63 protein-coding genes and 3 pseudogenes (1 of these 66 running past the window's edge) are annotated in these 57671 nt (G+C 33.2%); 46 read left to right on the forward strand and 20 right to left on the reverse strand.

What is annotated here, in order from left to right:
- Nucleotides 1-136: 136 nt before the first annotated feature.
- From BKP35_RS16170 to BKP35_RS19030, 8 genes are all read left to right on the forward strand, one after another.
- Nucleotides 137-433, forward strand: a complete 297-nt coding sequence (locus tag BKP35_RS16170) for a type II toxin-antitoxin system RelE family toxin (RefSeq protein WP_071314419.1) — start codon at nt 137-139, stop codon at nt 431-433.
- Between the two features lie 72 nt (nt 434-505).
- A complete protein-coding gene (locus tag BKP35_RS19685) occupies nt 506-649 on the forward strand; it encodes a hypothetical protein (RefSeq protein WP_169819244.1) in 144 nt (47 codons plus the stop codon).
- Nucleotides 650-670: 21 nt separating this feature from the next.
- Nucleotides 671-961 carry a hypothetical protein gene (locus BKP35_RS16175; RefSeq protein ID WP_139192901.1) on the forward strand — a complete coding sequence of 97 codons (291 nt, stop codon included), beginning with the start codon at nt 671-673 and terminating at the stop codon, nt 959-961.
- A gap of 36 nt (nt 962-997) precedes the next feature.
- Nucleotides 998-1243, forward strand: coding sequence for a hypothetical protein (locus tag BKP35_RS16180; RefSeq protein ID WP_071314421.1), 246 nt, complete (start codon nt 998-1000; stop codon nt 1241-1243).
- A gap of 79 nt (nt 1244-1322) precedes the next feature.
- Nucleotides 1323-1616: a hypothetical protein gene (locus BKP35_RS16185; protein ID WP_071314422.1), complete on the forward strand. Its 294-nt coding sequence runs from the start codon at nt 1323-1325 to the stop codon at nt 1614-1616.
- Between the two features lie 31 nt (nt 1617-1647).
- Nucleotides 1648-2607 carry a MerR family transcriptional regulator gene (locus tag BKP35_RS16190; RefSeq protein ID WP_071314423.1) on the forward strand — a complete coding sequence of 320 codons (960 nt, stop codon included), beginning with the start codon at nt 1648-1650 and terminating at the stop codon, nt 2605-2607.
- A gap of 20 nt (nt 2608-2627) precedes the next feature.
- Complete coding sequence (locus tag BKP35_RS16195; protein WP_071314424.1) at nt 2628-2948, forward strand: hypothetical protein; 321 nt, start codon at nt 2628-2630, stop codon at nt 2946-2948.
- Nucleotides 2949-2971: 23 nt separating this feature from the next.
- Nucleotides 2972-3112: an aspartyl-phosphate phosphatase Spo0E family protein gene (locus BKP35_RS19030; protein WP_084031706.1), complete on the forward strand. Its 141-nt coding sequence runs from the start codon at nt 2972-2974 to the stop codon at nt 3110-3112.
- A 29-nt stretch (nt 3113-3141) separates the two neighbouring features.
- On the opposite strand, the gene BKP35_RS19035 is transcribed toward BKP35_RS19030, so the two are convergent.
- A complete protein-coding gene (locus BKP35_RS19035) occupies nt 3142-3306 on the reverse strand; it encodes an aspartyl-phosphate phosphatase Spo0E family protein (RefSeq protein ID WP_139192902.1) in 165 nt (54 codons plus the stop codon).
- Between the two features lie 336 nt (nt 3307-3642).
- Here BKP35_RS19035 and BKP35_RS16200 point away from each other — a divergent pair, with 336 nt between their 5' ends.
- The 3 genes from BKP35_RS16200 (at nt 3643) to BKP35_RS16210 (ending at nt 5825) form a co-directional block, all read left to right on the forward strand.
- A complete protein-coding gene (locus BKP35_RS16200) occupies nt 3643-4281 on the forward strand; it encodes an HD-GYP domain-containing protein (RefSeq protein ID WP_071314425.1) in 639 nt (212 codons plus the stop codon).
- A gap of 16 nt (nt 4282-4297) precedes the next feature.
- A complete protein-coding gene (locus BKP35_RS16205) occupies nt 4298-4963 on the forward strand; it encodes a thermonuclease family protein (RefSeq protein ID WP_071314426.1) in 666 nt (221 codons plus the stop codon).
- A 496-nt stretch (nt 4964-5459) separates the two neighbouring features.
- Complete coding sequence (locus BKP35_RS16210) at nt 5460-5825, forward strand: hypothetical protein (RefSeq protein WP_071314427.1); 366 nt, start codon at nt 5460-5462, stop codon at nt 5823-5825.
- 182 nt (nt 5826-6007) lie between these two features.
- Here BKP35_RS16210 and BKP35_RS19980 read toward each other — a convergent pair.
- Nucleotides 6008-6168: pseudogene (locus BKP35_RS19980) on the reverse strand (recombinase family protein); the annotation flags it as partial.
- 239 nt (nt 6169-6407) lie between these two features.
- On the opposite strand from BKP35_RS19980, the gene BKP35_RS16215 reads away from it, so the two are divergent.
- Together BKP35_RS16215 and BKP35_RS16220 are read left to right on the forward strand one after the other, a co-directional pair.
- Complete coding sequence (locus BKP35_RS16215) at nt 6408-7154, forward strand: hypothetical protein (protein WP_071314428.1); 747 nt, start codon at nt 6408-6410, stop codon at nt 7152-7154.
- A 77-nt stretch (nt 7155-7231) separates the two neighbouring features.
- Nucleotides 7232-7630 (forward strand): hypothetical protein, encoded by a 399-nt coding sequence (locus BKP35_RS16220; RefSeq protein WP_071314429.1) that lies wholly within the window; start codon nt 7232-7234, stop codon nt 7628-7630.
- 446 nt (nt 7631-8076) lie between these two features.
- On the opposite strand, the gene BKP35_RS16225 is transcribed toward BKP35_RS16220, so the two are convergent.
- The 3 genes and pseudogenes from BKP35_RS16225 to BKP35_RS16235 form a co-directional block, all read right to left on the reverse strand.
- A complete protein-coding gene (locus BKP35_RS16225; protein ID WP_071314430.1) occupies nt 8077-8463 on the reverse strand; it encodes a hypothetical protein in 387 nt (128 codons plus the stop codon).
- Between the two features lie 870 nt (nt 8464-9333).
- Nucleotides 9334-9996: pseudogene (locus BKP35_RS16230) on the reverse strand (recombinase family protein).
- A 747-nt stretch (nt 9997-10743) separates the two neighbouring features.
- Nucleotides 10744-11673, reverse strand: a complete 930-nt coding sequence (locus tag BKP35_RS16235) for a BMQ_0737 family morphogenetic spore coat protein (protein WP_071314431.1) — start codon at nt 11671-11673, stop codon at nt 10744-10746.
- A gap of 242 nt (nt 11674-11915) precedes the next feature.
- On the opposite strand from BKP35_RS16235, the gene BKP35_RS16240 reads away from it, so the two are divergent.
- The 5 genes from BKP35_RS16240 to BKP35_RS16260 all read left to right on the forward strand — a co-directional run bounded on the left by BKP35_RS16240 (nt 11916) and on the right by BKP35_RS16260 (nt 18116).
- Nucleotides 11916-12275: an S-Ena type endospore appendage gene (locus tag BKP35_RS16240; RefSeq protein WP_071314432.1), complete on the forward strand. Its 360-nt coding sequence runs from the start codon at nt 11916-11918 to the stop codon at nt 12273-12275.
- A 294-nt stretch (nt 12276-12569) separates the two neighbouring features.
- A complete protein-coding gene (locus BKP35_RS16245; RefSeq protein WP_337959654.1) occupies nt 12570-13247 on the forward strand; it encodes an exosporium glycoprotein BclB-related protein in 678 nt (225 codons plus the stop codon).
- Nucleotides 13248-13587: 340 nt separating this feature from the next.
- Nucleotides 13588-14157: a recombinase family protein gene (locus tag BKP35_RS16250; protein WP_071314433.1), complete on the forward strand. Its 570-nt coding sequence runs from the start codon at nt 13588-13590 to the stop codon at nt 14155-14157.
- 1 nt (nt 14158) lies between these two features.
- Nucleotides 14159-17107 (forward strand): Tn3 family transposase, encoded by a 2949-nt coding sequence (locus tag BKP35_RS16255; RefSeq protein ID WP_071314434.1) that lies wholly within the window; start codon nt 14159-14161, stop codon nt 17105-17107.
- A gap of 301 nt (nt 17108-17408) precedes the next feature.
- Nucleotides 17409-18116: a hypothetical protein gene (locus BKP35_RS16260; RefSeq protein ID WP_071314435.1), complete on the forward strand. Its 708-nt coding sequence runs from the start codon at nt 17409-17411 to the stop codon at nt 18114-18116.
- Nucleotides 18117-18207: 91 nt separating this feature from the next.
- Here BKP35_RS16260 and BKP35_RS19690 read toward each other — a convergent pair whose 3' ends face one another.
- From BKP35_RS19690 to BKP35_RS20150, 5 genes and pseudogenes are all read right to left on the reverse strand, one after another.
- Nucleotides 18208-18375, reverse strand: a complete 168-nt coding sequence (locus tag BKP35_RS19690; RefSeq protein WP_169819245.1) for a hypothetical protein — start codon at nt 18373-18375, stop codon at nt 18208-18210.
- Nucleotides 18365-19156, reverse strand: a complete 792-nt coding sequence (locus BKP35_RS19695; protein ID WP_071314436.1) for an ExeA family protein — start codon at nt 19154-19156, stop codon at nt 18365-18367. The genes BKP35_RS19690 and BKP35_RS19695 overlap by 11 nt, the downstream gene beginning before the upstream one ends.
- The gene (locus BKP35_RS16270) at nt 19150-20541 is read right to left on the reverse strand and encodes a DDE-type integrase/transposase/recombinase (RefSeq protein ID WP_071314437.1); all 1392 of its coding nucleotides are present in this window, start codon (nt 20539-20541) and stop codon (nt 19150-19152) included. The genes BKP35_RS19695 and BKP35_RS16270 overlap by 7 nt, the downstream gene beginning before the upstream one ends.
- Nucleotides 20542-20685: 144 nt before the next feature.
- Nucleotides 20686-20880, reverse strand: coding sequence for a hypothetical protein (locus BKP35_RS19985; protein WP_245741984.1), 195 nt, complete (start codon nt 20878-20880; stop codon nt 20686-20688).
- A gap of 159 nt (nt 20881-21039) precedes the next feature.
- A pseudogene (locus tag BKP35_RS20150) lies at nt 21040-21279 on the reverse strand (DUF6431 domain-containing protein); the annotation flags it as partial.
- Between the two features lie 258 nt (nt 21280-21537).
- Between BKP35_RS20150 and BKP35_RS16280 the strand changes: the two are divergent.
- The 6 genes from BKP35_RS16280 (at nt 21538) to BKP35_RS16300 (ending at nt 29487) form a co-directional block, all read left to right on the forward strand.
- Nucleotides 21538-21870, forward strand: a complete 333-nt coding sequence (locus tag BKP35_RS16280; protein ID WP_071314439.1) for a hypothetical protein — start codon at nt 21538-21540, stop codon at nt 21868-21870.
- 289 nt (nt 21871-22159) lie between these two features.
- Entirely contained in the window at nt 22160-22321 is a 162-nt protein-coding gene (locus BKP35_RS19700; protein WP_169819246.1) for a hypothetical protein, read from the forward strand.
- Between the two features lie 174 nt (nt 22322-22495).
- The gene (locus BKP35_RS16285; RefSeq protein WP_071314440.1) at nt 22496-24325 is read left to right on the forward strand and encodes a P-loop ATPase, Sll1717 family; all 1830 of its coding nucleotides are present in this window, start codon (nt 22496-22498) and stop codon (nt 24323-24325) included.
- Nucleotides 24326-25067: 742 nt separating this feature from the next.
- Nucleotides 25068-26360, forward strand: coding sequence for a DNA methyltransferase (locus BKP35_RS16290; RefSeq protein WP_071314441.1), 1293 nt, complete (start codon nt 25068-25070; stop codon nt 26358-26360).
- Nucleotides 26342-27646: a DNA methyltransferase gene (locus tag BKP35_RS16295; RefSeq protein WP_071314442.1), complete on the forward strand. Its 1305-nt coding sequence runs from the start codon at nt 26342-26344 to the stop codon at nt 27644-27646. Before BKP35_RS16290 ends, BKP35_RS16295 begins: the two co-directional genes overlap by 19 nt.
- A gap of 74 nt (nt 27647-27720) precedes the next feature.
- Nucleotides 27721-29487: an AlwI family type II restriction endonuclease gene (locus tag BKP35_RS16300; RefSeq protein WP_071314443.1), complete on the forward strand. Its 1767-nt coding sequence runs from the start codon at nt 27721-27723 to the stop codon at nt 29485-29487.
- An 87-nt stretch (nt 29488-29574) separates the two neighbouring features.
- On the opposite strand, the gene BKP35_RS19990 is transcribed toward BKP35_RS16300, so the two are convergent.
- The 3 genes from BKP35_RS19990 to BKP35_RS16315 form a co-directional block, all read right to left on the reverse strand.
- A complete protein-coding gene (locus BKP35_RS19990; protein WP_245741985.1) occupies nt 29575-29718 on the reverse strand; it encodes a hypothetical protein in 144 nt (47 codons plus the stop codon).
- A gap of 731 nt (nt 29719-30449) precedes the next feature.
- Nucleotides 30450-30884, reverse strand: coding sequence for a helix-turn-helix domain-containing protein (locus BKP35_RS16310; RefSeq protein ID WP_071314444.1), 435 nt, complete (start codon nt 30882-30884; stop codon nt 30450-30452).
- A 30-nt stretch (nt 30885-30914) separates the two neighbouring features.
- On the reverse strand, nt 30915-31193 hold the full coding sequence (locus BKP35_RS16315; protein WP_071314445.1) for a hypothetical protein: 279 nt from the start codon (nt 31191-31193) through the stop codon (nt 30915-30917).
- Nucleotides 31194-31649: 456 nt separating this feature from the next.
- Between BKP35_RS16315 and BKP35_RS16320 the strand changes: the two genes are divergently transcribed.
- The 5 genes from BKP35_RS16320 to BKP35_RS16340 all read left to right on the forward strand — a co-directional run bounded on the left by BKP35_RS16320 (nt 31650) and on the right by BKP35_RS16340 (nt 34884).
- Nucleotides 31650-31991: a hypothetical protein gene (locus BKP35_RS16320; protein ID WP_071314446.1), complete on the forward strand. Its 342-nt coding sequence runs from the start codon at nt 31650-31652 to the stop codon at nt 31989-31991.
- 433 nt (nt 31992-32424) lie between these two features.
- Nucleotides 32425-33207, forward strand: coding sequence for a hypothetical protein (locus BKP35_RS16325; protein ID WP_071314447.1), 783 nt, complete (start codon nt 32425-32427; stop codon nt 33205-33207).
- A 59-nt stretch (nt 33208-33266) separates the two neighbouring features.
- A complete protein-coding gene (locus BKP35_RS16330) occupies nt 33267-33938 on the forward strand; it encodes a hypothetical protein (RefSeq protein WP_071314448.1) in 672 nt (223 codons plus the stop codon).
- A gap of 33 nt (nt 33939-33971) precedes the next feature.
- Nucleotides 33972-34295 (forward strand): single-stranded DNA-binding protein, encoded by a 324-nt coding sequence (locus BKP35_RS16335; protein WP_084031708.1) that lies wholly within the window; start codon nt 33972-33974, stop codon nt 34293-34295.
- A 22-nt stretch (nt 34296-34317) separates the two neighbouring features.
- Complete coding sequence (locus BKP35_RS16340; RefSeq protein ID WP_071314449.1) at nt 34318-34884, forward strand: Rad52/Rad22 family DNA repair protein; 567 nt, start codon at nt 34318-34320, stop codon at nt 34882-34884.
- A gap of 307 nt (nt 34885-35191) precedes the next feature.
- Here the strand turns inward: BKP35_RS16340 and BKP35_RS16345 are convergent, their stop codons facing one another.
- Complete coding sequence (locus tag BKP35_RS16345; protein ID WP_071314450.1) at nt 35192-36082, reverse strand: helix-turn-helix domain-containing protein; 891 nt, start codon at nt 36080-36082, stop codon at nt 35192-35194.
- 327 nt (nt 36083-36409) lie between these two features.
- Between BKP35_RS16345 and BKP35_RS16350 the strand changes: the two genes are divergently transcribed.
- Nucleotides 36410-37168, forward strand: coding sequence for a hypothetical protein (locus tag BKP35_RS16350; protein ID WP_071314451.1), 759 nt, complete (start codon nt 36410-36412; stop codon nt 37166-37168).
- A 20-nt stretch (nt 37169-37188) separates the two neighbouring features.
- Nucleotides 37189-37695 carry a hypothetical protein gene (locus BKP35_RS16355; RefSeq protein ID WP_071314452.1) on the forward strand — a complete coding sequence of 169 codons (507 nt, stop codon included), beginning with the start codon at nt 37189-37191 and terminating at the stop codon, nt 37693-37695.
- 281 nt (nt 37696-37976) lie between these two features.
- Here the strand turns inward: BKP35_RS16355 and BKP35_RS16360 are convergent, their stop codons facing one another.
- The gene (locus BKP35_RS16360; protein WP_071314453.1) at nt 37977-38192 is read right to left on the reverse strand and encodes a helix-turn-helix domain-containing protein; all 216 of its coding nucleotides are present in this window, start codon (nt 38190-38192) and stop codon (nt 37977-37979) included.
- Nucleotides 38193-38497: 305 nt separating this feature from the next.
- Between BKP35_RS16360 and BKP35_RS16365 the strand changes: the two genes are divergently transcribed.
- From BKP35_RS16365 to BKP35_RS16390, 6 genes are all read left to right on the forward strand, one after another.
- A complete protein-coding gene (locus BKP35_RS16365; RefSeq protein WP_071314454.1) occupies nt 38498-38869 on the forward strand; it encodes a hypothetical protein in 372 nt (123 codons plus the stop codon).
- 454 nt (nt 38870-39323) lie between these two features.
- The gene (locus BKP35_RS16370; protein ID WP_071314455.1) at nt 39324-39947 is read left to right on the forward strand and encodes a hypothetical protein; all 624 of its coding nucleotides are present in this window, start codon (nt 39324-39326) and stop codon (nt 39945-39947) included.
- A 318-nt stretch (nt 39948-40265) separates the two neighbouring features.
- Nucleotides 40266-41057 carry a Rad52/Rad22 family DNA repair protein gene (locus BKP35_RS16375; RefSeq protein ID WP_071314456.1) on the forward strand — a complete coding sequence of 264 codons (792 nt, stop codon included), beginning with the start codon at nt 40266-40268 and terminating at the stop codon, nt 41055-41057.
- Nucleotides 41058-41107: 50 nt separating this feature from the next.
- Nucleotides 41108-41575, forward strand: coding sequence for a single-stranded DNA-binding protein (locus BKP35_RS16380; protein WP_071314457.1), 468 nt, complete (start codon nt 41108-41110; stop codon nt 41573-41575).
- A gap of 73 nt (nt 41576-41648) precedes the next feature.
- Nucleotides 41649-42503: a hypothetical protein gene (locus tag BKP35_RS16385; protein WP_071314458.1), complete on the forward strand. Its 855-nt coding sequence runs from the start codon at nt 41649-41651 to the stop codon at nt 42501-42503.
- 27 nt (nt 42504-42530) lie between these two features.
- A complete protein-coding gene (locus tag BKP35_RS16390; RefSeq protein WP_071314459.1) occupies nt 42531-42809 on the forward strand; it encodes a hypothetical protein in 279 nt (92 codons plus the stop codon).
- A gap of 229 nt (nt 42810-43038) precedes the next feature.
- Here the strand turns inward: BKP35_RS16390 and tnpB are convergent, their stop codons facing one another.
- From tnpB to BKP35_RS16405, 3 genes are all read right to left on the reverse strand, one after another.
- A complete protein-coding gene (gene tnpB, locus BKP35_RS16395) occupies nt 43039-44211 on the reverse strand; it encodes an IS200/IS605 family element RNA-guided endonuclease TnpB (protein WP_071314460.1) in 1173 nt (390 codons plus the stop codon).
- 96 nt (nt 44212-44307) lie between these two features.
- Entirely contained in the window at nt 44308-44502 is a 195-nt protein-coding gene (locus BKP35_RS16400; protein WP_071314461.1) for a hypothetical protein, read from the reverse strand.
- A gap of 19 nt (nt 44503-44521) precedes the next feature.
- Nucleotides 44522-45076 carry a hypothetical protein gene (locus tag BKP35_RS16405; RefSeq protein WP_071314462.1) on the reverse strand — a complete coding sequence of 185 codons (555 nt, stop codon included), beginning with the start codon at nt 45074-45076 and terminating at the stop codon, nt 44522-44524.
- 291 nt (nt 45077-45367) lie between these two features.
- Here BKP35_RS16405 and BKP35_RS16410 point away from each other — a divergent pair, with 291 nt between their 5' ends.
- The 8 genes from BKP35_RS16410 to BKP35_RS16445 all read left to right on the forward strand — a co-directional run bounded on the left by BKP35_RS16410 (nt 45368) and on the right by BKP35_RS16445 (nt 54343).
- Nucleotides 45368-45727 (forward strand): hypothetical protein, encoded by a 360-nt coding sequence (locus tag BKP35_RS16410; protein WP_071314463.1) that lies wholly within the window; start codon nt 45368-45370, stop codon nt 45725-45727.
- A gap of 89 nt (nt 45728-45816) precedes the next feature.
- Nucleotides 45817-46119 carry a PrgI family mobile element protein gene (locus tag BKP35_RS16415; protein ID WP_071314464.1) on the forward strand — a complete coding sequence of 101 codons (303 nt, stop codon included), beginning with the start codon at nt 45817-45819 and terminating at the stop codon, nt 46117-46119.
- Between the two features lies 1 nt (nt 46120).
- Nucleotides 46121-46984 (forward strand): hypothetical protein, encoded by an 864-nt coding sequence (locus BKP35_RS16420; protein WP_071314465.1) that lies wholly within the window; start codon nt 46121-46123, stop codon nt 46982-46984.
- Nucleotides 46971-49103: a VirB4 family type IV secretion system protein gene (locus BKP35_RS16425; RefSeq protein ID WP_071314466.1), complete on the forward strand. Its 2133-nt coding sequence runs from the start codon at nt 46971-46973 to the stop codon at nt 49101-49103. Before BKP35_RS16420 ends, BKP35_RS16425 begins: the two co-directional genes overlap by 14 nt.
- Nucleotides 49094-51121 (forward strand): hypothetical protein, encoded by a 2028-nt coding sequence (locus tag BKP35_RS16430; RefSeq protein WP_071314467.1) that lies wholly within the window; start codon nt 49094-49096, stop codon nt 51119-51121. The genes BKP35_RS16425 and BKP35_RS16430 overlap by 10 nt, the downstream gene beginning before the upstream one ends.
- An 11-nt stretch (nt 51122-51132) precedes the next feature.
- Nucleotides 51133-52935, forward strand: coding sequence for a M23 family metallopeptidase (locus BKP35_RS19995; RefSeq protein WP_245741986.1), 1803 nt, complete (start codon nt 51133-51135; stop codon nt 52933-52935).
- Between the two features lie 47 nt (nt 52936-52982).
- Nucleotides 52983-53609, forward strand: coding sequence for a hypothetical protein (locus BKP35_RS16440; RefSeq protein WP_071314469.1), 627 nt, complete (start codon nt 52983-52985; stop codon nt 53607-53609).
- A gap of 329 nt (nt 53610-53938) precedes the next feature.
- Nucleotides 53939-54343, forward strand: coding sequence for a hypothetical protein (locus tag BKP35_RS16445; protein WP_071314470.1), 405 nt, complete (start codon nt 53939-53941; stop codon nt 54341-54343).
- 116 nt (nt 54344-54459) lie between these two features.
- On the opposite strand, the gene BKP35_RS16450 is transcribed toward BKP35_RS16445, so the two are convergent.
- Nucleotides 54460-55527, reverse strand: a complete 1068-nt coding sequence (locus tag BKP35_RS16450; protein ID WP_071314471.1) for a hypothetical protein — start codon at nt 55525-55527, stop codon at nt 54460-54462.
- A 498-nt stretch (nt 55528-56025) separates the two neighbouring features.
- Here BKP35_RS16450 and BKP35_RS16455 point away from each other — a divergent pair, with 498 nt between their 5' ends.
- Entirely contained in the window at nt 56026-56337 is a 312-nt protein-coding gene (locus tag BKP35_RS16455; protein WP_071314472.1) for a hypothetical protein, read from the forward strand.
- Between the two features lie 150 nt (nt 56338-56487).
- Here BKP35_RS16455 and BKP35_RS16460 read toward each other — a convergent pair whose 3' ends face one another.
- Nucleotides 56488-57671: the 3' portion of an FtsZ/tubulin family protein gene (locus BKP35_RS16460; RefSeq protein ID WP_071314473.1), read on the reverse strand. Its footprint extends 139 nt past the window's final position; 1184 of the gene's 1323 nt are visible here — the last part of the coding sequence; the start codon falls outside the window, past its right edge; the stop codon is at nt 56488-56490.

The raw sequence follows: 57671 nt of genomic DNA on the forward strand, positions 1-57671 counted from the left end.
AGCGTACCCACCAATTGGCATAGTTTCACATATTATAAAAATAATGTTAGAGGTCGTGTCGAAAAATATTTTTTTGGTACTTCTCCAACGGCTCAAACCGTTGGTATATCAATATTTATAGAGGGAGTGAGGTAAAATGTATCGTATTGAATTTTCTTCCAAACGTGTCGAAAAAGAATTGTCTAAATTTAATAAAAAAGAAAAAGAGATGATTGAAAATGCAATTAGGGTTCTTTCTAAAGATCCTCGTCCTAGTTCTTTAAATTACAGTGGATTAAATCGTAATAAAGAAGTAAAACGGGTAAAATGTAAAAGGGCAAGAGTGTTTTATAAAATAAATGAAAATGACAAAGTGATTTATATCGGTAAGTTTGAAAATCGCGACTCAAAATCTTACTCATGTGATCCTGGGGAATGGTTTGCAGCTGTTTGAATTTAATGACTCACAGAAATAGGTAGTTGTTAATCCCTTGAGGGTGTTTAAATGTAACGAGGTGGGTATTTTATGAAGACAGTATTTATAGTATTTGAAGATGGTATATTTATTGAAGTTTTCTCTACTTCTAATAAAGCTAAAGATTATGTTAGGGATCAAAAAGAAAGTAGAAGTGTAGCGCATTATCATATTGAAGAAAAAGAAATAAAATAAGTCTGTTTAGGGAAAAGGAAAGTGAATTATATGTGGGATAAAAAATACCGGTTTTCATTAATTACTAATGAAAGTGAAGAAATGAATAAGGAATGGGTCACTGAAAATTTTAAGCCTTCAATACAAAAAGTTGAACTAGAAGCAATGGATAGTATTGAAGCAGCTATTGACATTTTTAAAGAGAAGTGCAAAAAATTTTCGAATGAAGATTGGGATTGGGAGTGTAATGAGAGAGGTACATATGGAGAGATCCGTTTTGGAAATGATGTTGACGGCTTGGGATTAGTGTATGAAATTGAACTAATTGAATAAATAAAAAAGTCGGTAGTAAATTAGGAGTGGTCCTTAATGGGAGTGAATAAAAAGAAGATATTTGAGAATTTATCTGACAGATGCATGAAAAAAAGCTTTTCACAAAATGAAAGTTTAAATATTTATGATGAAATGTTCAAACTAAAAACTATTTGGAATGAAGATGAAAAAACCCAAGAAGCTATAGAATGGGCGATTGCAGATAGAATTTTTAGCACTAACTATTCAAAATTAGAGGAACAAGAAATGATGAATACCATAGAAGAAAAAGGATATGTTTAATGCCAATGCCAGAAAATTACCTAGTTTCTTCTATTATATAGGAAGTATTTACAACCTTTTTACGAGAGGAGTTATACCAATGTTTAAAACGCCAATTGTTTTTATATCATTAGATGTTGTCGAGTTTTTTGAAAAGCCTTATTTTGATGGATCGAAATGGTACAACCTTAGCTTAGATAGAGGTGAACAACGTATTTTTTTATCGGAAACAAGATCTGCTATGCTAAATGTTCCAGTGGGAAGAGATGAAGAGCCGTCAGGTTACATTTACAGTGTTTACGGAAACGATGAAGAATGTTATATTCCAGTTTATGACCGTACTAGTAAGGTCGAGTTAGAAAATTTATATCCAACTGAGATTGTCTCAGAATAATAAATTAGTAACTACTAAGAGAGGGAAGTTTATGTATCTTACACTTTTACAAGCTGCAAATGAACTTGATAGAACAGAACGCCAGGTTCGTTACTTAGTAAAAACGGGAATAATTTTACCGATTAATCAAGATACCTATAAGAGAGACGGAGGCTATCGTTTTTCTCAGGATGAGGTTGAACGAATAAAGGAAATGCTTAAGCCAGAAGGGATTTCTTTACGTAAAGCTGCAGAGATTGTAGGGGTGACACCACAATATTTAAACAGTCTAGCCTTAAAAGGTGAGATTGATAGCGATCTCGTGTTAATAGGAAATAAAAAAGAGCGACGATTTAAAAAAGAAGAATGCATCAAATTTAGAAGTCAATTAAAGGTAAGAACTCATAGTAGTGTTGCTCAATTTGGCGATAAACTTCATTTATATAATCATAATCTACGACTATTTGATCTTTTTTCTTATAAAGATGAATTAATTCGTGTTGTTAAGACGGAACCTATTGTGTTTTTAAAAACAGATGGAACGTTGATACATCCATGTTTTGAAGAGTTTGTTCAATGGTCATCGAGTTGGCCAGAAAAACCATATAGAACAAAAAAAGGGTTTGTTTCATTTCGATTACCTATTCCGCGGAACCCTGAACATCTAACGTATAACATATTGTTCAACCTTATAGAAGAATTGGGAGTAAAAAATGTCCAAGTCTTTGAACAAAATGATGGGGATTATTTTATACGCTGCCGCCAAGGGAAGATCTCTCTCCAGCAAGAGTGTTTTAATTTATTAAAAAGATATTTAGTTGAAGGAGAAATTAATAAAATAAGTGATGATATAGTGGAACTGCAATCGAGTATGATTAGTCAATATATTCATTTACCTAGAGAATTATATACAGAGATTGAAAAACTTGCTTCGGAGCACTCAGTTTCTATACAAGAGCAACTGAATGAAATAATTGTACGTGGAGTTAAATCCTTTCGAAGCGATAGATAAGGATCGAAGGAGGGGTTAAAGTGTACACATATATAAGAATTGCGATAGATAACAAAACTGTACTTGCACTTGTGGTTAGTGAAACTGAACCCAAGTTATTAAATTTTTGTACGTTGATCCGAGCGAATTATATATGGAAAAATAATATATTTGAAAGTCACCCATTGTATACACCATTAGAACTGAATAATTTAAGGATGAAGTATCAACAATCGTTAGTTAATGTGATAGACGAGCAAGGATATGCTCTAGTTGATATATCATGTGGGGAAATTTTAGATCCATCAAATATTAGTGAGACACAAAAGTTAGGAAAATCTAAAGGTCCGCTACCATTTTAATACTTCGAATAGAAGGTGAATGTATGAGAAAAGAAAAGTTGCTGAATGCGATTGAAATGAAGCGTAAAAAAATGATTGAGAATGCTTTACATTATGGTTTTACTCACCCAAAAACCGTTTTATACTCTAAGGAATTAGATCATTTATTGAACAAAGTGAAATAATAATGAGAGTTGTTCAAAAGTTTAAGTCTCTAACGTTTAGATACTTGGTATTTATATAAAATGTTATCAAGTTCTTGACTACATTTAATTGTATCAGGATGATTGAACCCTCTAATTTTGGCTGTATCTATCATTTTTTGACGTAATTTATTTATCTTAAATTCTAATTCTCTGTTTGCTTCCTTTGTTTTCATTACCCTTACCTCACTTCGCATTGTGAACAACATAACTATTCTATATTATGGGATAAGGTAAGTTAACAAATTCGACAAAACCTATCAAAATATTACATTTATTGATAAAAATGAAAGTTTTAAAAAATAAAATGCAGAAAATTATAATTCGCTCACATATGTTATTGATTTTGTTGAAAAAAATTAATAATATTTTAAGTAACAAAATAAGTAAATAAGAATTTAATAAAGTAATTGAAACAAGTAATAAGGATCAAGAGCGGAGCACGCAAGATTCACCTTTATAGGGGGATTTTGCGTGCTTTTTAAGTAAAATAAATAGGAGGAGCTGTGTTTATGAGCTTTACTAAAGCTAACTATGAATTTGTTAAGATGAAGGAAGTATTTAAAGGAGACATGGAATGGGAGAAGGCATTAGCTCTGTTTCATTGCTTGACGCTTCGGGATCGAGAAACGGCGCAACATAGTATTGAAGTGGGATATTATGCAGCGAAGATAGCTGAAAAACTAGGTTATGATACAAGTAGATATTTTCTAGCTGGTTTACTTCATGATATTGGTAAAATCAGTATGGCAGATCATCCATTAAAGTCAGGGGACGTTCTTACAAAACAGGAAAAAAATAGATTAAAAGAGCATGTGTTACATGGAGTTATAACGCTCTCAGATTTAGGTTTTGGTAATGATATTGTACAATTCTGTTTACGTCATCATGAGCGTCTAAGTGGATGTGGTTATCCTTTTAATGTAGGTGGAGATCGAATTCCGATTGAGGGAAGAATAGCTCAGGTTGCTGATGTTTATAGCGCATTAAGGATGCCTAGAAAGTATCGTGAAAACAGTAAAGCTTATTCACAAAAGGAAGCGCTTGATATTATGAAAAAGGGTATGGATAAAGGAGACTTTGATCTTAACATTATGAGCATTCTTGAAGAAATTGTCATGCAGGAACAAGATAATTACCAATTTGCATAATGGAGGTTGAAGCTGTATGTACAAGAAGTTACTCTTAGGTATTATGGTAATATTTTTGATAAATGGTTGTGCAGAATTAGAGTTTCCAGAAAATAATCAAATAACCGATAAAGTAGAACAACTAGGTGAAAACATAGAGACTATTAAAAAGATAAAAGGTGAAATTGAAGGTCGGGTTACAGATTTAACAAATGTATTAGAATATCTCCCTGAAAGTGTAAATGAAGAAAATTTGGTGGAAGGCACGATTACAAGTTGTTATGATGGAGATACTTGCACGGCTGTTATTCGCTCTACAGGGAAAGAAGAAAAGCTTAGATTTCTATTAGTAGATTCCAGTGAGATAAAGGGAGGACCGATGCCCTTTGCTGAGGAAGCTCGTGATCGATTAAATGAACTTGTGCAAGGAAAAGAAGTATTACTTGAACTAGGCGTTGGTAATAGTCGTGATAAATATGATCGTTTACTTATCTACGGTTTTCTATCTACAGGAGAGAGCATTCAAAAAATCATGTTAGAAGAAGGACTCCTGACTGTTCGTTACATATATGAAGATACGAAATATCTTAAGGAATACACGGCAGCAATGGAGAAAGCAAAATCAAAAGAAATTGGCATTTGGTCGATACCAGGTTATGCAGGATATGACCAACCGTTTAACGTAAATGCTGTAATTAATTAAGGTCACATGATTGCTTGTATATATCTTGTAAATACCGCATAATATAATTAATTTAAAATCGGAAAAAAAGGGTAGAACCTCATTTGTATGTCTTTGACATGCGTGGGTTTCTTCCCTTTTTTCTGTTTAAAGGGTGATGAAGATAAAAATTATAGTAGAACCATAAAGGTAACTCTGATTATTTAATAAAAAGAATAGATATATTAATAGAGGAGGTAAATTATTTATTTTGTAAATTTCAAAGGAAAACTCGTGGTGGTTATCTTTACTAACCGACTTAATGACAGGGTTGCTGCTCTAGACCGCAAAGTAAATGTGGAGGAATGTGGTTAATAATTTAGCGGATGAAACCACGATACACCATCTAAGGGCGTTTCCAAGATGGTAAAGGAATTACAGGAGGTTCACCGTAAAATTAATTTAATTTTCAGAATGATTTTATCGCCCGTCTATCGTATAATGTAGATATCCCCTTAACCTCGAAAGGAGCCACGTTATGAACGAGAAAGAATTAGAATATATGAAAAGTGCCTACGGAATGTTGTACGAAATTGAAGTTAAATTAGACCGAATGATTGTCGCAAATTTAACTAAGAAATATGGTTACACATGGCTACTACAACGTTACGAAACAAAAACAGCATTGCATACCCGCATATCCTACTTTGTCCGCTACCCGAACACGTTGCCACACTTTACTGAAGATCAAATAAAACTCCTTTACAAATTACCCAACATTAGAAACAAAATCGCACACGCAGTATTAATCGACGAAAGCGAATATAAACAGATAGAAAAATGTTATCGATTAGTTAAACGTCAGCCGATTAGAAAACGAGAAAGGAAATCGTTAATTTCGTAATATAAATATACCCTACCGTCTAAAGGCGTTTCCAAGGCGATAGGTGAAGTTTAATCTAAACGTAAAATAACTCCCCCCTTTTAACAAGTTGGCGTTATTTTGCGTTTACTTATTTTGTTTATCTAAGGCTAACTTTAATCCAAATCCAATTTTGACAAGTCCCGTTGTTTTGTTGAATAATAAAGGATATCCAATGGTTTACGTCCTAAACGGGAGATAATTTCCACTACAACTGTATCACCATTCCTGATCACATCAAAAATTTGATGAAGTCTCTTCGATCTTGAATAGTACCAGTAAACTTCTCTTTTACTATTTTTTCACAACCGAATTCAGTAAGACTTAGCGATAATTATTGGATTATTTCCTCAGAGAACGCTGTTTGTAATAAACAGAATTTTAATCTGGCCCAGGATCCAAATAACGTCATTATTTTACTTCTTATCATTATAATTCTGAAGGTTTACCGGCAATTTTAATGGCGGTAAGCCTTAAAAGGAAAAATAAATTTATATACATCTAAAAGAATCTGTTGTAATCTAACAATGTTCAAAAGTCAACAAGAGAAAGGTGTCTACTAATGTGAAGGAACAATTAAAAAAAACTGTTTATACCGCATTGAAGTTAGCTGGGTTGAAAATAGTCCATCACAGCGGTTATTTAAATTTTACCTTTAAGTATCCATGCCCAAAACAAGGCGATTTAGTAACAGTGGGTATACGAATTACAGAAAAACCTACTATAGAGGATATTTGTACATTGGCAATAGGAAGAGAAAAAAATAATCTGAATAAATCATGGCTGATTATACCTGACCATGTAAAGGTAGAAAATTTATCATACTATATAAGGGAAAATAATGTAAAAGTTATCTCTGTAACGGAATTTTTATTAACAGTTATTCGTGATTTATCTTATTTAACAGTATTTAACACGCTTGAAGATCCTATTTACACATTTCAATATCCTCACAAAGTAAAAATACCAAAAGAGAAAACGGAAATAGAATTATACACTGCGATAATAAATAAATACACTCACAGCAACCAAATTATTGCAAACAAACCTGTTGAGACATATACAGCAATATTCCAGCACTTTAATACTAATGAAATTGATAATTGGAAAAGTCGTTATTCTAAAAAATCACTCAATTCTCTTTTTTATTTATATGATCCTAACATATATAAAATAGATCCTACACTTGAAATTTTTCATAAAAAATTTGGTGAGAGATATCGTGTAGAATATGCAGTAGAGGTTGATAGCAATAATATATGGGTACTTGATAAAGATTATTATTACAATACCGAAGGGAAATGGCTTTAATAGAAGGCTAATTTTAAGATCAAAGTAACCTATTACTAGGAAAAATTGTTAAATAAAAAGATGGGAGAGAACAAATAATGGATAAAGGCATGAGTGTAATTAATACGGTGGACCGCAAAGGAAATAATCTAAAAATTACTGTGGAAGGTGTTGACGACCAAGAACTAGCTCATTTTGGAGGTCTTGACTTACACGTTAAAGCTGCCAAAGCTATGATTGGTAATACAGATGGAATGACTTTTCCTGAAAAACATGGAGATATATTCATAGCTGAAAAGGTAGCCGCCCTATATCTTAACGAGATCGGTGAGATGTTGAGGAATTCCTATGATGATCCTGAATACTTGGAAGAATTAACGAATATCGAATTAGTCAAAGATTTTTTTAATAGAATTCACGAAAACAAAGAAGTTTTAGAAGTTGTTGAAAAAGATAATTTGCTAATAAGTAAATCTAGAAACGAAGATGAAATTTAGAAAAAATACTATAGAGTTTTAAATGAATAATAATTTATATGACTAAGAGCTGTAGAGCATCTCTTTTTTAACTTTAAAAGTGTATAGAGGGATGAAAATAGGGTTATACTATGGAAGATATTCACTTGACAAATAGAATTTGTGTTGATCTTTTCAATTTTAGATACTAATTGAAAACATAGAATAATTCTAAAGATTTCTTAATTAAATCAATAAAATAATAGAGATTCCACAAATAAAAATACTTGTCAAGTTGATAGTGCTTTGTTAGACTAAACATAGTCAAGTTGAGGTTTTACCTAGTATGTGATAAAATAGGACTCGTTTTTTAAATTCTTGTGTGCTAAGTAAGATCTTTTTAACATAGTTTAGATTAAAAAGGAAAAAGCCACATCTGTTTGCACCAGAAGTGGCGAGGATATAGTTGTTTGCACCAACTTGTCCCTTTATGCATGATCTCTGTGTTTGTTTTTATCATTGAAGTATTTACGGATTTCATCAAATGCTTCATCTCTCTTTTTTTGTCTAGCATTTAATTGCTGGATTTTCTTTTTTATTATGAAAGAAATTATTACTAAAATTACAATACTTGCAAAAACCTTTGGTGAAAGCTTAATCCAATGACGATCTACCAACAACATTAAAAATGAAATAGAAAAGATGTATATCGTCCAATGGCTTGCAATTTGTTTGAAAATCTTTCCTACTGGCGTATTACTTGACAACTCTTTTCGTTGGAGTTGATCGAAAATGAAGCTTGCGAGATTCCAAATTGAGCTTGTCATTACAGTTATCAAAATCATAGTGATTGAGAATGGTTCAGTTCCTGTCACCTTAACCACCTCCCAACCCAGGAGTAATTAAATTACTGGTAATCAATGTTTTTCCTCTCTTTCTTTTTTATTAGTCAATTACAACTATTCTATCAAAACACTTCTAGGTGTAAGCACCCTCGGACATTATACAACGTAGCAAATAAGGTAATCAAGCGTAATTGGTGTTTATTTCCTTTTTTGGACAGTTGTATCCCAAATATAGATACCTTATTATTACTCTCTATATTATACTTATATTCCTAAATTTAAATTTCTATACCATTTTGTAAGAAAAAATGAAAAAATTCTACAATAAACTAGTTTTTTGTTTATTAGTGTTGATTTATATTCTTTACCTTGGAACTTCAAATAAATCATTGGGTAAGAGCGTTGGCTGTAATACTATTATTTGCTTAGCCTGATGTTTCATTAATCTAAAATGTCTTGTTCTACTTCTTGTATCTTACCAAAGTTGTCCAACTTAATCTATATATAGTGTGTACATATCTTATAAAAACACTATATATTGTTGTTTGGTAATAAAAATAACTTTCTGTCAAGTACAAAAACAAAGGAAACTGTAGATAGACGTAATAAATCTGAAGCCTTGTTAGAAAGAAAATTACCCATAAAATTGCTTAGCGTTTTAAATCCGCATTTTTCTGACGGTACCCCACTCAAATTAAATTTTATTATCGAAGCTATAAATTATATGGAAAATATAGTTAAATAAATAATAGGACAAGTAGTATATCAAAGGAACATTCCTGTGATGAAGAAATTTGAGGATTGGACAAAAAAGATACCTCTTGGTATTATACGAGGTGTGTCCGAAGCTGCAGCGCAAGGACCCTTAAATTAGTAGGACGCCATATGAATTATACAATATTATACTGGAGTAGGCTTTGTGCTTTTATATTCCTTCATTATCTTATAAAATGTGTTTTTCTTGAGGCTTAACAAATTCATGAACTGAACTCCAGTAATTTTTTTCTCTTCCCATAACGCAAAGTTATCATGCAACGCCCTAGTCTGTTCTTTACTCAAGCCTCTTAAAGTAACAGCTGGACGCCCTAAATGTTTCCCTTGAATTTTAGCCGATGCAATCCCTCTGCCTGTCGTTGCCGTATCTTCTTTCGTTCCTGCTCAGCCACGTAGGCTAACGAAGACAAAAATTGATCCTCCATTAACTTACCCATATCACCCATATCTCTAAATTTACGACTATCAAACAATGTTTCATTTTCAAGAATAATAATATCAGCCTTTATGGTTCTAGTAATATACTTCCACTCTGAAATAACTTCATCGTAGTTACGACCTAATCGATCAAGAGCATCAATGTATATTAAATCTCCTTCACGAATTCGATCCCGTAATGCTTGATATTGAATTCGATCAAAATTTGCTCCACTTGCTTTATCCATAAAAATATCACGATCATCAATTTCTTTATTCCATCATTTTTTGAAGTTGACGTATTTCGTTTTGATCTTTACTGGAAACTCGTATGTATCCGAAAATTTTTGTATTAGTCAAATAATCACCCATTTATCTGAATTCAGCGCTGAAATTTACAACCTCTGACATAACATTTACCACCAAATGATAAAAAGTGTACCAAGTAATGACAGACTGTTTACCGGTGCAGTCCGGTGAAATTAGATATAAAATCATAGTTTTTAGAAGAAAAAATTTTATAAAAACTGAATGACTTTGAATAAGATCGGTCTTCTGCAAAATGATTCAGGTCAACTCTTGTTACGTAAAAGACGCTTACTGCGCAACAAGGGGTCCTGCCGACAAAACGCATATATTATACGCTAAGCAAATTTCAACCTAAAAAAAGTCGAATTCCTGTAAAGGAACTGACCTTTTATTTTGACTTGTTAAGCTAAAGAAGTAGTTTAAGTGCGTTGTTTCGCAATTCTCTAACAAAACTAAAAAGGATGATGACCTACTTAAGTCATCGCCCCAATATTATTAATTGTTTAATCCCTCATGGATTTCCAATAGTGAACCCTTTATAGGTGGAAGACATACACACTTCTCCAAGCTATTTTGAAGAAGATTGAGCAAGACATTCAAGACCAGAATTAAAAATCAATGTCGGCTTTTTTCTCGTAAAATAGCGCTAGATCATTACAAACAAAGGGCTGTAATGATCTAGCGCTATTTTAAATGTAGGTTTTCCTCAAATTAGTCGTATCCCATTGAGTAGAAAACAATCCAATAAAAAAGACCAAATAAATCATTTCACTATCATAAGTCTGAACGAATTTTTTAATGGGAAGATATTTAAAAGTCACATTCTTTCATAATTTCTTCTCTTGGTTGGCAGTATTTTCCATTAAATTCTATTTTGACGTCTGCTACGGAATCAACACTTTGACATATTATTAATATAATTTCAATCTTTAAACAAGGTGAAGACTTATTAAGCGAGGGAACAATATGAGCTTTACAGTCCACATTCGTGATTTCGCATTCAATTTTTGTGCCTGAGGGAGCACATAAAAAGAAAGTTTCAATATCAGAGAAAGGGATAGTACATTTTTTACAAAGCTGATTCTTATAGTTAAAAATCTCTATAGTTACAAACCCTTGCTTTAGTATTTCTACTCTGTGTAGAGTAGTTTTATTTCCTTCAGGTGTAAAGAAATCAAATTTCGCACGTTCTTCAGGTGAAATAAGTTCTTTACAAAGAACGGTGCGAGGATCAGCTAAAGAAAGAGGATTCCCATGACAGTCTGATAAAAAGCAATCAATTCTCTGGATATCTCGATGGGAATGTAGGTCGCAGTTATTTTTTGTGTCAATATAAACTGCGATTTTAAAATCTCCACAGCAGACGCCTGTAACATCCGTTCCGTTACACTGAATTTCCACACTTTCTAGACGTGAAAAAGTGGCCGTAAATGAACTACCCTCCGGTATTGAAGTAACCTTTAATTGATTGATAAAAACATCTAATGGCTCTCCGCACCCTTTTTTATATTCAATACAAATTGAACCTCCGATATTGTAAATTCCGTAAGATGTCCATAAAGTTGAACGTTCTTTTCCCCCACAAGGAATTTGAAAAACACAACATAAAACATCCTTAACCTTTTTCTTTTCTAATGGTATTTCCTCATGTAATTTAATGATCGTTGTTCGATTTACCCAATCAAATACTTTAGGTACTTTGATGCAAGGCGAAATAAAACAATGGGATATCGGAAACATGAATAGCCCTCCCTTATAAATAAATTGTTACGAATATTGTATGTATTCTATAAGAGATTTGATTTACAGCAGTTTAACGAAATAGGGCGAAAAACTTGGACTAGGAACCTATACAAAAGATTCTTATCACGCATATACTATATTAAAAAGTTGGGTATCTCTAAAGAGATTTTCCAAGTTCATAAAGAAAGGTGTTTGATAAAGTAATGAGTTGTAATTGTAAAGGTAAGGATAATTGTTGTTTGACCTGTTGTAATGAGAAGGAACTTGTTCAAGATAAACTTTGCTGTGACTTTAGATTAACTGATGATACGGCAACAACCATTTTTACTGCAGATCCTTTTGCTATGTGTGCAGGATTTTTTGCTTCGGGGATGATTAAAAACTGTGGAAGTGTTGATTTTGTTGCAACTTTCGTAAGAGGTGTCACAGCTGCCGGTACCGGTGGTGTTACCGTTCGAACATTAACTATTCCTGCTGGAGGTTGTGCCACATTTACGGTTTCAAATTTCGATGCAATTAATATTACTGCGGTTACTGCAACAGTAGATACTCCTGCTGTAGGTGAATTTTGTATTACACCACGTTATCGTGTAGGTTAGGTTTATTAGTAACAATACAATACTCAATTAGAGCCCCATTGTTTTTTAAAACAATGGGCTCTAACCACTAATCAGTTCTTTATTACATATTATTAAATCAATTGTTTCTCTATATTTCATATTTGTTTTATGAACAATGGTATTCTTGCTATCACATGGTGTACCGATCGAAAAGGTCTGAACCCATAACTGCGTTTATCGAATTGAACCTCCGAAAAATTAACGGTTATCCCTCCTGCAAGACTTCCGTCCATTAAAACTTGCTGTGAATCCTAATTTATTTTATTAATTATTTTGACAAACATTTACAATCACACAAACAAAAATAATCAACTTAAATATTTTATAGTAAATGGATTGGAGGTGTTTGATTTGAATTTTAATAGCTGGTGTTCATGTGGAAATTGTAATAAAATGAACCTACATTGTTGCCCTAAACCCACTGTATCTGCCGGTGCTATCATTCCATATGCATCCGGTCTTCCTGTAACACTTACTACTGTACTTGATGGACTCTTTAATACTTCAGCTCTTATTGGGTTTGGAAATTCCATTTCCGGTATTAGCACTGCTGGTGGATCTATAGATCTCACAGGTGCAGGAGGCACTCTTCTTAACTTTGCGTTTTCGGCACCTCGTGATGGAACAATTACGTCGATAGCTGCATACTTCAGCACTACAGTAGCATTATCCCTTATTGGCTCAACTGTTACAATTACAGCAAGATTATATAGTTCAACCGCACCAAACAACAGTTTCAGTCCAATTCCAACTGCTGTCGTAACATTAAACCCATCTCTTTCAGGTTTAATTTCAATAGGGACGATTAGCCACGGTATAACTCAGGGATTATCGATACCCGTCACTACAGAAACTCGTTTATTAATGGTCTTTTCAGCAAATGTCACAGCTGGTCTGGATATAGCTGCCATTATTGCGGGATATGCAAGTGCAGGTGTTAATATCCGTTAATTCAAAATAACCTGCACTCATAATAAGCATAGAAAATATCCCTTTTTAAAAAGATGATCGATTAAATATTTTCAACATGTTCTCTCCAATCATTTAATAAAAACTGGATGAACGGGATAGTGAATTAAAAATTTTGAATAAGAGACTTTTTAAAAGTTCAAGTAGAAACCAAGGCTATTTTATAAACGACCGTTTTTGGTTATGGAAAAAAGATTCTTAAAAAATAATCAAAAACTATTAAAATATATAACCAAAAATATAACCAAAATCAAAATACCAATATATCTATATAATCCCCCTTTTTGGTATAGTAAATGTATTAAGTAAGGGGGGATTTGTGTTGAAATTTGGATATGCACGGGTAAGTACACAAGATCAGTCATTGTCATTACAGTTTGATGCCTTGAATTATTATGAAGTGGATCAGATTTTTGAAGAAAAAGAATCAGGAAAGAAGAAAAACCGTCCTCAATTGGACGAGCTTATTAAAATTCTCCGTAAGGGCGACACAGTGGTTGTCTATAAATTAGATCGTATCAGTCGAAGTACCAAACATCTAATCGAACTCATGGAACAGTTTGAAGCAAAAGAAATCCATTTCGTGTCTATTCAAGATAAAATTGACACAACAACAGCTATGGGGCGATTCTTTTTCAGAATGTTGGCCAGCATAGCTGAATTAGAACGGGATATCATTAGTGAACGAACGAAAGATGGGCTGTCGGCAGCTAGAGCTAGGGGAAGAAATGGAGGTAGACCCAAGGTTGAATCAAAAAAAGTAATGCTTGCTATGAAGATGTATGAAAGTAAAGACTACTCCTTAACTCAAATTAAAGAAGCTACAGGAATAGGAGCAACAACGTTATATCGTTACTTAGGAAAGAGAAGAATATCCAGCGAGGAGGCATAACATGAGAGGGAAAGAATTATTGACCCTTGATCAACGAAATATGTTTATGTCTTTTCCTGATGATATGACTGAGCATGATATGGAAATGTACTATACTTTTACCTCAGAAGATCTTGCATTTATTAATAAGCATCGCAGAGACCATAATCGCTTAGGGATTGCCTTACAACTTGCTGTCCTTCGGTATCCAGGTTGGAATTTATTTCAGATTAAAGACATTCCCAGCCAAATACTCGATTATATTGCGAAACAAATTGATGTCTCCCCTCAAGAATATACACAGTATGCAAAACGGGTAGCAACCCGCAATGAACACCTAGAGGAACTTCGGCAACATTATGGCTATCAAAATTTATCCTTTGGGACCTATCGAATAATTGCACAATATACACTTCAACGCGCTCTTGAGAATGGAAATACAGATTACTTGATTCGCTTAACAATTGAAGAATTGCGAAGACAAAAAGTAATTTTGCCTGCCATGACAACAATAGAAAGGATTGTATGGGAGGCACGTCAACGGGCAGAAGAACGAATTTTTAAATCTATCAGTTCTACATTAAATGAAACTCAAAAACCAAAGTTAGATCACTTGCTTGATGTAAGTTCCACCTATTCAAAGACACCCCTTGCTTGGTTGCGAGAAGTTCCTGGCCAATCTTCTCCAGATGCTTTCTTAAAGGTTATACAACGTCTACAAGTCATACGAGCTTTGCAACTTAATGTGGACATTAAAAAAATTCATCCAAATAGGATCTTGCAGTTAGCACGCTTAGGTTCCAAATATGAGCCACGTTCATTCCGTAGGTTTAAAGAAAATAAAAAATTTGCACTATTAATTTTACATCTCCTACAACTTAGCCAAAACCTTACCGATCATGCATTTGAGATACATGATCGACAAATTACTTTATTGTTGTCAAAGGGGCGTAAAGCTCAAGAAGAGATACAGAAATTAAATGGGAAGTCAGTAAATGAAAAGGTTATTCATTTTGCAGATTTAGGTACAGCACTGATTCAAGCAAGAGAACAAGGTAAAGACCCATTTGAAGCATTAGAGGCTATTATGCCTTGGGAGGACTTAGTGAACTCTATAGAAGAGGCAAAGCAATTGTCGCGGCCAATGGATTACGACTACTTAGACTTGCTAAAATTTCGCTTTAACTATTTACGTAAATATACCCCAACATTGTTAGAATCCTTAGAATTCACTTCTACAAAATCAGGGGAGCCATTGCTTCGAGCTATTGATACAATTAAAGAGATGAACAGGCACAATAAACGAAAAGTTCCAGAAGGTGCTCCTTTGGACTTTGTTTCGAATCGCTGGCAAAAGCATGTTTATGATGATGATGGGAATGTTAATCGCCAATATTATGAGATGGCTGTTCTAACCGAGTTAAGGAACCTTGTACGCTCAGGTAGCGTTTCTATTAAAGGAAGTCGTCAACACCAAGATTTTGATAATTATTTAGTGGCAAAAGAAACATGGGAGCAAAACAAACAAATTAATGAACTTTCCGCACCTCCTTCTGTTGATGAGTACTTGGTAGAGAAAATGGATGCATTACATAATCGGCTTGAATGGATTAAAGCTAATATCACAGAATTAGATGGGGTTAATTTTGAGGATGGACGGTTGTATGTCCATCGTTTAGAGAAAAACGTTCCAGAAATAGCACGAGAATATAGTTTATCTCTATATCAGTTAATACCTCGTGTGAAGTTGCCTGATTTACTTATGGAAGTGGCAAGTTGGACAGGGTTCGATAAGCAACTTCTTCATGCTTCCACGTTACATCCTCCAAAAGAAGAAGAAAAGCCAGCGATTATGGCAGCTATCATGGCTATGGGAACAAATATTGGTCTTACTAAGATGGCAGAAGCGACACAAGGAATTTCTTACCGGCAAATGTCCACAGCATCACAGTGGCGTTTATATGAAGATGCCATGAATAAAGCACAAGCAGTTCTGGTTAATTTTCAACATAAGTTAAGTTTGTCATCGTACTGGGGAGACGGGACAACTTCTTCTTCAGATGGTATGCGTGTTCAAGTAGGAGTTTCATCTTTACATGCTGATGCAAACCCACATTATGGAACGGGGAAAGGTGCAACCATTTATCGCTTTGTCAGTGACCAATTTTCTAGCTTCTATACTAAAGTGATTAACACCAACGCAAGAGATGCTGTTCATGTAATAGATGGTCTATTACATCATGAGACCGATTTGCATATTGAAGAACATTATACAGACACGGCCGGTTATACGGATCAAGTATTTGGGTTAACCAATTTGTTAGGATTTCGGTTTGCTCCAAGACTACGAGACCTTGCAGATTCTAAACTTTATTCATTTGAAAAGCCAGACCAATATCCAGAAATGGAGAAGTTGCTACGTGGAAGAATTAACACTAAGATCATTCAGGGAAATTATGATGATGTATTAAGATTGGCACATTCCATTCGTAAAGGAACAGTCTCTGCTTCTCTCATCATGGGAAAACTAGGTTCTTATTCTCGTCAAAATAGCCTTGCAGCAACTTTAAGGGAGATGGGACGTATAGATAAAACCTTGTTTATCTTAGATTATATTTCTAGCGAAACATTACGTCGGCGAATCCAACGTGGATTAAATAAAGGTGAAGCCATGAATGCCTTGGCACGAGCTATTTTCTTTGGGAAACATGGGGAACTTAGAGAAAGAGCATTACAAGATCAATTACAACGTGCCAGCGCCTTAAACCTCATTATTAATGCTATTAGTATTTGGAATACCGTGTATCTATCACAAGCAATTGAACATTTGAAAACAACAGGAAAATATAAAGAGGAACTACTTCCTCATATATCTCCTTTGGGATGGGAACACATAAACTTCTTAGGTGAATATTCATTTAAACCTGAGATTTCAAACTCTGTCCATTCCCTGCGCCCACTTAGAATATAAACAAAACCTTGATTTTTCTCCTTAGCGTAGAAAAATCAAGGTTTTAACTTCCGGTAAATGTCTTACCGTATAATATCCGCGTTTTGTCGGCAGGACCCCAACAAGTACTTACAGTTTCGAATGACTTTGTGAAAGAGTTCTTCTATGATCAGTTAACATATTTACAGTATTTATTTATGTAGAATATTAATTTTGCAAAAATTTTCACGTCGCCCTAAATTTGTAATTATAGACATAATAACTGATATAATAGTAGTTGATAGATTTAAAAATTTTCGCTCTATTCACATGGAGGTTATATATGAGTAAAGATAATGAAAACCCCTTTGAAAATTTAAGAAACCAACAAGAAAGAATGAATGATATTGTCAATAATCCAGCTATGGAAGAACTAAGAAACCAACAATTACAACTAAATAAAGCATTGAGTCCAACGTTTGAAGCATTAGGAAGTTCAGCTATAGAATTAAATAGAAAATTAAGTCCAACACTTAAGGCAATAGGAGCGTTAGGAATTCAAGGGGTAGAATTGAACAGAAAAATGAGTCCAACGTTTGAAGCATTAGGAAGTTCAACTATAGAATTAAATAGAAAATTAAGTCCAACACTTAAGGCAATAGGAGCGTTAGGAATTCAAGGGGTAGAATTGAACAGAAAAATGAGTCCAACGTTTGAAGCATTAGGAAGTTCAGCTATAGAATTAAATAGAAAATTAAGTCCAACACTTAAGGCAATAGGAGCGTTAGGAATTCAAGGGGTAGAATTGAACAGAAAAATGAGTGCAACACTTGAAACTTTAAGTAAACAACAGGAGTATTGGGAAAATAGAGTGGATTACTCTAGTATTTCAATTGATAGTAATTTATTTCATGAAATAGCTAATGACCTACAGGAAGCTTATGAGGGAGTTATTGAATCGGATAACAGTACATTATCACAAGAAGAACAGGAAATTACCAATGATGTCCGCAGCCACCTTCGATGTCGGATGTTTTGCCAGTGGCAGTGACGTGGCAACTGAATAAGGGTCACCCTCAATGCCACTGGCATTTATAAAAGACAGATTAGTTGTCGAAATTTTAAAAAGGAAAATCCTTGATTTATTCTTTCAACTCTTCTTTCAGTAATCCATTCAATTGATATAAAGCATTTTTTATTTCCATTAACTCTTGTATTTCCATTCTTAATCGCTCAACGGTTGCTTCCATTTCGGCAATCCCATCCTCCAATTGTTCATAATACTGAGCACTTTCCCTTTTACAGTTCATTGATCACCCGATGAATATGAGCTTCTCCCACTATCTTATTGCTTTGAATAAAGGCATCTAGTAAGCTTTGACTACACAGTGTATTGATTTTCCTTGGAATTCCTTGACTAAAGTTATAAATAGCTTGAATGGCTTCTTCCGAAAAAATTTCATGGGGTGTTTCCACCATCTTTAGCTGATGGCGAATATAGGCATGTGTTTCTTTTTCCGTTAAACCACTCATTTGATACCGCATTTGAATACGTTGATCAATCGCCTCTAGCTGTTTCACCTTTAGTAGATTTCGTAGACTAGGCTGTCCCACCACTACCAATGATAAGGGAGACATTGAATCTTCTTTAAAATTCAGAATGAAACGCAGCTCCTGCAACATTGATTCGGAAAAGTGATGAGCCTCGTCTAATATAATGACAGGGAGCTTTTTCTCATTTTCATAGATATCAAGCATTAATGATTGATATTGTCGCTTGACATCCGTTGATCGAAAGGCGGGTTGGATGCCAAAGCTCTGCAGAACTTCTCGATAAAAAAGCTTTGGGGTCAAGGACGAATCACAGATATATAGGTAATGATAATGAATGGGATCCAATTGATGAACTAATGACCGAATGGCCGTTGATTTCCCCATCCCAGCTTCCCCAGTTAAAAGGCAAAATTGACGGTGCTGCACGGCATATTCTAATCTGGCGGCAGCTTCCTTTTGGCAGGAGGAGTCAAACAAATGCTTTGCCAAAATTTCACGTGTAAAAGGGACACCCTTCATTTCAAAAAAGTCTAACATTTTTCATTCCCCCTTGATTGTTTCTCTTTTAACTTGGAAAAACTGGTGATACCAACTTGTTTTCGTTTTTCTTCTTCCTGTTGTTTTTTCAATTGTTCCAAGAAACTAGAAACTTCAACAGGAGTGTGATCATCATCTATATCATTTGGTAATTTGGAGTGGCTTTGATTTCGAAGTTCCGCAGGTTTCGCATTTTCAAAGCGTTCGTTATCTTTCCATATCTGAATCATAGATAGGTCAAATGGATTATAGCGAATTTGAATTCGTTTTCCACGCAAGGAGGAATCTACATCATATTGATTTCCTTCCAGTTCAATAATCGCTGTTTTTCTTACGGTTCGTTCTTCTTCCCAAAGAAAAATCTCTTTTAAGACTTCTGCCGAGAGGTGACGGGTATGTTCCAACTGTACTTCATATCGCTTTTTAGGTGTTTGCTTCGTACTACGATGAACTCGGTTATCATACGCCTCTAACCAAGACCGCAAGTAGACATTCAATTGCTTTAATGTCGTAAGTTTTCCTTGGTTAATTAATAAGTTTGCTTCTCCTGTAAAACTGCTATCTACAAATTGAAAAAACTTTTCAATTTTCCCTTTTGATTCTGGCGAATATGGCTTTGCGTGAACGAGTTTCGTTCCCATTCTTGCGCACATAATTTGAAACTGTTTCGCACTATACACCGAACCATTATCCGCAAAGAAAAGATGGGGAACACCAAATCTCAAAACGGCTTTTTGAACACAACGTTCTAGACGAGGATATCTCTCTTCCATAAAAAATTCGGCATGCATAATTCGGCGGCTATGATCATCGATTATCGCTATCAGATAAGCTTTTTTTCGTTTTTCTGGATTTTTCGGATCAGGCAAATAGAGGGTGTGCTGCGTATCCGCCTGCCAACAATCATTCGGTGTATCATGTTCAAAATGGCGAAACTCCTTCTTTACCGCACGGTAAAGATCCTTTTTACTCCATCCCATTTCTTGAAAATAACGAGATAGAGTACGTGGTTTTAGAACACCCACCTGAACCTTACCTTCCATCTCAAGAATACGAATCACCTGTTCAACACTTCGGCTAGGTAATTCCTTTCGCAACTCTATTGCTCGTTTTAGCACCTCTGGATCTTGACTCCGTAAACTTCCTCTTTTTTCTCTTAGTTGTGGCTTCAGTCCTTCAAACCCTTCCTGTTCATACGCTTGAAGGTATCTTTCCAAGGATCGAATACTTACCGTATTCTTTTCACTACCTGGGATCGTGTATCTTTGCTTCGCAATTTCTTTCAATAGGGCATACCTCTCCCCAGGCTGTAGTTGCCGTTGAACGATTGGGGCAATTAATCCAAATCGAAAGGCAGCTACCTCGTTTCGTAACGTTTCATTCATCTCCTTTTCTCCTCTCATTCCATAAAATAGGATGCACCCCCATTTTCCTCGAATTTCATTCACTGAGGTAGGGACATATTTTGTGGAGCAAGAAAATGGTAATAGAGAAATATTCAGCTAAAAGACCCGACGCATCAACTGACTTCACCTATGAAAGAATTGTTGGCGGAGATTGATCATGGAGAAAAGTCTTCCTTTACAAGGAACCGAACCATTTTCGCCAAAAAAGAAGGCGAGAAGAAGTTGTACCTCTTCGTTAGAACTAATCCCTTGCCGATAAAAAGATAGTACACCTTCTCCTTCTTGAAACTCTAATGTCCATTTCTTTCTTTGATCCATCCACCATTTCCCCCAGAAATCCTGAAATCGACGTTTCCAACGGTAAAGAGTTTTAAGAGAGAGCACTGAAACAAAAGAAGTCGTTAACCATTCAGCCAATCGACAAATAGGAACGCCCTCCATCAACCACCTTCCCAAGAATTCATAAATATGATTCGCAAACCTTCCCCATGGGAAAGTAAAACAAGGCATTAACGAAAAGGTTTTATTACAATCCGGGCATCTTCTTCGCATGATAGGAATCCGGAAGGATTGATGCTTAAGATGAATCGTTTTTTCATATTGTCCGTGTCTTCTAGTTAACCTTCCACAACATGGACAAAAGACATCTTCATCAAAGGTTTCCATGAATTTCATATACTTCTTGAAGGTAAGGGGACATTCGAGTAAAATAGACATAGTAGTGAGAGGTTATTTGTTCTCTGGGCCGCCAAGCAAAGAGGAACAAATAACCTTTTCCTTTTCTAGTTTAAGAGCCGTCAGCTCTATTGACCATTATACTATGGTCAATAGAGCTGACGGCTCTTTCTGTTTATTTCCTCCGACAAGATTAAAGGCAAACCTTCACTAAATAACGACATTAGGGCTGGCTCCGAACACAATGAATATAAGGATTATCTCGAATTAGTAATTACGTTATGCAATAACATAAAATCAATGGTAAATGTCCTTAATTCTAATTCATATATACAGTTAGTTGGTTTTATTAGTTCATTAATAACCATCATTAGTTTTTTTGCAGGTAGTGATGGTATAGAAGTTAATAATGACATTACGAATAATGTTAATAATCATCAGGAAGTTAATATTACAGAAAATAATGGAACTATCAATGTTCATATCGAAAACAACACTAATATAACAATAATTAAATCATGTGGTGGGGAAAAAGAAGTCATTATTGAGGAAAAACAAAGTATCAAAGAAGATAATTTTAATGAAAAAAATCCACTTCTTGATGTTGATTTTTCTGCTGGAGAAAGAACTTAGTGGACTATATTCGAGGTCTTAGATAAATAAGGAGAGCAGATGAAAGTAAATTTGTTGCATTTCTTAAGCGATAAAAATTTCATGGAATTTCTTAAGCATTCGATTTTGCAGCATGAATTAAAATTCTGTCCATATCATTTAGATCTTTATGTAAGGGTCACTAGTTGGACAAGACTTTCATCTTTAACAAGATCATAGAATATAAACAAAGTCATTGACGCACAGTCCAACCTAAATGTGAAATAAGAGAGGAAGATGAAAATGGCAATATAAAAAGCAAACATTCGTAATGTCAGTCATTTTTGAAGAAGAAAGTACTTACGAAGGATCAGCAGTAGAAGCTATAAACCGTATGTTTTTGGAGGATGGGGTTATCGAGTTGGAATATGAAATTAAAAGTGAGGAAATTTTACCATACGAAGATTTTATTGACGAAGATTTAGAGGATTAATTCGCAATCCAACCATACTGATACTGATATATATATGGACCTAAATTAATTAGCATAATAGATTGGGTCCTAGTGGTATCTATTAATCGGTTATATAGGCAAGTACGGATATGCAAAGGGTTGATCCTTGAAGAGAATAATCAAGTCAAAATGAAAAAGAAGGGGCATAATTGTGTGAAGAAAATTACAGTGAAAGATATTTATTCGGGAAAACCCGATGCTAAAGATGAGATAAACTTTGAAGGATTATCCGGATTTATAAAAACATTTATAGTACCTCAGAACAGCGATTTAGAGTCATTATTAACTGGTAATCATTGCTTTATTTCAGGATACAAAGGAACAGGTAAAACAGCTTTACTATTCTACTTAGATAACTTGATAAGAGAAAAAGATAGTAGTGCTTGTTCATCGTTTGTTTTCTTTAAAGAAGAATTTGCCGAACTAAAGAAGGAAGAGTTTGATAAATTTTCAAAAAGAGGATTATCATCTATTACCATTGATAAAGACACTTTGTTAAAAAATTCAGAATTTGAATATATTTGGAGATGGTTGTTTTTTAAACGAATAGTAGCAGATAATGATGGATTTAATGGGGGGTTGTTTTTAGATAATGAACAATGGTCTAATTTCACAAACATCGTATCTAAAATCAAAGGACCAATAAATATTAAAAAGAGTGTAATTCCAAATAGGATTAAATTAGCAATACCCTATACCGATCCAACCGGGGTGTCAATTGCACCTGAGATGGATGTAGACCTAAGTAAAGATTCCAAGGAGAACAATTATTCAAGCTTTGTTAAATTAGTTGATGATGCAGAGAATGCATTCTCTAAAGTAACAAAAACAGATATTCCTTATCATATCTTTGTTGATGAACTTGAAGCATATTTTGGAGATCAAGAAGTATTTAAAAGAGACTTATATTTAATTAGAGATTTAATTTTTACTATTAAAAGATTTAATTCGATTTTTTCTTCATCTACTATGAAAAATATAAAGATTATATGCTCTATTAGATCTGAAATTGTAAATGCAATTTCTAGATTCATTGTGTCTAAAGAATTAAATAAAGTTACCTCAGGTTTTGAGGTGCCATTAAAATGGAATTATAATAATACCAATTCATTTAGTCATCCAATAATGCAAATTTTATTAAGAAGAATTGCAATTAGTGAGTGTGAAGATGACGAGGGATATAGAAGTGATAAAGAAATTATTGCACATTGGTTCCCAGAAACCATTCATGATATTGAGCCTTCAAATTATGTTCTTAATAATAGTTGGAATAAACCGCGAGATATAGTTAGATTTATTATATCTGCCCAAAATAGTATTAATAGTGATAGTACCTCTTTTTCACAAGCCGTTTTTTCAAGTCTACATAAACAATATTCTCTTGACAGTTTAAATGAAATTAGGGAAGAAATGAGAGCTCTGTATACTTCTGAACAAATAGAAGACATAATCAATGTATTTACTGGATTTAAATCAATTTTTTCTGTCGAACAGTTAAGAAATAGGATAAGTAAATTTTTTGCTGATAGCGTTATGGCTACAAATTTTAATGCTGTTTTAAATGATTTGTATAGACTGGGGTTTATAGGGAACTACTTCCCTGCATCCAAAATGTATAGATGGCAACATAAGGGGGATGATAGGTTAATAATTTCAGATGAATGGAGAATCATGATACATCAAGCTCTTCAGTCTGCTTTATCTGTTGGGAAGAAGCATGATTATAGTATGAAACGTTTTGAAAAGCCGCAAATAGGTGACGTAGTTTCTTTTGAAGTTAAAGCAACATCAAAATCATTTGTTAATGGATTAATAGATTACTATGGTAAGGTGTATCCTGCATATATTCATATCAGTAAAATTGCTGACACCTATATTCATGATATAAATGATTATGTGACCGAAGGTGAGGAGTTACGAACAGTAATTACTGAGTACGATGAAAGATGGTCAAAATGGTCATTAAGAAAGATTCAAGAATAAAGATAAATAGTTGTAATTAGATTGCTACTGTTCAAATAACACTTAATTATTGCGCAGTACAACGATACTATTCAATAGATAAGTGCATGATTGCGGAAGACCATAAGCCTAATTCCTCGATAAACTTTCAAAGGGGTATTAGGCTTTTTTTCACTTTAAAATCCTTGACTTTTTTCTATGGGTAAACACGTTGACAGTAAGTGGTGATTTTCGTGGCAACTGCTGGTAAAAAACATGGCAGAGATGGTAAATTCTTGTGGCTGTAATCAACTTATCTTGTTTCCTTAATTATACAGTAGATAGACTAAAAGGCAGTGTTTATTTTACAAACGTTTATAAATTGAATTAATAATTTATTTAAACGGAATTTTAACGCTTTTATGAGTAGTCCTAAAAAATATACCTTTACAAACACCAATTAATTGTAATAAAAAAGAATATTTTCCCACTTGCTGCACACGGTTGTTGAAACAGTTGCGTTGATAGAGTTGATATAGCTTGGTATCAATTGATTTAGCAATTTTTGGTTGAATATGGAAGTGTCTTTAATGTTCAGACAAACTCTTTTAAGTGTTTTAATAAATACCGCTGCTCGGTAGGGATATTTATAAAGTTGAAATATGTAGTAAGAGAACGTACTTTCTGTTTAATCTAAAATAGTGTAAACTAGGTATATCCAATAATAGTTACAACAATTATCGACAAAAGTATAGTAAAATGCATCTAAGAGGTGTTTTTAAATATGATAGATTATAGTGTTCATGAGAAAAGTTATAATGTTCTCTATCCAGAGAATAATAATGCCACATATATCAGTCAGGTTAATTTTTCAGACGATCTACAAAAACCATTTCAACGTTGGTGCAGATATAAAGAGGGTTTCTCAATTGAACTTGTCAAAAGACTAATTAAAGAACAAGCTTTAAGAGATTCAGGTATAATATTAGATCCATTTTCTGGTAGCGGAAGTACACTGGTTGGTGCAAATGAATTAGGATATAAAGGGGTAGGTTTTGAGGTAAATCCATTTTCTTACTTTTTAAGTGACGTTAAGTTAAAAGCTTACACCACCGAAGAGGTAGAATTATTTAAATTATTATATCAAAAAGCAATACAGGAAAAAAACGAAGAGTATTTACTCCCAAGATTGTCTTTTGCGGATAAAGTATTCAACGATGAAGTTAAGAGTAAACTTATGGAAATCAAACAAAATATCGTTGATTACCAAAATGAAGGAGTAAATACAAAGGTTATTGATTTATTGAAGCTAGGTTGGTTATCTGCGATAGAGGAGTTATCTAATTACAGAAAAGCAGGTAATGGCTTGAAGAAGAGAAAGTTAAAGAAACCTATTATTCTTACAGAAGAGGATGTTTACTACAAATTAGATAAAATATATTCATGTATGTATTCAGATCTTATTTCGAGCAAGCTGAAGCGTAATGTGAGCCTGTATAATGATACTTCTATTACCATGGATAAGTATGTTGAAAACGATAGTGTCACAGGAATTATTTTCTCACCACCTTATGCAAACTGCTTTGATTATACAGAAATATATAAATTAGAATTGTGGTTTGGTGATTTTGTTTCTGATTACGCGGATTTGAAAGTATTGAGAAAGTCTTCATTGAGATCACATCTTAATGCGAACTTAAAAGAAGATAATGAAAACCTTTATACTATTCCTTTGTTGGAGGAAGTTTTAAATAAAGTAGGTGAGAAAGAACTATGGGACAAAAAAATCCCAATTATGTTACGATTGTATTTTCATGACATGTTTAGAATCATTGAAAAGTGTTATTTTGCATTAGAAAAAGGTGGATTTTGTAATATTGTGGTTAGTAACTCTTCTTATGGTGGAGTTGTAGTTCCAACCGATTTATTGTTTACAATTTTCGCCGAAAAGGTTGGGTTTGAGATAAACAGAATAGAAGTTGCACGTTATATAATTACAAGTTCACAACAGTATAACATTACAAAAGAACAAAAAAACTTTTTAAGGGAAAGTGTTATATGCTTAAAGAAGAAGTAGTAAAAAAGCAATTAGAAGAAGTTATAGAAGTTGTAAATTTACCAGTTGATATAGAAAATGGTAGAACATACTCAATAAATCAACCAAATCCAAACTCGTATACACACGGGTATTTTAAATACCCTTGTAAATTTATTCCTGAGATACCAAGATGGGTTATGAAAAAGTATGCTGGAGAAGGTAATGCAGATATTTTAGATCCTTTTAGTGGTAGCGGGACTACCTTATTAGAGGCTGCTATAAACGGACATAATGCTTATGGAACAGAAATAGATAATTTTGCGAAGTTATTAATTAAAGTTAAAACTACTCCATTAGATATGACAGAAATTGATTATATAAGAGAGTGGATAAATAAATTGATTCAACAATATCAAGAATCTTATATGGATTATAAAAATCCTTTTGTTCCACGAATTAGTAACCTTTATCATTGGTTTTCTGAAAAAAATGTTCAAAAACTTGGACTTATTAAAAGTGAAATAAGTAAATTAGAAAATCAAAAGATTGTAGATTTTTTAAGTGTGTGTCTGGCAAGTTCAATAAGGAAATGCTCGAATGCGGATGATGTATCACCTAAACCGTATGTATCTAATAAGATTGAAAAAGTTGCTTCCAATCCATTTGTGTTTTTTCCTGCTGTTGTAGCAAAATATTTATCCTCAATGAAGAAACTTTCAGTATTTGCTCATAGTAATACGATAGGGAATGCGGAGTTGTTAGATGGGGATGCATTAAATATTAAAACAGAATTTAAATTTGATATTGCAATCACTTCTCCTCCCTATATAAATGCATTTGATTATGCAAGAACACTTAGACTAGAAAACCTATGGTTGGAATTAGAGTCAGAAGAAACAATTAGAAGTAAGAAAAGAGAATATGTTGGTACTGAGAATATTGTAGCTAAAAAAGAACAAGAAGACTTATCTATTTTAGATTTCAGTGAAAAGCTTAAAGATGTATATTATAGTATCGAGCCGATCGATAAAAAGAGAGCTATTATTGTTAAAAAGTTCTTTGAAGATATGAGAAAAAACTTGATAGAAGTTAAAAACGTCTTAGTAGATGAAGGAAAGTATTGTATTGTTATCGGTGATAGTACGATAAGAAAGGTTATTGTTGAAAGCTGGAGTATTATTTGTGACATAGCGGAATCGGTTGGATTCCAATTAGATACTTATTTTAGTTATGTTATCCAGAATCATTACTTGAGAATTCCAAGAGGAAAACAAGGCGGAAAAATAAATAAAGATTATGTTATTGTTTTGAAAAAGTCTACCTAACTTATTAAAGTGGTAGGCTTTTTTTACTATGTGATGTTATAATTTGTAATATATAACCATTCAGGAGGCTATTTATGGTACAAAAAAATAGAAGTAAAGAGATATGGCTTGTTCCGAAGCGTGGAAGCCTTCATCAAACTATTTGTTTAATAGAGTCGTTAATCAATAGGAATTACGATCAGACACGATGGAATGAACAAAAACAAAACAATCTTGGAAATGATTTAAGAAAACGTGGTGCAGTTAGAGCAAAGAGATCACCCTCTAATCAATCAATTCGTACACTTCTTGCATCGGTTCCACAGTATTTCGGTTTACTATATATAGATAGTAGTACTACGCCGAATACTGTAAAACTAACTGATTCTGGAAAAAAGCTATATGACTATCATAAAAATAATATCAAAAATATTGGTACTTTAGGTGATGGTCAGAAAAGTGGTGAGTTGATTGAGACCTCTCCTATTATTCTTGAGCAATTCGAAAAACTACAAATAACCAATCCTATTATATTGAAGGATTGTGAAAATATTCTAGTTTTTCCGTTTAGAGTAGTATTAAGACTGTTGCTTGAATTAGGGTATCTTGATCGTGAAGAATTGGCCTATTTTGTATTCTCTATAAGGGGCGAGGATGAAATCCCACTTGTTATAAATAACATCAAAAAGTTTAGGAAACAAAATAAAGTTGATAGGGATACTGATATTAAACTGTTCAGAGGAACACATATTGGTAATATAACACTTGTAAAGGCTCCTTCTGCTTTATACTTTGAGAATTTATGCCATAATACAGGCATAATTGAAAAAGTTAAAGTTCAGATACCGAATCCAGGTAGTTCAAATAAGGATAAAAAGTCAGCAATAAAGATTAAAGCAGGGAATGAAACTTATATTAAGGAAATTCTTAACAATAAATATAAGGGTGCAGAGGTCTATGATTTTGGAAATAGATTAAGGTTATGGATTGATTATATCGGAAATCCCAAAAGACTGATACCACCCAGAGATATCAGTCTTGTAAATAAAAGTAATGGTAGCATAATAATGACTGTTGAACAGAATGGAGTAATGTTGACAGGTGATTTAGTTGAAAAAGATGTTGATTTAATTGCTCCTATGTTCTTAAGAGAAGATTATGATATTGTTCTCATGAGTCCGAAAGATGGTAATACTTTGAGTAGGGTTACGATTACTCCCGATTTTTCAGTAGATAGTTATGATTTTAGTGTTACTGCTAATGTCGGGAAAATTGAATCTATAAATGACATTGCTACCAGTATTATTAAGCATTCAGCTTCAAAGACCTTTGATAGCAACTACTCTTCTTACTTAGGAATTATTGAGAATATTATTGGAACAGACTTAATTCATAATAAGAACCTTAGAGGTGCTTATTATGAATTTCTATACTACAAGTTATTAGATTTACTTAGAGAAGAAGGGATAATTGATGATGTATTTTGGAATGGTAGAATTGGGCAATTTGGACTCCCGAGACCCGCACCTGGTGGAAAGACTGGTACACCAGATATTGTATTTATGATAAATAATGAATTCTTTATTCTGGAATTGACTACTATAAAACCAAAATCTACACAATTTAGTGCAGAAGGTTCTTCTGTTCCAGATCATATAAAGTTATTTTCAGAGGATAATAGTGGAAGTGTTGTAAATGGTATATTTTCTGCGCCTGCAATTCATGAACGGAATACATCTGCTATGCAGGCTATACTTGATCCTCTAGGTATAAATTTAAAATGTGTTGTTGATCAGGATTTAGTTTCTTTATTGATTTCTAAAGATAGAAACCGTATTTACAATCAATTGAAAAGGAAATAATGGAAAAGGCCGTGATTTCGTTCAAAAACTCATGGCCTTTTTAATTTGATATAAAATGAGATAATAAAATTCCAACTTCCTCTAAACTTATTTTCTTCCCATTACTGTAGCTTTTGGAAAATTTACTCTTATATCATGGATTGGAATTTCCTTTTTAACCCAACGAATATCTTTAATAATAATATTACCGATTTCTTTATTCCAACCCTTTTCTTCATTTGGAAAATGCAATTGTAATAAAAAGTCTCAAAGTTTTTGCACCATTTGAAACACCATATTTTTTCCAACACACCTTAGTTGGTTTTACTTCGAACCTCTCGAATATACAATATCTCCGTAATAATCTACTTTTCTTCTCAACAAAAAAGATTGGTTCACCCTTATCTACAGCTTTAAAACTGTTTCTTCTTAACCAAACACCAGACGCATGAAAAAAGATATACTGTTTACTGATAATATTTTATTCCAATTATGATTAGTTATGCAGATAACTCCTCTTCTAAATTCCAATTTTCTACACTCCGAACGAAATTTTTTCTTAATATATAGTGTATTGTTGAATTGATGAAAATGGTTAGATAATTAAATAAGTTGCAGCTCTTCTGCAGAGAAGAGAAGTTATGTTAAGGAGCCAGTACTTTATACATTCTCTTTATTAGACCCATAAATATTAGACAATTGGTATGTCCTAACCATATCATTCTTATATGGTTAGGACAGAGGCACCTGCACTTAGATATATGAGTACTTCTTTAACTTATAGTGGCACATCACTTTTCGGCCCTAAAACAACACAAATAATTACTACGTAAAATGTGCAATTTATGCACTTATCTCTTGACCTCTTCATTATACAAGTCTAATTGGGGTACCGTCAGAAAAATGCGGATTTACAACGCTAAACCCATTTTCCTGACGCTTCCCCTTTATTAAACAAATTTATTTTAGCTGAAACGTGCAAATTATTGCCAAGGTAAGCGTCCTTTAACATTTACATCTAATAAGTCTTGATGTGTCTGAACTTTATTTTCTTGCTCAAGTTTACGTATTGACCGTAATATAGTAATTCTAGAGTACTTTAGTTGATCACTAACTTCGTTGATAAAATCTTCCTTGTTCATTCTATATTCAGCTGGATACCTGTCTTTTATAAACTTTTCGATAGTAGTGACTATTTTTTCTGAAACATTGTTGTTTTTAGTTACAGTTAATGTTGATGCTATTTCAGACGCTTCAAATTCCTTTTCATCTAGTCTACCCTGTATATCCTCTAACTTTTGCAGAACACTATCTATATTTTCATCTGGATTTTCATTTTTTAATTGAGTAATAGCTTCTGATATATCAACCTTTATGCCCTTACTTGTTTCAACAGTTTCTTGTAAAGTTTCTTTCAAGCTATCAATGTTTCGAATATCTAAAGATAGCTATTGATATAGATCGTAAGATTCTCTGTGAAGTGCTTCTAGTTTTTCAGCGGTATCTTTGATCTCCAATATGCCATTTCTTTGCCCAGCCACATTTACTAATGTGATCACGATTGCAACTACTGCTAAGACGATGGATATTCCAGTAGCAACATTGTTTAAGGTAGTTCCTGATGACTCAGTTCTCCAATAAAAATTTCCAATCACAAATATTAATGTAATAATACATATAGCAATAACATAGATAAAATCTTTCTTTTCATACTTATACTTACTCATTGCACACCTCATTTTCAATAGATATTACCACATTGCTATATTATACCATTTACAAGTTTTATAGGCGATACGTCGTCACAGCGTCAATTATTGCACTGTACAGTAGGGGAACACCCACACCCTTCACGCATCCTTCGTTCCCCTCAACCCCCAATGTACTCATCACGCCCTTCTCCTTTTCCCCACCATAAGCAGCGCGCAAAAGATCCCACTCCCAAACCGACATAAAATAAGTACGTACAAATGGAATTACTACGTGGGAATGAAATAAGTACGTAGTAATAAAACATAAAAGATCGTAGCTGGAATAAGAAGCGGAGGGAAGAGTGAGAGGGGAAAATATGATTGGTTGTTCCCCTAGTGTATTGTACAGGTAATTGGTGTGTAGTATAATGGAAGTGGATAATATTGGTTGTTTGGGTGGATATTAAACTAGTAGAAAGGATGGGGAAGTGAATGGATAAGAAGCTGTATTTAGATGTCAATCTTTTTCATGACTATTACGATTCTGGTTGTGGTAATCCTTTTGACGAGGTGGAAATCAGAGATTTTTGTTTGAAGTACACACACTTATTTACTCATGCTGCCCAACAAGTAAACACAGATTGTGACGTTTGTAAGAGCGATACTGGAATGTCCTATGCTTACATATTTAACTTTTACGATGATGAAGAGGATTATAAGTTAGTAGCATCGATGGTAAGTGGGCTACCAAGTTTTGAAGATTTTGAAGAGGAATTGGCTCAATTAGCGATTATTCCATGTACAGAGTGTGGCCGTTGGCAAGTGACACATTAAATAAATAATAAGAATTGATTATTGGAATTAAGAAGGGGACTAAAAGTCCCCAAGTTTTAATAACAAACGTACTAAATTCACCATTAAACGAGCTGTATCATTTTTTTGAACAAATATAAGAAGATTAAAAGATTTTTTATTATACATTAATTTTCTCAACAAAAATACCTCCTTTTTTTAGCTGCAAAAAGGGAGAATTGCGATTTTTTGCAACTTTGGAGGTATATTTCAGATCCGTTTTTCGATTCGGAAGATAAAAATATGTTCGTTAGTTTGTAAGTTCACATGAGTTGATCAACTTAAATATCAGTCATTAATAATTTAGATTCGATCATTTTTATAGATTACACTCGTAAAAAGTCCATTAAGTAACAATTTACTAGGGAAGAAAATCTAAAAAAATTACCTTTAACAAAAGGAGAAAGGAGGAGAAATGTCCGAGCGTTTATCTTTAAAGTTAGTTATTCAATGGTTTGTTCTATATAAACTGAAGAATATCCCACTTACCATGCAAGAACTATACAATGCTCTTGAAAATGAATCTTCTCCACCGACAAAGCCAGGTATGACACGTCGATCTTATTCAATTGATAAAGTTTATTTACATGTTAAAGAATTGTGCGATAAGGGCGAAGTTGTTGAAGTGAAGGGGGAAGGCGTGGCTTCTTACTCCATTACAAAGAGTGGACACCAGGAAGAAATAGAACGTCGTAATGATCTTAAAAGTAGGATTAGCGTTACCTTACACGCACTTGAGGTCATGGAGTTAGACCTAATGATATCTTCTAAAAAGCTACAGGTACAAATGGTACCGCAAGTGGATCGCGAATTTTTACGATCGCTAATTTCAATAAAAGATGTTGTTCGATATTTCATTATTGACGAGCTGCAGCAAGAAAGTCCTCTCTCCATGAAGGAGCTTTATAAGCGAATGGACAATCGTTATGGCTGGGTTTGTAGCAATACGTATTTCCATTACGTTGGCCGTAATGAACTTTGTGAGGGCGTCAATGAATACAATAAACCTATTGAAGTAGAAACGCTTTTAATCGACAAATGGGAGCGAATACACACTCGTCAACAATCAAGAGTGTATAGTATTTCTGATCTTGACCGAGCGCTTCAATGGAAGGAACGCTTTGTGGAAGATGCTATTTATTCAGTTAAAGCTGCTAAAGTGTTTGTAAAAGGTGTTTTAGATTTGCTGAAAACATAATCTCGAGGTTTCCTTCTGTTAATTATTAAAATTAATTTAATTAAAGATCGAGGTGTTAAATGAATTTTTATAAAGAAATTTTGAGAAAAGTGAGAAATCTAAAAGTTCATATTTCATCTCCTATCAAAAATAATGGAGATATTAGGTTAGTAAGAATTACTAGATTAGCTAAAGATGGTTTTACTATTAATCCATATTTTTCATTTAAAGAAAACGCTTATACTCACTCCGGTAAATTTATTGATGTAACAATAAAACATTTAGATACTTTCATAGAAAAAGTAACTAAATCGAAGGTTATTATTCCTGATGATACGGTGAACTTATTTGAAGGTTGCCATTGTTTCTGTTACAAATTTGATCTAGATCAAGCAAAGCAATCTGGAAATCTATATTTTCGTGAATGGGATAAAGCGAACATAGCATATTTACCATCTGATGAAGTTGTATGGGTTAATAATATTAGGTGTACAAAGCATTCCCCCCTTGGGACACACCGTTATGTTAACCATATTACGGCTAAATATATTAATCCTGATAATGGAGAGCAAGTTGAAATGTTTAAAGAATTAACCGCAGATATTGATTGGGTTAAGATGCCTCTATCTTTAGCGGTAAAAAGAACTGATAAACATTTAATAGATAATAAAAAGGTCGATGAACAAATAAGTCAGATTTATTTAACAAAAGAACAAATTAATAAATTAATTTCTAATAAGTTTATATTCTAACATTATTTATATAATTTATTCAGGAGGGTGGTCATGGCAGACATTAATAATATTGTGTTATCTGGACGCCTAACAGCTGATCCAGAACTTAAATATATTGATAAGGGACAAAGTAAAGTAGCTGTGTGTCGTTTTTTTCTTGCTACTGAAGATCCGTATGGTAAGACAAGCTTTATTCCAATTATCGTTTGGAGAAACTATGCTGAAGCGGTAGCAAACTATTTAACGAAAGGGCAGGAAGCTACAGTTGTTGGAAAGATTCAAAGTAGGCAAGATAAAGAGAACAATCGTACATTTATAGAGATATATGCGAATGAAGTGAAGTATGGACCGAAGGTATCTGCTGAACAAGCGTAACTTAGAAAGGAGATTAAGTAATATGGATCATAATGATACCTTTAGAGAACTAATGAATAAATTAAGGGCTCCTTTTCCTAAAGAAGTGCAGCAACCACGTAGCGATGGTCACGGTACTTATATCCCTATCGCTTATTATCTTGAAAGACTAAATGAAGCAGCTGGGCAGCATTGGTCACACGAGCGAGTAGGGGAGCCTGTTTTCTATGACCAAGATCGACTTGTACATACCGTTGTTAAAGTCACCATATTGGGCCGTTCTCATCATGGTGAAGGCTTTTCTAAATACCAGGTAGATACTTCAGGAAAAATGATTAACCGCCACTATGCTATTCGCTCAGCGACCAAAGATGCGATTAGAGATGCCTTAACGTTTTTTGGAATGAAACAAGACTCACTAAGTACCGATAAAAGGAAAGAGGTAAATCCCAAAATTACAAAGGTTGATCCTCAACTCAACTCTGAAAGAACTTGTATTAAGTGTAATAAAGAACTTTCAATAGAGGAAATAGAAAATCTTCTTAACTTACAAATTAAGTTTGACTATTGTACTGAGCATTTACCAAAGCATTTGAGAAAAAAGAAGTAATGTTGGAGTGAATTAAATGTTTATTGAGTATCGTTGTCCAATATGCGATTGTATTGAATGGCATATTGAAATAATCCCAAAAAAGCTTTGTCCTAATTGCGAGGAAGTGATGGAAGTTATTGAAGAATAAAGCAAGTTACGACTTGAAGTAATGTAGATAGGGTGGCGTTAGATATATTTTCTAACACACCCTATTAAAATTTGTTCAAAACTAGTAAAACAAAAATATTAATCTACTTATATTTTATGGTAGCCACTCATTCCATCTGTTAATATTTACTAAACAATACAAACAAACCCATTATTGTTATAAGTAATCTCCCTTTAATTTAAGAAGAATTTCTAAATGTAAATTTTTATCTAACAACCTAAAAAAGTATTCCGCTTGCTTAAAGCAATTAGATATTTCATTATGAGTACGATTTAACTTCTCATAGCACTGTCCTTGATAGTAAAAATAGTTGCCTAAAAATGACATATTTCTAAGTTCTTTTGATTTTACTATTGCCTCATGTATTAATTTCAACGCAACAGTATATTCACCATTGTCATATACCGTTTTTATTTTATTAAACATTACTTTTAATAAAAAAGTATCGTAATTATCTATTGTTGATTGTTTCCTTTTGGAGTTATTAGAAGTGATCTTTTTGTAATAAAATAATGCCTTTTGATATTCATTATTTTCAGCATAAATAAATGCAATATTATTTATAATTCTTTCTCCAAGAAAATCTTTTTTTAATAATAACTTATACTTTTTATCCAAAATATTGATTAATGCATTTAAGCATTGTTTATAATCTACTTTCTTCAATTTATAAGCGCTAATTGTATTTTGCCAAGTTAAAAATAACGAGAACCAGGTAACTTCATTGACATTTAATTTCTCGATCTCTAATAAAGTCAACTTATACACCTTATCAAACTGTTGACTTGAGTTAAATCCCTCAATATCAGAGACAATTTGAGCCATATAATCATAGTTTTCTTCCAATATCAGATTTAAGAAATAGTTTAATGGAATGTTTAGTTTTAAAGCAATTAAATATAGAACTTCTAATGAAGGGTTTATAGAACCTTTTTCAATTTGACTTATAGCTGATTGGGAACAGATATCCTTGCATAGCTCCGCTTGAGTTAGTCTTAAGAGTTTTCTTTGTTTAACTATTGTTTTACCTATAGCCCTTAAATCCATGTGCAACACCACTCTAAAGCATATTTTTTAAATACTATTAACTTAAGGAGGGTAGAAAAAATGAAAAAATTTCTAAGTCTAGCAATCGTTCTTGCTGTATTAGCTGGTGGGTTTCAAACCTATTCTCATGAAAGTTTTATAGAGTACTTGCCAAATGATTTACCTTATGAAGTATAAAACTATTTGTTCTATTTAATCACAATTTGGATGATTTGGATATAACGAAGCTATTGAGGAGGTGTTGCTTATATGAATTTTGTCATTAAGAAATAATAAGCTTTCTGATTTTTTTAGAGTAATAAATTTCATATTGGAGGTAATAAAACAATGAAAAAAATCATTTCTTTACTTTTAACATGTTTACTTTTTATTTCTATGTCATTATCAATACAAGCTCAAACTACTGAAGAACATCAATCCAAAAGATATATTATTAAAGGTGATGTTATTGTCGATACTGACACTGACAAAAAATATGGTTCTCCACATAAATTTGATGAGGATGGCAAAAAGGTTAAAGCCTCTCTTGAAGAATTCAGAGATGTATTAAATGAAAAAGATAAAACTGATAAGGCTAAGGAAAAAGAAGAAAAGGAAAAAAAAGAAAAAAAAGATGAAGAAATAAATAGTATTAATGAATTTGGTCTAGTGAGCCCTATGATAAATATTCAAAAAAGTTATGAAGAAACTTCTTCTACAACATACTGGGGTGATTCTTTCCATATAAGTGCATGGCTTAGTTGTCCTTCCGGCGGAACTGATTGTACTATTGAATCAAGTGTCGGATGGTCAGTCTCAGAAGAGTTTGGTGTAAATGTTGAATCTGGATGGAAAGACTATATTAAAGCTGGGGTAAGCTTTTCGTGGAATACAACAGTGACACGTGGGACTGTATATACAATACCATTAGAACCCGGAAAAGCAGGTAGAATACGCTTTATGCCTTTGTCTAATGTTACTTACGGAAATTATCTTGAAACGATGGATGGTATAGTAATATATGATGAGTCTATCAGAGCACAGTCACCTGCTTCGGTCCCAATGACTGGTGAACCTGATGGATGGTATTATGTTGAATATTATTAAGAAAAATTAGGTAGTATTTTATGAATAACTTAATTAAACAGATATTATTACTTTGTATTATCTCTATACTAGTGAGTTGCAATTCCGAAATTTCTAATCAAAATACAGCGAAAACCAATAATACACCAACATTTAATACTATTGACAGTGCTTTAGAAAACTATGCTAAAGTTGAATCTATTAAAGTAACTATGTTGCTTTTATATACCTCACTAGATGAGAAACTAGTTGTCTCTAAACACAATAATAATGATATTTATACTATAGGTGAAATTGTAAAGACTGATAATAATAAGTTTTTTATTCGGAGAATTACTCCTTACAGTTCCTTGGATATTGGAGGAAAACTCAACCTTATCACCCACAAGGAAAACAAATATGAGGTGAAATTTTCAAAAAAAATCGATAGTAATAAACATTATATACCTGTGGCCGGAAGTGATTTTTATTTAAAACTTACATTAGATTCAACTCCTCAACAAAATGCAATAAAGCATTATGAAGTTATTCTTAACTCAAATAAATAAGAAAATAAAATCAATAAAGAAAACTACTTAATTATTTATGTAGAAACTTCCAAGTAGTTTAAACAAAATAATAATTCACATAATGAAAAAAGGGAGCTGCTCTCTTTTTTCATTATGTAAGTAATTTCAGATTAGCAGGAAGTCAAAAATTGAATTTACTATATAAACTTATATGAGTATAAGTTTTTGTTTAAAATATTTTCTATTGTACCTTCTTCCATATTCAATATGCTGAATGTTACTTCTAGGTATTCTTCGTTATCTCCGGAGAAGTTCTAGGATCAAAAATCCTCGTAATCCACATCATAACCCGCTTTTCGTAACGTTTTAATAATTTTCTTCCAATTTTTCATAGAACAAGAATATTCTTCGGATTTCGCTAACCTACTAATAGTATTTCGGTTTACTCCGCTTTCTTTCGCTATTTCTATTTGCGTAATTGAATTTTTATCAAGAAACTTTCCGAACTTTGATCGCTTCTTGCCGAGCCCAAACATAAAATATCATCTCCTTAACTTATTCATTAGCAACATTATCGACCAATAAGTTGTCCTTTAATCACAAAAATGTGATTTTTGCTAAAAAAGTGTGCATATTGGACAAGCAGTACAAAATATCATGAATTAAGAAATAAAAAAGGAGGAAACGCAATGACAAAGGACTTAGCTTTTTATCTACTAAATAACGAGAATGTGTATTTATCTGATGAAGGGAAGCGATATTTAAAAGATTTACTAGAAAATCAAGCCATTCATGAAGTTAAGTAAAACTAAATGATGTCTAATTAAAATGGAGGAAAAACATGTATAGACCAGCTGTACAATATGATGATGATTATCGTACGTTTGTAAGTGAAGTATCCAAATCGACCCAATTAGATCGTCAACAAATTATTAGAGCTGCACTATTTATAGCTGCCCATTCACTCGAATATCAAATGCTACTAGTACCTTACTTAAAAGAACATATGAAATTACCAATACCTAACTGGACGGTGGATGATCATAATATGTGGTTAAATCAACCGATTGATCCAAAAAAGGAGAATGATAAGAGTGGCCATAAAAAAGAGATATCCGAATATAAATCAAGTATCTCCAACGAACCTAAAACAGAGTTACCAATCAAATATGTCTTCAAACAACAAGGCGGTATCAAGTTTAAAGTTGGATAATAAAGATATTTTCTATGCCTCATTAATGATCATTATTTTTATCATCTTTTAATAAATTGTAAAGTTTAATATAAATTTATTCTTAAACGGGAACCGATGGTTATGGTTCTCGTTTTTCTATTTTTAATAATTAGTTATCCTCAATGTATTTAGAATTAGAAAATTATAGATATTTATATTGATGTATTTATCACTTCTTTTTATCTACAGGCAAATTATACTTTTTTGCTAAATCTATACAACGTTTTGCTAACTTAGCAGCTTTCTCTTTAGATATTTTTTTATCCATAATGAACCTCCCATAGCTTTTAACAATCATTATTACCATCTTTAATAAAAATATACATATCTACCTCCCTATCAGAATATGAATTTATAAAACTGGAACAAAAGGAATGTGTCCTAGACTTAAGATTTAATTTTTTAATAATTTACGGATAGGTGAGGGGTAAATATGAGAGCTACAAGGTCAGATAAAAAGAAAGATATTAAACCTATAGTTGGTATTGAAATTTATGAATGTCTATGTCGTTTAAGTTACATTACCAATACACCCATTAAAGACGTTGGTGAAAATGTCATTAAAGAAGGACTAGCGAATATAAACGTTATTGAATATTTATCTAAACACTTTAAAAGAGACTATTGGCATGGGGAGACATTGTTACGATCCCTAGATAAAAGTCATTTATTTAATTCGAGGTCTTTAAAAATTGAAGGTAACAAAAAGAGGGTATCTTTACGTTTTGAACAAAAATCATATGAACATTTATCGGATCTTGCTTATACACTAGATTTAACGGTTTCTAGTGCAACCTCACTTCTTTTAGATGCAGCATTAAAAAATTCTAAAATCGTTCATCGCTATATTGAAACATATATTAATTCTAACCTTGATCCTAATCGTAAACAGCAGTTAAAAGCCGTTTTAAAATTTATGAATAAAAATAATCTTTACGAAGAAAAAATTACTTTAGGTCTTCTTATTAATATGATCGTAGAGGATTTTATGGACAGCTCATTAAATATCAAAAGTGCTATTAATAAATTTATTGATGATCTACTCAGTGAAGATTAAAAGGCAAATTAACGCGAGTTATAATAATATAAATAATATTAAGCTATGAAGTCTACACTAAAAGAATTGATTAATTAAACACCAATTTTGATAATTTTAAATATATTCATAGATACATTATTGATTGCACATGAATATTTCGATATAATTGTTGTATAAAGTTTATTATTTGCTCTCTGAGCCTGATTACCAAGATAAAAGCCCTATCGGGTGGCATAGATTTCTTAGAAGAAGTCTGTCCACAAATCCGATGGGGTTTTTTGTCGTGGTCAGAAAGATAATAAACTTTATCATTACACACACTTAGGAGGAATTTTTATGAAAGAACTACACACTGATGAAGTTTTTCAAAATTTAGGAGCGCCATTTTCATCTGATGAAATTGAATGGAGAGCTCAACAGGTATTTGAAGGGAAGAATGGCAAACCACCAAAAGCTCTTATTGTTCCTTACGTACAATCAAGGGCCATTATGAATAGGTTGGATGAAGTTGTAGGTTGGGACCGTTGGGAAAATGTTGTTGAAGAACTTCCAGGTGGAGGTATTCTTCAAGGTATTCGTATTTGGATTTCAGAAACCCGTTCTATAACGAAATGGGATGGAGCCGATCGCACTAATATAGAAGCTACAAAAGGAGGTATCAGCTCAGCATTTAAAAGAGCTGCGGTACTTCTGAACATTGGTAGGTATCTTTATTCTGAGGATGCAAAATGGGTAGATATAACCCCTCAAAAAGCAACTCCTAGCGATGAATACATTTCTGATAAAAAGAAGAATATTTATGGATATTTTACTCCACCTTCTTTAGTTCAGAAAAATCAACAAAGACAACACAGTCCAGCACAATCAAAACAATCACAACCTAAGGAGCAACAAATACCATCAGGCATGATTCAATGCACATTCAAGAAGTTGGTAGATTACAACACACATTTGGAAGTAATTTTAAGTGATGGTAGTGGTAGCAAAGCTGTTCTTTTTGCTATTGATGGTGTAAAAGACCGTATCCGTTCGCTTAATTTTAAGGATGGTGACGTTCTTGCTGTATCAACCGAAAAGGACGGTGGTGGAAACTTTATCATTAACGATGTGATCAAAGTTGCTGCTTAAACGTTATTAATTATTAATCTATTACATTACACATTTAGGAGGAATTTAATATGTTAAATCGCGCGCAATTTTTAGGAAATCTTACAAAGGATATCGAACTTAGAAAAACGGCATCTGGAAAGCCTGTTGCTAATTTAGATATCGCATTAAATTACTATGTTCAAAGTGAGAAAAAGACAGAGTATGTACAAGTTGTGGTCTGGGATAAGCAAGCAGAAGATGCAGCTAAATATCTGTCTAAAGGAAGACAAGTCTATGCCGAAGCAAAAGTCGTCGTACGTAAAAGAAATCTTGAAGGGAAGAATATCTCGATCCCTGAATTCCATGCAGAGAAGGTTATTTACTTAGGATCTTCTTCTAATAATCAAAATGGAAGTGGACAACACGTACCGAATGATTATGAGCAACAAGGTTATGGACAGCAAAATTCAAATCCATTTGGCTCTTCTTATAACGATGGTGGATTTGGACAAAATTACAACGGTAACGCTGATCCGAACTATCCGTTTGGACGCTAATAGAAATTATGAAAGAGAGTTGCTACCTAGTAACTCTCTTTTCTTTACATTTAATAATAGGAGGAGAATTAATATGGGAAAAAAAGATACAAACATCTGCAATGAAAAACCAGTAGTTATAGGTGCAGCTAAGATGATGGAAGACGTATTTGAAAGTGGTTTATATAAGGAAATGAAGACTGCTGATAATAAACTAGAAACAATTAAGAAAACTCTTAAACAGCAATTTGAAGATGGGGATCTTAAACGGTATGAATTACCTCATAACTTAATTGCGAAATTTGTTTCTGTTCCAATCTATGAAACGGATGAGGAAGGATTAAAAGAATTTCTTGATGATTATGGATTGTTGCCACAAACCGTGTCATTGAAGGAAAAATCAATTAAAGGTGCTGACATTCTAGCTCAACTAAAAGCCTTTCAAAAGCCCAAAGAATACTTTGCTCAGTTCTATCTGAATAAAGAGGGGAAAAAGCATCTTGATAAAGAAGAGTATACTTTTATAGAGGATATCGATCATTTGGCATCTGAATTTTTAAATCAGAAAACTTTATTTGAGGATCGTCAAATGAGTTACAATAAAATAATGGAAAAAATAACAAAATGTCCTTTTCTTCGACAATCTCTCACATTGAAATCTACCTACGGAACTTGTAAACTAAGAAATAAGGAGATAGAATTTTATAACAATTCTATTTATGATCACTTTGGTAACGAGTTCCTTATGAAATATGGTAAAGTTTCAATGAAAACTATTGACGACTTTATTGCAAAAGGATACTTTTCTCCAACGGAAATTAAAAGTTTTAGGAAGATTAAAGATATTAGTTTACGCTTTGTTGTAATGGAAAAAGATAGTGAAATAAAACAATCTGAATTTTTCCATCAACAAATGATTAGAAGATCTCAAATCCGACGGTTTGCATAAAATCTTGTAAATTAGGAGGCAAAGGGCGTGATATCCAACCTACACCCATTACATGACGATGTGAACATAATAAATATTTCACTCAGTAAGAAAACACCTTACTTCTATATGCTTGTTGATTACGGTAATTGTTATTTGTGTTTAAGATCAAACCGTATTAACTATGATTTAGAAATAGTTAAGCAAATCGGTAAGGATAAAATATCTCCAGAAGAAGCAAAACCACTACTTGAAACTGGAGAGAATTTTTTTAAGCACATAGATGCTTCCGTTCAAAAGTATTTAGAAAAGTTCGGAATTGAATAAAGATTACACTTAGGAAGACTCTTATTTTTACCTATTTAGGTGCGAATGTAAGGGTCTTTTTTTATTTACATTAAATTACACTTAGGAGGATGTTTTATGACATATACAAAGCAAAGTACTAAAGATAAGGTGAAGGAAGCTTGTGAACTACCCTCCACTTACGAAAGAACATCACTTTCGTTGAAGTGGGGGGCTTCCTAAGAACTCCGTTCTATCGAACAGATATGGATTAGGCGATCCCTGCCGTCCCGACAGTTAATCGTAGCGCTTCGTTACGAAGGTTAATTCCTGCGTTAATGTCTCTTTGGTGATGGGTTTGGCACTTTGGACACTCCCACTCACGTAAAGCGAGACTTTTAACGTCTTTGTGTTTATAGCCGCAACACGAACATAATTGACTACTTGCGAAGTTTCTGGCTACGACAACGACTTGTTTGCCATACCACATGGCTTTGTACTCCAACATGGTGCGAAATTGATACCAAGAGACTTCACTAATGACTTTTGCGAGTTTGTGGTTTTTTAACAAATTTTTCACAGACAAATCTTCAATCCCGATGATGTCGTGGTTTTTGACAAGGTCGGTAGAGATTTTGTGTAAGAAATCATGGCGCGCGTTAGTAATTTTTTCGTGAATGCGAGCCACTTTGATCCGTTGATTGTGCCAGTTGGAAGAACCTACGGTTCGTCTTGAAAGAATCCTCTGCGCTTTTACGAGCTGTTGTTCAAGTGTTCGGGACCACTTGGGATTATGGTAAATCGTTCCGTTCGAAAGCGTAGCGAAATCTTTTAACCCTACGTCGACACCAATAGCTGAATGTGTTTTGGGTAACGCTTGAACTTCTGTTTCAACGAGTATCGATATGAAATACTTCCCACTCGGATTACGTCGAATGGTCGCATTCATTATTCGCCCTTCAACCTTGCGATTTTTTGCATACCGCACAAGTCCTAGTTTTGGTAACTTGATGTGTCGATCAAACACTGCGATATTCCCGTTGGTTTGCTTGGTGGTATACGACTGAACCTTGTTCTTCTTTGACTTGAACCGAGGGACTTTTGCTTGCTTTTTGTAGTAGCGAGTGTAGGCATCGTGAAGGTTCTCGACGGATTTTTGAAGCGAAATGCTATCAACCTCTTTTAAGAAAGGGTAGTGTTTCTTTAATAATCGAACCGCTTTGACTGATTCGTATTTGTTGAAGAATTCTCCTTTCCAAACATTAGACGGAAGTTGCCCGCTTTGTTTCATTTCTTCCACAATGGACCAATACAAATCTTTCTGATTTTGTTTCGCCAGGAAGAAGTTAAATACGAATCTTGAACACCCGAACGATTTATGGATGAGCTCGGTTTGTGCTTTTGTAGGAGAGATACGAAACTTATAAGCTTTATTCACTAACATGCGTTTCACCTCGCTTTCTATCACGATTATACCATATACCGAGAACGTAAGTTCGTTTTGGAAATGTTAAGTTTAAGCCAGCCATTCATCCACCACTTACTCGCAATCTCCTTGAAGTGGGGGTCTTCTGGCTAAAAATGATAAAACAGATATAGTAACGTTACTAACGTATTGAGTTAATAATATAAATACTCCTATATATCCCATTGAAACTAAAATGGGAATAAAGGATAACTTTATCGGTGTTGGAGTTTTAACTCTCAATTGTTTTATTTGCTCTTTGGTCAACATTGGTAGTGCCTCCTTCATATTATTTTTGAAATTGCGCTAATTCCTCGTCCGTATAACTTCCGAAAATCTCGTATTCTTTTGGAATATCAGGTAACCTGTAATAATCGATCGCTTCATGATAAAGTTTTAATTCTTCGATGTTAGAAAGGTTTTTTAGGATTTCCTCTACTTTATCCCAATCTTCATATTTCTCATACAAATATTGTTGATTAATTTCCCAAACGTAATTTAATTTGTCGAGTGGCGCGGTAAGAATCGTTTTTGGCTCTAAGAAATAAAAATAAGGAGCAGTTGTACCGTATTTTTTTTGAGATGTTTTTTTTGCTTTTTTTATTTTTCTATTTAGGTTCCAATCTAGAGAGGCTCCGAATACATATAGTATCCCTGCGCCGATAAATGCCGTGGCCATGAATAAAAAGTGTAAAACGAAAATCATCATAATATCGAAGTTAGCATTCTTTCGATACTTTTCAGGGAATAATCCAATATCAATTAGAAAATCTATAAACCCTTGAAAGTGTGAAAAAATAACTGAAAATATAAATATAATAATAAACCCTAAAATTAAGTGCATATAATTTCTCCCCCCTTATATACGATATACATATATATGTATATCGTATATTTATTATATCCTATTTTTTAGTAATATACAATAAAAGTATTGTCTAATGAAGCTTTTTTTTGTAAAATTGTAAATGTAAAATTAAATACGATTACAGTTTATTGTGATTTATTTTGGCGGAAGACGCAAAATAATCTCCTTGTCGGGGCTTATTTTGCGTTTTTTTTGCGTTTTATACGTCAATAAATGGTTCTTTAGGCGTATAAAATTTTTATATCTAAAAAAATAGGAGGAATTGTAGTGAAAAAAGTTAAAAACGTACTTTCGTATCTCACTGTTTTTGCTTTCTTGGGGATCTTAGGTTTTTTTGCTTCTCCAGAAACAGCTTCAGCATCAGTACCGTTAATTGAAGGAGGGACAGGCGGTGATATTACTGATATTAACGCTATTATCCAACAATGGATTACTAATATCCGTGTTATTGGAGTGCTCGTTATAGTATTTGCTATTATTATTGCAGCCATTATTATTGGTATGTCCCTTGGTAATGCTCAGAAGCGCGCTCTTGGTGTATCGGCTCTAATATCCGCTGTTATCGGCATCATACTTGTAATGAAAGCTCCTGATCTTGCGAACTATTTTATTAATCAATCGAATTAATATTCTTATTGCCTTTTAAGAGCCCTTACACATAAGAGTAGGGGCTCTTTTCACAAAAATATAAGGCTTCAAAGAATGGGGTGAATAAATTGAAAACAACAATGCCATTCGATACCGAGACCGAGAGAAAAGTCATTAAAAGTATGTCTTGGCGTCAAAGTTTATATGTACTCGTAGGGGGTCTTATCTATATGTCTATCGGCTCAGAAGTTTTGTTTGCTGGGTTCTCTTTTATCACTACTGTGTTATTGTTAGCTTTCCTTACTCCTATTACCATTCCTTTTCTTGTTTTTGCTTTTTACAAAAACAAGGATACTTCTCTTTTTTATGATCGTTATTTACTTTTCAAGTTTAACCATAAAAAAAAACAAGTAGGACTATGGAGGAAATAAAATGCTTACAAATCTAATTATGCTAATTATGATCGGGATTGTAATCTTCATTTTTTCTTTTCCGATTATAGGGAAATCTTATCCATTTCAACTTACAAAGAAGAAAAAAAAGAAAAAGAATAGTATTCAAGATGCACCTCAGATAGATGGAAATTTTCAAGAATTGATGGGAATTAGAGCTATGTATGGGGATATTGTTGAACTTGATACTGAAAAGAAAACAGGTCGTAATTTCTTAGGACTTATTCGAGTAGATGATATTAACTATCTATTAAGAAGTTTAAACGAACAACGACAAACTGACCTTGCTTTTGAAACTTTATTAGCTCAACTTAACCTTGGTCCTGGTCGTGAAGTAAATGTAGGTATTCATATCCAGTCTAGACCTATTGATCTCTCTGAACAATTAAAACCTTATCAAGAAAGTTTTGGAAATCTAAATCCTATCGCTCAACGCTATGCGCAAAGTATGTTTTTTCCTTTTATGGAGTATTGGCAACAAACGGTTGATGAGTACGGCTATCAATCTTACTTTCGTATCGATTTAAAGTATAGCGAATTATTATTAGAAGATTTAGAAGAAGATCAAATAATTATGAAAGTAAGGAATGAGTTTAATCGGGTGGCATCTATTATTCAGCGAAATTATAACTCTATGGGTGGACAAAGTGCCATTTGTAATGAATACCTAATGTATGAAGCTTTGTACTTTGCAGTAAATAAACAAACTTCAAGCTTAGAGCGTTTTAAAAATATGATGGCTCAAGAAGGTTTATTATCACCATTTGTAACAGGGGATGCTAAAAGTAGCGTTTATGTAGATGATATTGAAAGTGAAGAGGGTGAAAAGCGTGAAGTTGTTTAGACGAAAGAAAATACAAAAAGTAGATGAAATTGAAGAAAAAAATTCAAACAATAAGAGAAAAAATAGAACTAATGAAGATCCTCAACATGAGAGTTATATAGAAAAAATTGCTTTAGAAGGCTTTCATATCCCTATGGATATTCGTGACAGGGGCTATCAAATTGAACAACGTGCAGGAAAAGAATATCCGTTTCGCTCGTATATCTTAAACTTCGGTAACACAAGTATTTCTACTGGAGAATTAGATACCTTGTTTCGAGCTGGAGCTTTAAATATAAACTTTCATCTTTCGAAATTGACGAAGAGTCAAGCAGTGAACAAATATAAACGTGCAGTAACAGACGAAGCAGCTCGTGCGTTACAAATGCAAAAAGCAGGAAATGAGATAGATTTTACTGAAGCGATCAAAGCTAGAGATAAAGCAGATCATCTATTACAAGAAATTTCTGATGGATATAATGATGGTTTTTTAGGAACTATGGCTGTAACGTTGTTCGGAGAAGATGACAAAACACTTGATAGTATGGGGATTTTAATCCAGGACTCTGTAGAACATAACGAGCATAGTTTAAGACCTCTTTATAACCGACAGAAAGATGGGTGGTTATCTAGTCTACCACTATCACCGAATATGTTAGCTTCTACAGTAGATAAAAGATTTTTTGACCGTACCGCTATTGTTGCAACTTCACCATTTTATTCATCAAAAATTCCGTTCAGTGGTGGTGTACCTCTAGGAGAAAACCTACATAATCGTAACATGGAGTTTTTAAATGTATTTGCTCCGTATCTAGAAAACTATTCATCTCTTATAGTTGGAACTTCTGGAAGTGGTAAGTCGTTCTCTAATAAATATATTTCTTCTTCTCAGATTCTTCTTGGCAATCGAATTTTTTCTATTGATCCTGATGGAGAAAACGGGCCAATTTGTGTCTTAATGGGTGGAAAAGAAGTTGAAATTCGTGAGGGTGGACAAAACACCATCAACCCTTGTGCGTTAACGGAAGAAGAAGTTGAACACACATTACCTAATGGTCGTCGTGTTTCACAAGTAATTGTTCCAATAGGATCAAAGGTCGGACGATTAGTATCTTTTTATAACAAATTACTAGACGGAATGAACTCTCAAGAAAAAGAATTAATAAAAAAGGCAATTCTTGATGTAATTAAGGATTGGGGAATTACAGAAGATCCAGAGTCTCTTTATGAAAAAGAGAAAAGACCCGTTAGACAGAAAAATGGAGAAATTATTTATAAAAAGCAACGTAAAGTAGAATTTACTCTTTCCGATATATATAAACAACTACTTAAAAATAATACAAGCGGTTATAACTTAGATAATTTAACTTTTCAAGAGATGATTGACCTTGATTCGAGAAGGTTACTCAAGGTCCTTCGTGGTTATTTACGAGATCGGCCAGACGGAATTATCTTTGATGGTCAAACTCAATTTGGAGGCGAAAAAATTGAGAATTTATTAGACGATATCCCTTGGGTGAACTTTAACATTAAAGCCATTGAAGGCTCAGATATTTACGACATTGTATTTTATGTATTAACTGTTCTAGGTTGGGAGTATTTTGTTAAACGGCCTTCATTACGTAAATATCGAAAACGACTTAAAATTGAAGAAGCTTGGCGTATGAAACATATCGATGGTGCCATGTTGTTTGTTGAAGAATTAGCTCGTCGTTCTCGTAAATATAACGCTGGTGTAGATATAATCACACAGGACTTAAAACCTTTTCTAAACGATCCGAATGGACAAGCTGTCGTAAAGCAAGCAACTTCTGCTCTATTTTTACGTATTGGTGCAATGAATAATGATGAAAAAGAAGAATTGCAATCGATCTTTAACTTATCTGAAGGAGAACTTGAAATTATCTGTAGAAAACCTTCTGAATCTGAAAACGATCAAACGAAAGGTGAAGGAATTATACGTGTTGGTGGGTCTAGCGCTTACATTAAAGTCAATGTAAGTGATGAAATGCGAGCATTTATTGATACCGACCCTGACTATCTTATCCGAAATGGTTTAATGCCTTCAGTTGATGAAATTATTGATGAAAATTCTGAAATGTCTACTGAAGAAAAAGAGGGTGTCTTTGCATGGGGTTAAGGACGCTTAAGGAAATAAGTGATCGTAAAATACAAGTTTATACCTTATTCTTTTTCGTGTTGTTTTTGACTATTCCAACACCTGTTTATGCTTCCGGCGAAAAATGGTATATGAAACCGTTTGAATGGATGGTTGCAATGTTCTTTGAATATATACTCAGTCCATTTTTAGGCATTCACGAACCTGCTTATTATATTTTTTATCAAGGTGATGGACTTATTTGGGGATTATATACACAAGAACAGTTTGCCCATGCTATTCAAACTGGATTTCACATGATGCTTTTTATCGTTAGTTTTATGCTCGTAACATCTATCATGAAAATTGGTGTTCAAAATGTCTATGGACGATTTTCTGCAAGCATGAAAGTGGATTTAATGGACAATGGATTAAAAATTCTCATAGCAATAGTATTGCTTTTCCAATTCTTCCCGATAATGAACATTTTTTTTACAATTAACATGTACGGTGTAAGTTTGTTTGAATCAGGAATTTCAGAACCTACAAGTCTAACTGACTTAGGTGCCGATATACTAACTTCAGCTGATGGTACAAAAAGTCCAGGTGACGAAATCACGTTCACCGACTTAGATAACTCTAGTAATAATCCAATTAAAAACGCTATTGTTTCGTTTTTCTCCTTGGGAGTATCTATTTGGTTTAAAGCCTATTACATTCAACGAATATTTATAATAAGCGCTTTAATCATATTAGCTCCTTTATGGATATCAGCTATGTTTTTTCCTAAACTCGAAAGAACTACAAGTACAGCGTTCAGAGAGCTTTGGGCGCAAATCATGGCGCAAGTAATACACGCTGCTACATTTTTCTTGTACTTTTGGCTATTCGATGGTTCGGAAGATTGGTTTACATATATCATTGCGTTAGCGTTGTTTATTCCTGTTTCTGAATCGATCCGTTTTGCAATGGGGGCAACAAGTGAAAACGCAGGTCGCCTTGCCATGGTCGGAACATTAGCTGGGGCTGGTTCATTACTTCATATGGGGAAAGCTGCAAACGATATTCGCCAAGGTAGTATGAACTCGTTTGCGGAAAGAAAAGGAGTTTATGACGGACCAAGAGGGACTTCTAATGGTCCTAATGGTGGCGGAGGCGGTGGAATGTCTCCAACTTCAGAAAGTAATGGTCGCCAATATGGTGGTACAGGACACTTGAATGCTTCACCTAATAAATTTACTCGTAATATGAGAAGTTTTGGTCATGTAGCATCTGGAGTAGGATCTGCTATGTTGCGAACTGGTGGTTATGCAGCAGGAATGGGAATTAATCCAATTGCTGGTCATTTTGCCGCGGAAGGTGGATCTGAAGTTGGAAAAAATGCAGGTTACGGATCGGGTGTTCTCTCATATGCTGGAGCTAAAGGTATTCAAGGAAAAGCCAGAAATGCACAACAAGGATTTAATCAAAATTATCAATCTTCTATGGATCAAGGTCGTAATCGAGTTCAAGCGACTTTATCTGGGATTGGTGGAGGATTAAAAGAAGGAACAGTGTCATCTGACTTTAAGAACAATCCTAATAGAAGAAATGAGGTACTCCAAAAAACTGGTGGCGCCGTTGGTGAATCGATGTATGGCAGAGGTATAGGCTACCACATGGGTTCTGAAACAGCTACTAAATACGCCGGAAAAGGTGTAGAAGATATTGATTTAGCTCGTTTAAATGTTAAAAAAACCTACGCTGTAGTTACATCAAATAAAGGTAGTTATTTAGCCGAAAAAGGTGAAAATAACCAATTAGTACCTAGAACGAACATGAGGTCAGGAGATCCATCCTTACCTAATGATCAAATGATAATTCAAGAGTATAAAATAGAATCTAATAAAGATGGAATTAGAAGTTTCAAACCATCTACATCACAATATTCTATAAATCAGGTACCAGCGAATAACGGAAGTGGTGCAAACCAATGGAAAAAAGCACCTGTTGAGCAACAAGCAAATCAACCAAATATTCAAGAATTTTTGAATAAAAACTCCCCACCAAACAAGGTATAAGGGAGGAATAAATGATGAATATTCAACAAGGGATAGATTATGGTAAGCAACAAGTCAAAAAATATATAAAGAAAAAAATAACAAAAGCCATTATACTTGCTTTAAAGAAAATACTTTTAAAATTAGTATTTTTAATTATAAAAGCATTCTTAGCAGCAATGGCCGCTTTAACCACTGTACTTGGATTACCTACAGTTATTATCCTAGCCATTCTAATTATCATTGGAGGAGCAATGTTCCTACTTGCTCCAACTTTGGGGTTAATCGACGATGACTCACCTATCAGTCAACAAGAAGTACGTTCAGAATTGGAAACACTTATCTTTAACTCAAGCGATGAAACCAATTATAGACCACCTATTGAACTAGTAAGCTCGATAGATATGATGAGAATTATTCAAGAAGATTTAAACCCTTGGGATGTCAATTTTTCCCCCATTGTAGAAACGCTATCACCTGACTTAACGTATCAAGACTTTGAAGATACTTATGAGGTGAAAATTGTTACTACAACTACTAAAGAAGTAACAAAAACAGCGCCTAAAGAATTGACTTACGAAGCGTTAGAAGAAGTTGGAAAGGAAATTAAAGTCATTTGTTCGTCAGATGAATTTAATAGTTTACCTTTCGAGTTAGTTCTTAACATTTGTTATCAAGAAGTCCCGGTTTATGACTATGTAACAAAGACAAAAACCGTTTTAGTTCCTATTGTAGAAGTAGAATCAGATATAGACACCAGCGTAAAACTAGAAAGTAAGAAAGTAACATTCTTAAAAAATGCACATTCCTGGAATCGTTATGAAACCTATTATTATAAAGAGGTTGATCTAAACAATTCTTTTAAGTTAGTTGATGTAATAGAAGAAGGAAACAAGAAAGTTGAAGTGTATAAAAGAAAAACAAAAGAATGGATTTTTGATGCAAAAGATTTTGAACATGATTATACCAAATTTGATGAAGTACTTATAAACTTAGAATTAGAGAATTCATCGATTATGCTACTAGTCGAGGCTCTTAAAGAAAACAATATCCCACTAGATGGGTATAAAGGGCATTTTTTTGATATTTTCTTAAACGGTGGTATGAGGATGATGATTACACAGAAGTATATGGAGATATATAAAAAAGCAGAAGAAACTCATAACATTCCATGGTATTTTATAGCAGCAGCACACTATGTTGAAACTAAATTTTTCACCCTATCCGATGAAAAAAGTAATTTAAATGTTTTAGAAATTGAAATATTTTTAATTGCTCAACTCCTAAGTGAAAATGATTTTGAAAATAATAACAAGGAAGCGTTAAGAAAAATCAATCCTACTGAAAACTATGTAGCTGACGTTATCCACTTTGCTGCTCTTTTTAAAACCTCGCAAGGAGCACTACCTCCTATTGCGGAAGGAATTTTTACTAGACCGGCTATTGGCCCACTTACATCTGACTACGGGCATCGTTGGGGAAAAATCCATCATGGAGTAGATATAGGAAAGAGCTCGGAAGTTGTTCCTATTGTTGCAAGTGCAGATGGCATTGTAAGTCGATCTTACTTTTCATCAAGTTATGGTGAGACTATATTCATTAAACATAATATAAATGGGGAGGTTTGGGAGACAGTTTATGCACACATGGCTAGTGGTTCTAGACGTGTCCAAGTTCACGATCATGTATCAAAAGGACAAGTCATCGGTCTGATGGGCAACACCGGGAGAAGTAAAGGAGCACATCTTCATTTCGAAATTCACAATAATGGTGGTTGGAATTCGAATAAAACGAACTCCATATCTCCTACTAAAAGCGGATTAATTGAATGGTAATTTAGCCCGTGTCTACGTGCTTCCTTTTCTAAGGAGGATCATTGAAATTGAATAAATTATTAGTGACTTCGATTGTTTATTCAATATTTATAATTGGTGGCTTGTTATTATTCATTAATTTAAGCCATGAAGATAATGTAAATATTGACCAAGGTAAAGAAATTATAAAAAAATTAGAAACTTCCCTATCACAAAATGATCATTCTGAAGAAGATGATGATGCAGGTTACCACTATAACGAAGAGTTTTTAAAGGTTTTTCAAAATATAGACCAAACACTTAATTTCTTCATAGCGGTTTTAATAGAAGAGAATGAAGAATTATTTACTTCTTTTTTTATTCCACAAAGATACTCTGATGATTTATGGGCTTATTCAGAAGATCCGTACTTTGACAATGCAAATTATAAAATAATGAGAGAAGTGAATAGGAATGGAACTTTAATGTCGGCAAGGTACGATTACAATATAAAGGATGGATATAAGAGTACGCGGAAAGATACTGACGTCAAACTTATTTTTGTTTATGAGGATGGAATAGAAGTAGAACTTTCAATCGATCTAGTCATGATCGGAACAGAACATAATATTAAAGACAATATTTATTTTATTGAAAATAGTGTGTTAGAACTGATTGAAGAAATCAAACGTCAAACAAAACGAAAAGAAAGCTAGAAATAGAACGCCTTCTAAATCTAGCTTTCTCTTACACACTTAGGAGGAATGAATATGACGATTCATTCCTCGTTTTTAGTTTATCAGTTTTATAATGTATAAGCAATATAGATAGGTTTTTTTGGACGTTATGAAATTGATTTATAACAATAATTTATTTTCATGGAGGGAAAGTTAATGGAATTAGAAAATACACTAATTAATGAAATTTGGGATAGAGGCTTTCAAGTATAGTTAATGGCTGCTATTATATTTTGCTTAATAACTTTTTCATTTTATTTTTTCTTTAAAAAATTATTTCATTTAAGAGATTTGCTAGTATAGTTTACATGTCATTTTATTTTGGGCTATTTGTAACATCAACCGTTATAGTAAGTAGTTACTCCGAAAATTCAACTGTAATTGCTTATTCATCAGTCCTTATTGGTATATCCTTAACCTTACTAATTTCAGCGTCCCAAAGTTTTGAAAACGATATTACAATCGATAACCTCTCAAAAACTATATCAGAAAATATATTAAGAACTCTTTACAGTAACTCTAGCCCTGAATTAGTTAGAAAACAGTTTACGGAAAAGGCAGCTCTTAAAGTTAGTTCTAAAGTTAATTCCAACTCAATTAAAACGGCCATCGCAAAAGGAATTGTTAAAAACATTGATATTGATAAGTTGAGAAAAGAAATCGCAAAAGAAATCGTAAAAGAAAAAACAAGTATAGATCATCATAATTTATAAGCATCCTAGCTAATTAACTGATTTATCGGGTACTAAAAAAGAAGGTTGCAACTTAATTGTGATGATTGCGATCTTCTTCCCTTCATTATTTATTGAACCTATTAATATTCCATAAATCAGTTATCTTTGTTCGTTTTCTTTAGTAAACTTTCTATCCTTTTATCGATAAACTCGCTTTTATTTCCTGTTAGCTTTTTTATCAAACCTTGATTCTCCCACTCTTCTTCTGCTTGCTGCCTCGCTCTAATCATTTCTGTAAGACTATTAATCTTTTTTTCGCTCTCTAATATTCTTTCTCTCTCTTTTTCCTTATCTTCAAGGTTTTCAACTAAAGAAGAAGAATGCTCTTCTGCTTTTCCTATAATCTCTTTTAATTCATTGTTTTCATGAACTAACTCTTCTATAGCTTTACTCTGCTCTTTAAGTTTCTGCGAGATCGAACTTTGATCTTCTTCAAACTTTTCAACTAAAGAATACGAATGTATTTCTGTTTTTCCTACACGCTCTTTTAATTCATTGTTTTCATAAACTAACTTTTCTATAACTTCACTCTGCTCTTCAATCTTCTGTGAAATAGAACTTTGATCTTCGAGTAAAAGTGTTTCAGAAGTTAGTAAAGACTTAAGTGGTTTTTTTAAGCTCGGATTACCATCTTCACCTTTTTCGACTAATAACCCCCATAAAACTTCATTCATTGCTTCAAATTTCTCTAATTTCTCTTTCATTTGCTCCAGGTTAATATCTCCATAATTAGATGGAGTATTATTTGGTACAGTAGTTGGTTTTCCTGTAATCCCCACTTCTGCTCGTAAACCATTTAACCTAAATTCGTCTTTAAGTAAAAAGACCATTTTAATCTTAATTAGAGAAAGGTAATTTAATCGAATATATTTATTTGATGGTGCATCATCTGGGATAATGTACTCCTTTAAATTATCAATATAATAAGTAATAGAACTTGGCGGAATGCGCTTCTCTCCACCAATTACCCTACCTGCTTCCGCTACACTATACCATCTGTGCAAATCCTGTTCCAAAGCATTTATAAAGTCAGGATGATATAACTCTTTTTTTAATTGATCTCGTTCCATAATTAGATTAAATAGATTATCATACTTTAACTCTTCTTGTATCCTTATAAGTAAATCAGACTCATTAGGTAAAATCTTAATCTCATTCGACAAACGAATCTCCTCCAATCTATACCAATTTCAACAAAACGAAACCAAACGATTTTATCCGTTGAAAATCACTCACATTTGTGATCTTCTAAACAAAATAATAACAAATTCCACCTAAAAAATATACCTTTTACGAAAATGAACGAATTTTTTTACCTAACTACATTTAACGAAAATCAACTAAGTTTAACTATGTCTAGTATTAAGTTCCTTCATTTATAACGAAATCGTCTATCGTTATACTTAGTTAAAACTCGTTTAACCAACGAAGTATAACGAGTTTTTTCGTTAAAAAAACGAACTCTACCGAATTTTTTCGTTAAAAACTATTCTGTATGTAGTGAATTGGACAATATTCCAACTTATTCGTGCAAAATCAATTAATAATAAGTGTAATGATATTGTTTATAATTAAATTTAAATAGATAACTGTAGTAAGCAAATAAAATAAAACTTTTTATGATAATTGCTAGATTTTATTATTGAAATGAAATAACGGAAGTGGAAGGAAATAAGATTAAACCTAAACTACCTTTATGGTTAAATCAAGAAGAAGTACAGCATAGTTACGAGTTTATAGAAACAAATAAAGTGAAAGTAATCGTTTGTTGTGATGACGAAAGTGTTGTTGTAGATATATTAGGAAATACGATGCAAGTAGAAGGAGATGTAGACGGTTTAAAAGGTATAAATAAAGATAAAAAAACTTACCTGGAACTGATCAAGCAAGAGGCAAAAGATGCATTGGAGGAAAAAGAGCGCTTACTGAAGTTGTTGGAACCTATTAAGAAAATGAGGAAATCTTTATTTTAAAAACTGAATATCAAATAATAAAGAAAAATACATTTTGAACAAACTTTCTTCCAAAATGTATTTTTCTTATTTACCAGAGAATGTGTAGAAATTTTTTCTTGTTACAATTAAAATAAGGGACAAACTAAATGTCTGTCCCTATATTTAATATTAAATTAAATCAAATGGATCTACGTCTTTTTTGTCCTCATTCTTTTTCTTGGTTGAATCAAGAGAATTGAATGGATCATCTTCTATTATTTCTTTTTTTGTGCTACGTGAAAATCCCGATAGAGCAGATAAAACATCATCTTCATCTTCATTAATAGCATTTTCTAATTCTTCGAGTTTTTGATTTTCCACAATTAACTCTTTAATTGAAGAAGGTAACGATAATCCTGCAAACACAGCATAGAAGTAAACCTCATTTCTGTTGCGAATATCGTATTGATATTGAGCAACAGGTCTTTCTGATGCAATAGGGGAGATCTCTTTTACTTTGTGCTCAATAGCATTGTTAAACTGCATATTAAATATTCTTTTAGCATTATTTTCATTGGATACTATACTAATCGCTAAACGTGAAGCTTTGTCGATCTTAAATCCATCTGATAGAACCCCATTATGAATATTTTCTTCTAGTTTCTTTACATAAGTTAAACTTTGCTCCGTATCAACACTATTAGCTGGGACACTAAATTTTGATAAGTGGAGGATACCAGGTGTTTTAATTAAATTTTCAAACTCTGAACTGTCAAAATGATATTCGCCATAAGGTTTAAAGGACGCTGTTACAATATTTAATTCATGTAATGTTTCTGCGACATATTGATTACTGAATTTTAAGTAATCAGATACACTAGCGTTAGGGTGGTAGTCTGTGTAATAATCGTAAAGCTTTTGGTTATCGACCACAATTACAGAACCAAGAGCAGAAGACATAAGCTTTGTAATGGTTTGTAGTCTTTCAAGCGCATTACTCAAGACAGTTCTACCTTCGGATTTTCGAGGTAAAGTAAGTATTAAACCGAATTTTTTCTGGAAACCATTTCTATAAAGAAGTTCAGCGGCTTGAATAATACTTCCTGTGCCTGTACCGCCACCTAAGCCAGCGACAATCCATATAAAATCAGATCCCTCAAATTGAGTCTTAACTTCATTTAGAATTTTCTCTTTGTTATCTTTAAAAATTTCTTCTCCGACAGATAGATTGCGACCAGCACCTTTGCCGTTGCCAATGATCATTTTCTTGATTAGAGAATTTTTTGCTTCAATTTTGTCCAAATCTACTTTGTTTGTATTTATAAGTAGAGAAGTGTAGGGATATTTCATATTTTTCTTTCCCATTTCAATAT

Origin of the sequence: Anaerobacillus arseniciselenatis, assembly GCF_001865995.1 — a bacterium.
In the GTDB taxonomy this organism is placed as follows: domain Bacteria; phylum Bacillota; class Bacilli; order Bacillales; family Anaerobacillaceae; genus Anaerobacillus; species Anaerobacillus arseniciselenatis.

Excerpts from the sequence above, each read along its gene's own strand:
- BKP35_RS16170 (WP_071314419.1), top strand. The coding sequence starts at position 137 with ATGTATCGTATTGAATTTTCTTCCAAACGTGTCGAAAAAGAATTGTCT.
- BKP35_RS19685 (WP_169819244.1), top strand. The coding sequence starts at position 506 with ATGAAGACAGTATTTATAGTATTTGAAGATGGTATATTTATTGAAGTT.
- BKP35_RS16180 (WP_071314421.1), top strand. The coding sequence starts at position 998 with ATGGGAGTGAATAAAAAGAAGATATTTGAGAATTTATCTGACAGATGC.
- BKP35_RS16185 (WP_071314422.1), top strand. The coding sequence starts at position 1,323 with ATGTTTAAAACGCCAATTGTTTTTATATCATTAGATGTTGTCGAGTTT.
- BKP35_RS16190 (WP_071314423.1), top strand. The coding sequence starts at position 1,648 with ATGTATCTTACACTTTTACAAGCTGCAAATGAACTTGATAGAACAGAA.
- BKP35_RS19030 (WP_084031706.1), top strand. The coding sequence starts at position 2,972 with ATGAGAAAAGAAAAGTTGCTGAATGCGATTGAAATGAAGCGTAAAAAA.
- BKP35_RS19035 (WP_139192902.1), bottom strand. The coding sequence starts at position 3,306 with ATGAAAACAAAGGAAGCAAACAGAGAATTAGAATTTAAGATAAATAAA.
- BKP35_RS16200 (WP_071314425.1), top strand. The coding sequence starts at position 3,643 with ATGAGCTTTACTAAAGCTAACTATGAATTTGTTAAGATGAAGGAAGTA.
- BKP35_RS16205 (WP_071314426.1), top strand. The coding sequence starts at position 4,298 with ATGTACAAGAAGTTACTCTTAGGTATTATGGTAATATTTTTGATAAAT.
- BKP35_RS16210 (WP_071314427.1), top strand. The coding sequence starts at position 5,460 with ATGAACGAGAAAGAATTAGAATATATGAAAAGTGCCTACGGAATGTTG.
- BKP35_RS16220 (WP_071314429.1), top strand. The coding sequence starts at position 7,232 with ATGGATAAAGGCATGAGTGTAATTAATACGGTGGACCGCAAAGGAAAT.
- BKP35_RS16235 (WP_071314431.1), bottom strand. The coding sequence starts at position 11,673 with ATGTTTCCGATATCCCATTGTTTTATTTCGCCTTGCATCAAAGTACCT.
- BKP35_RS16255 (WP_071314434.1), top strand. The coding sequence starts at position 14,159 with ATGAGAGGGAAAGAATTATTGACCCTTGATCAACGAAATATGTTTATG.
- BKP35_RS16260 (WP_071314435.1), top strand. The coding sequence starts at position 17,409 with ATGAGTAAAGATAATGAAAACCCCTTTGAAAATTTAAGAAACCAACAA.
- BKP35_RS19690 (WP_169819245.1), bottom strand. The coding sequence starts at position 18,375 with ATGAACTGTAAAAGGGAAAGTGCTCAGTATTATGAACAATTGGAGGAT.
- BKP35_RS19695 (WP_071314436.1), bottom strand. The coding sequence starts at position 19,156 with ATGTTAGACTTTTTTGAAATGAAGGGTGTCCCTTTTACACGTGAAATT.
- BKP35_RS16270 (WP_071314437.1), bottom strand. The coding sequence starts at position 20,541 with ATGAATGAAACGTTACGAAACGAGGTAGCTGCCTTTCGATTTGGATTA.
- BKP35_RS19985 (WP_245741984.1), bottom strand. The coding sequence starts at position 20,880 with ATGGATCAAAGAAAGAAATGGACATTAGAGTTTCAAGAAGGAGAAGGT.
- BKP35_RS16280 (WP_071314439.1), top strand. The coding sequence starts at position 21,538 with ATGGTAAATGTCCTTAATTCTAATTCATATATACAGTTAGTTGGTTTT.
- BKP35_RS19700 (WP_169819246.1), top strand. The coding sequence starts at position 22,160 with ATGTCAGTCATTTTTGAAGAAGAAAGTACTTACGAAGGATCAGCAGTA.
- BKP35_RS16290 (WP_071314441.1), top strand. The coding sequence starts at position 25,068 with ATGATAGATTATAGTGTTCATGAGAAAAGTTATAATGTTCTCTATCCA.
- BKP35_RS16295 (WP_071314442.1), top strand. The coding sequence starts at position 26,342 with ATGCTTAAAGAAGAAGTAGTAAAAAAGCAATTAGAAGAAGTTATAGAA.
- BKP35_RS16300 (WP_071314443.1), top strand. The coding sequence starts at position 27,721 with ATGGTACAAAAAAATAGAAGTAAAGAGATATGGCTTGTTCCGAAGCGT.
- BKP35_RS16315 (WP_071314445.1), bottom strand. The coding sequence starts at position 31,193 with ATGAGTAAGTATAAGTATGAAAAGAAAGATTTTATCTATGTTATTGCT.
- BKP35_RS16320 (WP_071314446.1), top strand. The coding sequence starts at position 31,650 with ATGGATAAGAAGCTGTATTTAGATGTCAATCTTTTTCATGACTATTAC.
- BKP35_RS16325 (WP_071314447.1), top strand. The coding sequence starts at position 32,425 with ATGTCCGAGCGTTTATCTTTAAAGTTAGTTATTCAATGGTTTGTTCTA.
- BKP35_RS16330 (WP_071314448.1), top strand. The coding sequence starts at position 33,267 with ATGAATTTTTATAAAGAAATTTTGAGAAAAGTGAGAAATCTAAAAGTT.
- BKP35_RS16335 (WP_084031708.1), top strand. The coding sequence starts at position 33,972 with ATGGCAGACATTAATAATATTGTGTTATCTGGACGCCTAACAGCTGAT.
- BKP35_RS16340 (WP_071314449.1), top strand. The coding sequence starts at position 34,318 with ATGGATCATAATGATACCTTTAGAGAACTAATGAATAAATTAAGGGCT.
- BKP35_RS16345 (WP_071314450.1), bottom strand. The coding sequence starts at position 36,082 with ATGGATTTAAGGGCTATAGGTAAAACAATAGTTAAACAAAGAAAACTC.
- BKP35_RS16350 (WP_071314451.1), top strand. The coding sequence starts at position 36,410 with ATGAAAAAAATCATTTCTTTACTTTTAACATGTTTACTTTTTATTTCT.
- BKP35_RS16355 (WP_071314452.1), top strand. The coding sequence starts at position 37,189 with ATGAATAACTTAATTAAACAGATATTATTACTTTGTATTATCTCTATA.
- BKP35_RS16360 (WP_071314453.1), bottom strand. The coding sequence starts at position 38,192 with ATGTTTGGGCTCGGCAAGAAGCGATCAAAGTTCGGAAAGTTTCTTGAT.
- BKP35_RS16365 (WP_071314454.1), top strand. The coding sequence starts at position 38,498 with ATGTATAGACCAGCTGTACAATATGATGATGATTATCGTACGTTTGTA.
- BKP35_RS16370 (WP_071314455.1), top strand. The coding sequence starts at position 39,324 with ATGAGAGCTACAAGGTCAGATAAAAAGAAAGATATTAAACCTATAGTT.
- BKP35_RS16375 (WP_071314456.1), top strand. The coding sequence starts at position 40,266 with ATGAAAGAACTACACACTGATGAAGTTTTTCAAAATTTAGGAGCGCCA.
- BKP35_RS16380 (WP_071314457.1), top strand. The coding sequence starts at position 41,108 with ATGTTAAATCGCGCGCAATTTTTAGGAAATCTTACAAAGGATATCGAA.
- BKP35_RS16385 (WP_071314458.1), top strand. The coding sequence starts at position 41,649 with ATGGGAAAAAAAGATACAAACATCTGCAATGAAAAACCAGTAGTTATA.
- tnpB (WP_071314460.1), bottom strand. The coding sequence starts at position 44,211 with ATGTTAGTGAATAAAGCTTATAAGTTTCGTATCTCTCCTACAAAAGCA.
- BKP35_RS16400 (WP_071314461.1), bottom strand. The coding sequence starts at position 44,502 with ATGTTGACCAAAGAGCAAATAAAACAATTGAGAGTTAAAACTCCAACA.
- BKP35_RS16405 (WP_071314462.1), bottom strand. The coding sequence starts at position 45,076 with ATGCACTTAATTTTAGGGTTTATTATTATATTTATATTTTCAGTTATT.
- BKP35_RS16420 (WP_071314465.1), top strand. The coding sequence starts at position 46,121 with ATGCTTACAAATCTAATTATGCTAATTATGATCGGGATTGTAATCTTC.
- BKP35_RS16430 (WP_071314467.1), top strand. The coding sequence starts at position 49,094 with ATGGGGTTAAGGACGCTTAAGGAAATAAGTGATCGTAAAATACAAGTT.
- BKP35_RS19995 (WP_245741986.1), top strand. The coding sequence starts at position 51,133 with ATGATGAATATTCAACAAGGGATAGATTATGGTAAGCAACAAGTCAAA.
- BKP35_RS16445 (WP_071314470.1), top strand. The coding sequence starts at position 53,939 with ATGTCATTTTATTTTGGGCTATTTGTAACATCAACCGTTATAGTAAGT.